This window comes from Paraburkholderia graminis C4D1M (assembly GCF_000172415.1).
Taxonomy (GTDB): Bacteria; Pseudomonadota; Gammaproteobacteria; order Burkholderiales; family Burkholderiaceae; genus Paraburkholderia; species Paraburkholderia graminis.
The window spans coordinates 1-41,185 of the sequence record NZ_ABLD01000038.1 but is presented as its reverse complement, the minus strand read 5'-3'; the positions used below and the strand labels follow the sequence as shown (position 1 = coordinate 41,185).

At 65.3% G+C, this 41,185-nt stretch carries 36 protein-coding genes, 2 tRNA genes and 1 pseudogene; 21 read left to right on the top strand and 18 right to left on the bottom strand.

Annotated elements, in window-relative coordinates; all coding sequences use genetic code 11:
* Positions 1 to 39 precede the first annotated feature (39 nt).
* The 4 genes from BGRAMDRAFT_RS30985 to pncB all read right to left on the bottom strand — a co-directional run bounded on the left by BGRAMDRAFT_RS30985 (position 40) and on the right by pncB (position 4,612).
* The gene (locus BGRAMDRAFT_RS30985) at positions 40 to 1,029 is read right to left on the bottom strand and encodes a 2-hydroxyacid dehydrogenase (RefSeq protein ID WP_006052866.1); all 990 of its coding nucleotides are present in this window, start codon (positions 1,027 to 1,029) and stop codon (positions 40 to 42) included.
* 54 nt (positions 1,030 to 1,083) lie between these two features.
* On the bottom strand, positions 1,084 to 2,514 hold the full coding sequence (locus BGRAMDRAFT_RS30980) for a sodium:proton antiporter (protein ID WP_044022018.1): 1,431 nt from the start codon (positions 2,512 to 2,514) through the stop codon (positions 1,084 to 1,086).
* A gap of 88 nt (positions 2,515 to 2,602) precedes the next feature.
* Positions 2,603 to 3,265, bottom strand: a complete 663-nt coding sequence (locus BGRAMDRAFT_RS30975) for a LutC/YkgG family protein (RefSeq protein WP_006052864.1) — start codon at positions 3,263 to 3,265, stop codon at positions 2,603 to 2,605.
* Between the two features lie 150 nt (positions 3,266 to 3,415).
* Complete coding sequence (gene pncB / locus BGRAMDRAFT_RS30970; protein ID WP_006052863.1) at positions 3,416 to 4,612, bottom strand: nicotinate phosphoribosyltransferase; 1,197 nt, start codon at positions 4,610 to 4,612, stop codon at positions 3,416 to 3,418.
* Positions 4,613 to 4,906: 294 nt separating this feature from the next.
* Between pncB and fdxA the strand changes: the two genes are divergently transcribed.
* The 8 genes from fdxA to BGRAMDRAFT_RS30930 all read left to right on the top strand — a co-directional run bounded on the left by fdxA (position 4,907) and on the right by BGRAMDRAFT_RS30930 (position 9,822).
* Positions 4,907 to 5,230 carry a ferredoxin FdxA gene (gene fdxA, locus BGRAMDRAFT_RS30965; RefSeq protein WP_006052862.1) on the top strand — a complete coding sequence of 108 codons (324 nt, stop codon included), beginning with the start codon at positions 4,907 to 4,909 and terminating at the stop codon, positions 5,228 to 5,230.
* 114 nt (positions 5,231 to 5,344) lie between these two features.
* Positions 5,345 to 5,420, top strand: a tRNA-Asn gene (locus BGRAMDRAFT_RS30960).
* A 62-nt stretch (positions 5,421 to 5,482) separates the two neighbouring features.
* Positions 5,483 to 5,558 (top strand) — tRNA-Asn (locus BGRAMDRAFT_RS30955).
* A 152-nt stretch (positions 5,559 to 5,710) separates the two neighbouring features.
* Complete coding sequence (locus BGRAMDRAFT_RS30950; protein ID WP_044022021.1) at positions 5,711 to 6,223, top strand: CreA family protein; 513 nt, start codon at positions 5,711 to 5,713, stop codon at positions 6,221 to 6,223.
* A gap of 141 nt (positions 6,224 to 6,364) precedes the next feature.
* Positions 6,365 to 7,195, top strand: a complete 831-nt coding sequence (locus tag BGRAMDRAFT_RS30945) for a helix-turn-helix transcriptional regulator (protein ID WP_006052860.1) — start codon at positions 6,365 to 6,367, stop codon at positions 7,193 to 7,195.
* A 49-nt stretch (positions 7,196 to 7,244) separates the two neighbouring features.
* Positions 7,245 to 8,009: an AzlC family ABC transporter permease gene (locus tag BGRAMDRAFT_RS30940; protein ID WP_044022017.1), complete on the top strand. Its 765-nt coding sequence runs from the start codon at positions 7,245 to 7,247 to the stop codon at positions 8,007 to 8,009.
* The gene (locus BGRAMDRAFT_RS30935) at positions 8,006 to 8,335 is read left to right on the top strand and encodes an AzlD domain-containing protein (RefSeq protein WP_006052858.1); all 330 of its coding nucleotides are present in this window, start codon (positions 8,006 to 8,008) and stop codon (positions 8,333 to 8,335) included. Before BGRAMDRAFT_RS30940 ends, BGRAMDRAFT_RS30935 begins: the two co-directional genes overlap by 4 nt.
* A gap of 719 nt (positions 8,336 to 9,054) precedes the next feature.
* A complete protein-coding gene (locus tag BGRAMDRAFT_RS30930) occupies positions 9,055 to 9,822 on the top strand; it encodes a DUF4088 family protein (protein WP_006052857.1) in 768 nt (255 codons plus the stop codon).
* Between the two features lie 536 nt (positions 9,823 to 10,358).
* Here the strand turns inward: BGRAMDRAFT_RS30930 and BGRAMDRAFT_RS30925 are convergent.
* The 3 genes from BGRAMDRAFT_RS30925 to BGRAMDRAFT_RS30915 form a co-directional block, all read right to left on the bottom strand.
* A complete protein-coding gene (locus tag BGRAMDRAFT_RS30925; RefSeq protein WP_006052856.1) occupies positions 10,359 to 12,575 on the bottom strand; it encodes an ATP-dependent helicase in 2,217 nt (738 codons plus the stop codon).
* Between the two features lie 205 nt (positions 12,576 to 12,780).
* Positions 12,781 to 13,062 carry a hypothetical protein gene (locus BGRAMDRAFT_RS30920; RefSeq protein WP_006052855.1) on the bottom strand — a complete coding sequence of 94 codons (282 nt, stop codon included), beginning with the start codon at positions 13,060 to 13,062 and terminating at the stop codon, positions 12,781 to 12,783.
* Between the two features lie 108 nt (positions 13,063 to 13,170).
* Positions 13,171 to 13,650, bottom strand: coding sequence for a hypothetical protein (locus BGRAMDRAFT_RS30915; RefSeq protein ID WP_006052854.1), 480 nt, complete (start codon positions 13,648 to 13,650; stop codon positions 13,171 to 13,173).
* 346 nt (positions 13,651 to 13,996) lie between these two features.
* Here BGRAMDRAFT_RS30915 and BGRAMDRAFT_RS30910 point away from each other — a divergent pair, with 346 nt between their 5' ends.
* The 5 genes from BGRAMDRAFT_RS30910 to fumC all read left to right on the top strand — a co-directional run bounded on the left by BGRAMDRAFT_RS30910 (position 13,997) and on the right by fumC (position 20,590).
* On the top strand, positions 13,997 to 14,215 hold the full coding sequence (locus BGRAMDRAFT_RS30910; protein ID WP_006052853.1) for an RNA-binding S4 domain-containing protein: 219 nt from the start codon (positions 13,997 to 13,999) through the stop codon (positions 14,213 to 14,215).
* Between the two features lie 315 nt (positions 14,216 to 14,530).
* Positions 14,531 to 15,940, top strand: a complete 1,410-nt coding sequence (locus tag BGRAMDRAFT_RS30905) for an MATE family efflux transporter (protein ID WP_029967820.1) — start codon at positions 14,531 to 14,533, stop codon at positions 15,938 to 15,940.
* Between the two features lie 496 nt (positions 15,941 to 16,436).
* Entirely contained in the window at positions 16,437 to 17,396 is a 960-nt protein-coding gene (gene panS, locus BGRAMDRAFT_RS30900) for a ketopantoate/pantoate/pantothenate transporter PanS (protein WP_006052851.1), read from the top strand.
* 161 nt (positions 17,397 to 17,557) lie between these two features.
* Positions 17,558 to 19,174: a phospholipase D family protein gene (locus tag BGRAMDRAFT_RS30895; protein WP_044022020.1), complete on the top strand. Its 1,617-nt coding sequence runs from the start codon at positions 17,558 to 17,560 to the stop codon at positions 19,172 to 19,174.
* A gap of 15 nt (positions 19,175 to 19,189) precedes the next feature.
* A complete protein-coding gene (gene fumC, locus BGRAMDRAFT_RS30890) occupies positions 19,190 to 20,590 on the top strand; it encodes a class II fumarate hydratase (RefSeq protein ID WP_006052849.1) in 1,401 nt (466 codons plus the stop codon).
* 164 nt (positions 20,591 to 20,754) lie between these two features.
* Here fumC and BGRAMDRAFT_RS30885 read toward each other — a convergent pair whose 3' ends face one another.
* The 5 genes from BGRAMDRAFT_RS30885 to BGRAMDRAFT_RS35115 form a co-directional block, all read right to left on the bottom strand.
* Positions 20,755 to 21,261 carry an acyl-CoA thioesterase gene (locus tag BGRAMDRAFT_RS30885; RefSeq protein ID WP_006052848.1) on the bottom strand — a complete coding sequence of 169 codons (507 nt, stop codon included), beginning with the start codon at positions 21,259 to 21,261 and terminating at the stop codon, positions 20,755 to 20,757.
* A gap of 270 nt (positions 21,262 to 21,531) precedes the next feature.
* Positions 21,532 to 21,687 carry a hypothetical protein gene (locus BGRAMDRAFT_RS34800; protein WP_157140696.1) on the bottom strand — a complete coding sequence of 52 codons (156 nt, stop codon included), beginning with the start codon at positions 21,685 to 21,687 and terminating at the stop codon, positions 21,532 to 21,534.
* 222 nt (positions 21,688 to 21,909) lie between these two features.
* Positions 21,910 to 23,298, bottom strand: coding sequence for a GlxA family transcriptional regulator (locus BGRAMDRAFT_RS30880; protein WP_006052847.1), 1,389 nt, complete (start codon positions 23,296 to 23,298; stop codon positions 21,910 to 21,912).
* A complete protein-coding gene (locus tag BGRAMDRAFT_RS30875; RefSeq protein ID WP_006052846.1) occupies positions 23,298 to 24,581 on the bottom strand; it encodes an MFS transporter in 1,284 nt (427 codons plus the stop codon). The genes BGRAMDRAFT_RS30880 and BGRAMDRAFT_RS30875 overlap by 1 nt, the downstream gene beginning before the upstream one ends.
* Positions 24,582 to 24,823: 242 nt before the next feature.
* Complete coding sequence (locus tag BGRAMDRAFT_RS35115) at positions 24,824 to 24,961, bottom strand: hypothetical protein (protein WP_006052845.1); 138 nt, start codon at positions 24,959 to 24,961, stop codon at positions 24,824 to 24,826.
* A gap of 234 nt (positions 24,962 to 25,195) precedes the next feature.
* Between BGRAMDRAFT_RS35115 and BGRAMDRAFT_RS30870 the strand changes: the two genes are divergently transcribed.
* A complete protein-coding gene (locus BGRAMDRAFT_RS30870) occupies positions 25,196 to 25,909 on the top strand; it encodes an ArsR/SmtB family transcription factor (RefSeq protein WP_006052844.1) in 714 nt (237 codons plus the stop codon).
* A 220-nt stretch (positions 25,910 to 26,129) separates the two neighbouring features.
* Positions 26,130 to 28,883: a DUF6600 domain-containing protein gene (locus tag BGRAMDRAFT_RS30865; protein WP_006052843.1), complete on the top strand. Its 2,754-nt coding sequence runs from the start codon at positions 26,130 to 26,132 to the stop codon at positions 28,881 to 28,883.
* A 97-nt stretch (positions 28,884 to 28,980) separates the two neighbouring features.
* On the opposite strand, the gene BGRAMDRAFT_RS30860 is transcribed toward BGRAMDRAFT_RS30865, so the two are convergent.
* Positions 28,981 to 29,952 carry a thymidylate synthase gene (locus BGRAMDRAFT_RS30860; protein WP_006052842.1) on the bottom strand — a complete coding sequence of 324 codons (972 nt, stop codon included), beginning with the start codon at positions 29,950 to 29,952 and terminating at the stop codon, positions 28,981 to 28,983.
* A 300-nt stretch (positions 29,953 to 30,252) separates the two neighbouring features.
* Complete coding sequence (locus BGRAMDRAFT_RS30855; RefSeq protein WP_006052841.1) at positions 30,253 to 31,647, bottom strand: sigma-54 dependent transcriptional regulator; 1,395 nt, start codon at positions 31,645 to 31,647, stop codon at positions 30,253 to 30,255.
* 783 nt (positions 31,648 to 32,430) lie between these two features.
* Between BGRAMDRAFT_RS30855 and BGRAMDRAFT_RS30850 the strand changes: the two genes are divergently transcribed.
* Positions 32,431 to 32,931: a dihydrofolate reductase gene (locus tag BGRAMDRAFT_RS30850; RefSeq protein ID WP_006052840.1), complete on the top strand. Its 501-nt coding sequence runs from the start codon at positions 32,431 to 32,433 to the stop codon at positions 32,929 to 32,931.
* 141 nt (positions 32,932 to 33,072) lie between these two features.
* Here the strand turns inward: BGRAMDRAFT_RS30850 and pmbA are convergent, their stop codons facing one another.
* Positions 33,073 to 34,443 carry a metalloprotease PmbA gene (pmbA, locus tag BGRAMDRAFT_RS30845; RefSeq protein WP_006052839.1) on the bottom strand — a complete coding sequence of 457 codons (1,371 nt, stop codon included), beginning with the start codon at positions 34,441 to 34,443 and terminating at the stop codon, positions 33,073 to 33,075.
* Positions 34,444 to 34,687: 244 nt separating this feature from the next.
* Between pmbA and yjgA the strand changes: the two genes are divergently transcribed.
* Positions 34,688 to 35,305, top strand: a complete 618-nt coding sequence (yjgA, locus tag BGRAMDRAFT_RS30840) for a ribosome biogenesis factor YjgA (protein WP_044022019.1) — start codon at positions 34,688 to 34,690, stop codon at positions 35,303 to 35,305.
* Positions 35,286 to 35,942 carry a molybdopterin adenylyltransferase gene (gene mog / locus BGRAMDRAFT_RS30835; RefSeq protein ID WP_006052837.1) on the top strand — a complete coding sequence of 219 codons (657 nt, stop codon included), beginning with the start codon at positions 35,286 to 35,288 and terminating at the stop codon, positions 35,940 to 35,942. The genes yjgA and mog overlap by 20 nt, the downstream gene beginning before the upstream one ends.
* 23 nt (positions 35,943 to 35,965) lie before the next feature.
* Here mog and orn read toward each other — a convergent pair whose 3' ends face one another.
* Positions 35,966 to 36,577, bottom strand: coding sequence for an oligoribonuclease (orn, locus tag BGRAMDRAFT_RS30830; RefSeq protein WP_006052836.1), 612 nt, complete (start codon positions 36,575 to 36,577; stop codon positions 35,966 to 35,968).
* Positions 36,578 to 36,731: 154 nt separating this feature from the next.
* Between orn and BGRAMDRAFT_RS30825 the strand changes: the two genes are divergently transcribed.
* The 3 genes from BGRAMDRAFT_RS30825 to BGRAMDRAFT_RS30815 are packed head-to-tail and all read left to right on the top strand — an operon-like array spanning position 36,732 to position 39,275.
* On the top strand, positions 36,732 to 37,991 hold the full coding sequence (locus BGRAMDRAFT_RS30825) for a M48 family metallopeptidase (RefSeq protein WP_006052835.1): 1,260 nt from the start codon (positions 36,732 to 36,734) through the stop codon (positions 37,989 to 37,991).
* Positions 37,988 to 38,953 carry a ribosome small subunit-dependent GTPase A gene (gene rsgA / locus BGRAMDRAFT_RS30820; RefSeq protein WP_006052834.1) on the top strand — a complete coding sequence of 322 codons (966 nt, stop codon included), beginning with the start codon at positions 37,988 to 37,990 and terminating at the stop codon, positions 38,951 to 38,953. The genes BGRAMDRAFT_RS30825 and rsgA overlap by 4 nt, the downstream gene beginning before the upstream one ends.
* A 1-nt stretch (position 38,954) precedes the next feature.
* The gene (locus BGRAMDRAFT_RS30815; protein WP_006052833.1) at positions 38,955 to 39,275 is read left to right on the top strand and encodes a putative signal transducing protein; all 321 of its coding nucleotides are present in this window, start codon (positions 38,955 to 38,957) and stop codon (positions 39,273 to 39,275) included.
* Between the two features lie 83 nt (positions 39,276 to 39,358).
* Here the strand turns inward: BGRAMDRAFT_RS30815 and BGRAMDRAFT_RS30810 are convergent, their stop codons facing one another.
* Together BGRAMDRAFT_RS30810 and BGRAMDRAFT_RS30805 are read right to left on the bottom strand one after the other, a co-directional pair.
* Positions 39,359 to 40,297 carry a CobD/CbiB family protein gene (locus BGRAMDRAFT_RS30810; protein WP_006052832.1) on the bottom strand — a complete coding sequence of 313 codons (939 nt, stop codon included), beginning with the start codon at positions 40,295 to 40,297 and terminating at the stop codon, positions 39,359 to 39,361.
* A 113-nt stretch (positions 40,298 to 40,410) separates the two neighbouring features.
* Positions 40,411 to 41,129, bottom strand: a pseudogene (locus BGRAMDRAFT_RS30805) (CoA pyrophosphatase).
* Positions 41,130 to 41,185: the final 56 nt, after the last annotated feature.

The following is a 41,185-nucleotide window of genomic DNA, read 5'->3' as shown; positions in this document are numbered from 1 at the left end:
GATCCGCCAGCACCGCGACGGCCGCGACCAGAATCATCGTCATGCACGCGCCCGGCCGATGACTTCGACATTGATCGGATTAGGCGGCCGACCCGCGCGCGGACCTTCGCCAAGACCGGCGATCAGGTTGTCCGCGGCGAGATTGGCCATCGCGCGGCGCGTCGCTTCTGTCGCGCTCGCGATGTGCGGCGTCAACACGATGTTCGGCACTGTGAGCAGGTCCGGGTTCAGATTCGGCTCGCCTTCGAACACATCGAGACCGGCCGCGGCGATCTGCTTTGCACGCAGCGCCTGAACGAGCGCCGCATCGTCGACGATACCGCCGCGCGCGATATTCGTCAGCGTCGCGGTCGGCTTCATGAGCGCGAGTTCGGCCGCACCGATCGTGTGATGGTTTTCCTTCGTGTACGGCAAAACGAGCACGACATGATCGGCGCGCCGCAACAGGTCCTGCTTCGACACATATTCGGCATTCAGTTCCGCTTCGATTTCCGGCGCGACGCGCGAACGGTTGTGATAGATCACCTGCATGTTGAAGCCGCGCGCACGCCGCGCGAGCGCCTGACCGATCCGCCCCATGCCGATCACGCCCAGCGTTGAGCCGTGGATGTCGCCGCCGAGAAAGCCGTCGTATGACCACTTCTGCCACTTGCCCGCGCGCAGCCAGTGCTCCGATTCGGCGATGCGCCTGGCCGCGGCCATCATCAGCGCCCAGCCGAAGTCGGCGGTCGATTCGTTCAGCACGTCCGGCGTGTTCGTGCCGAGCACGTTCGCCGCGTTGAACGCGGCCATGTCGAAGTTGTTGTAGCCCACCGCCATATTCGACACCACGCGCAGACGCGGCGCGGCCGCGAGAACGTCGGCGCCGATCGGGTCGCCGGCAGTCAGCGCGCCGTCCTTGTCGGCAAGGCGGCGCTTCAGTTCTTCCGCCGGCAGCACGTCGCCCTGATTCCAGTCGACGTCGAAATACTGTTGAAGCCGTTCGATCACGTCAGGAAAAATCGGACGGGCGACGAGGATCTTCTGCATTGCAATTCTCCGTGTAGCGAATCGAGTGAGACAGCCTCGGCAGCAGGCCCGGTGTCAGAAAAAGAGCCAGCCGGTGACGAGAAAAAGCGGCAGCAACACCGCGCCTGACCAGCCGAGATAAGCGAAAAAACTCGGCATGCGCACACCGCGCGACTCCGCGATGGACTTCACCATGAAATTCGGCGCGTTGCCGATATAACTGTTCGCGCCCATGAAGACCGCGCCCGCCGAGATCGCGGCCAGCGTGGTCGCGCCGGTGGTCATCAGCGACTGTGCGTCGCCGCCCGCCAGGTTGAAAAACACGAGATAGGTGGGCGCGTTGTCGAGAAACGAAGATAGCAGGCCCGTCGCCCAGAAGTACATCGCGTCGTGCGGCTGGCCTGCGGAATCGTTGACCAGATGCACGATGCCGGCAAACGCGCCGGCTTCGCCCGCACGCAGCATCGTGATAACCGGCGCAATCGTCACGAAGATGCCGGCAAAGAGCTTGGCGACCTCTTCGATCGGCGCCCAGTTGAAGTCATTGCCCGCGCGAGCCGCACGGGGCGTCCACAGAATCGAAAGCACCGTGACGCCGATGAGCGCAACGTCGCGCACGACATTCTGCAAGGCCACATGCGTGCCGAACACGTCGAAGCTCACGCCCGGCTTCCATAGCCCGCTCATCAGGACGAGGCCGACCACCGCGCCAAGCAACACGAAATTGATCTTGCCGTCGATCCCGAGCCGAGGCGAATCCGGCGTCGGATCGAGGAAGAGCGAGCGCTCCTCTTCCCGTCGATGGAAATAATACGAATCGAGACAATAGAACGCGACGAGCAGCACCGCGCACACGAACAGCATCGGCAACGCGAGATGTGTGGTGGTCCAGAAGAAGTCGACGCCCTGCAGGAAGCCGAGGAACAGCGGCGGATCGCCGAGCGGCGACAAAGAGCCGCCGGCATTCGCCACCAGAAAGATGAAGAACACGACGACGTGAACGACGTGCCGCCGATTATCGTTCGCGCGCAGCAACGGTCGGATCAGCAGCATGGCCGCGCCGGTCGTGCCCATCACGCTCGCGAGCAAGGTGCCGAGCGCGAGGATCGTCACGTTCAGCCGCGGCGTGCCGTGCAGATTGCCGCGCACGCAAATACCGCCCGCGACCGTGTAGAGCGCGGTAAGCAGCACGATGAACGGAATGTACTCTTCGAGTAACGCATGGATGAGCGTGGCGAAGGCAACGTCTGCGCCGATTGCGAACGCGAACGGCGCCAGAAACGCCAGCGCCCACGTCGCCGCGATCTTGCCGAAATGGTGATGCCAGAAAGCCGGCGCGACGAGCGGAAAGACGGCAATGGAAAGCAGCACGCCGGCGAACGGCAATCCCCATAGCGCGGAAAGCGTTGCGCCATCCAATGTCGCGGCGCACGCAAGTTGAGGCCAGCTCATTAACGTCAATGCAGCAGCGAGCACCATGCTCGCCGGAGCGGCACGTCTAGTCATATGCAACAGATTCCCTGGTTCTTTTGAAATGGCAACTGACGGCGCAAGCCGGCGTACATCGGCGAACGAATAGACGCCGCCGCGGCACTCAGGCGCCGAGTACGACGATCACGTGCACCCGATAGGGCCCGTGCGCGCCCAGCACGATGGTCTGTTCGATATCGCCGGTGCGTGAAGGCCCCGAAACGAAGTTGACCGCACGCGGCAGTTCGCCCCGCTCGCTACGAATCAGCGCGAACGCTTCTTCATGTCCCGCCACGATGCGCGAAGCCGGCACGATGGCAATGTGCGTTTCGGGAAGCAGGCCGGCCGACGCATAAGTCTCGGGCCCTGACAGCAGCACGAGTGAGCCGGTTTCGGCAGTGGCGCAAAAGCAGCCGGTGAGACCGACCACGTCGCCGTCTTTCGGCTTGCGAAATTCGACGGTGAGGCCCGCGTCGCTCCAGCGCAGATCCTGCAGCGTCTGCCACGCGATCGCCTGCAACGGCAATGCATGTTCGACCAGATAGCGATGTGCGGCGATCGGCACGTCGCTCAGCGACTCGACCGTGTCGATCGTGGTGGACAATTTCTGCGCTTCTTCGATGAAGCGCGCGGTGAGATCCGCAGGCATGTCGGGGCGCGGACCCGGCGGATGGCGCGCGAGATAATCCGCCGCGGCCTCGCGTTCGGACGCGGACGGCTCCGGCTCACGGCCTTGCGCCGCGCGGATGCGCGCCAGGATATTGCGGCGGGCAATCGATGTGTCCATATGCGAAAGTCCTCGATAGTCCTCGTGTGCATGGCCATGCGAGATGCGGGGCGTGCATGCGAGGAATTATACCGGCCACCCTCCGCGCGAACACCCTGGCCGAACGGCATAGGAACACATCGGACACGCGACAAACGCGCTACAAACCCGCTACTTCGCGGGCTCTTCCTCGGGCTGCGCGATGCCGAAAACCTGCCGCAGATACGCGAGATACGCCTTGTCGTCGCACATGTTCTTGCCCGGCGAATCCGACAGTTTCGCCACCGGCTGCCCATTGCAGCGGACCATCTTGATGACGATCTGCAGCGGGTTATAGCCGAGGTCGTTGGTCAGATTCGTGCCCACGCCGAACGCGAGCTTGCAGCGTCCGCGGAAGCGCTCGTAGAGTTGCAGCACCTTGGGAATGTCGAGCGCGTCGGAGAACACGAGGATCTTCGTGCGCGGATCGCAACGGTTCGCTTCATAGTGCTGGAGCAGGCGCTCGCCCCAATCGAACGGATCGCCGGAGTCGTGACGCGCGCCGTCGAACAGCTTGCAGAAGTACATGTCGAAGTCGCGCAAAAACGCCTGCATGCCGTACACGTCGGAGAGCGCAATACCCAGGTCGCCACGATATTCCTTCGCCCACATTTCGAAGCCGAAGATCTGCGAATCGCGCAGCCGCGGACCCAGCGCCTGGCATGCCTGCAGGTACTCGTGCGCCATCGTGCCGAGCGGCGTGAGGCTGTGCTTCATCGCGTAAAAGACGTTGCTCGTGCCTGCGAACTGCTCGCCGAGACCGTCCTTCAACGTGAGGATCACTTCTTCGTGCCATTGCTTCGAGAAGCGGCGGCGCGTGCCGTAGTCGGCGATCTTGCAGTCGGCGAATTCCGGCCGCGCGCCCAGAAGTTTCATCTTCTCGACGAGGCGTCCGCGACCTTCGCTGTAGTCCGGTTCCTGCTGCGTGTTGCGGAAATAGACTTCGTTGACGATCGCGAGCATCGGAATCTCGAACAGGATCGTGTGCAGCCACGGACCCTTGATCTCGATGTCGATCTCGCCGTTGTTCTTCGGCGAAGGCTCGATCGAAATGTACTTCTCGTTCAGATGAAAGAGCGCGAGAAACTCGATGAAATCGCCCTTGATGAAACGCATGCGCCGCAGGTAGTCGAGCTCTTCGTCGGTAAAGCGCAGCTTGCAGAGCTTGCGCACTTCCGCGCGTATTTCGCCGATGTACGGCACGAGGTCGACGTTCGGCGTGCGGCAACGAAAGCGGTACTCGACGTTGGCCGCGGGAAAATGATGCAGGACCACCTGCATCATCGTGAACTTGTACAGATCGGTGTCGAGCAGCGAAGTAATAATCATGATGGTGCGAAGGGGACTGCGAAGTACGGGAGGCGTGACTCAACCCATGCATACGGCGCGCCTCGTGCGCACCGGCTTGACGCATGTTACCCGAATGCGCCGGCCTTCAGGCTCCCGGCCGCGGCCCGCGCGGCGGCGCTTGCCGTCGGCGGGATACTGTTTTCGGACGCAATAAACTAATCACGAAAACATATAAAAGCCGTTGTGTGATGCCGCATGCGCCTCTTGACGTTACGTTACAATAGCGCTTTTGGCGTTTGCGCCTTTCTGATTCCGCATGCAGGAGCTGCCTGAATGACTCACGTTGTGACCGAAAGCTGCATCAAGTGCCGCTATACCGACTGCGTCGATGTGTGCCCGGTGGACTGCTTTCGCGAAGGTCCCAACTTCCTCGCGATCGACCCCGATGAATGCATCGACTGCGCTGTGTGCGTGGCCGAGTGCCCGGTGAATGCCATTTATGCCGAGGAAGACGTGCCGGGCGACCAGCAAAACTTCATCGAGTTGAATGCCGATCTAGCCAAGAACTGGCCGAGCATCACCAAGACGAAGGCGCCGCTGCCGGAAGCCGACGAGTTCAAGGACGTCAAGGAAAAGCTCGCGCTGCTGGTGCGCTGAGCGTTGCGGCGCTGTCGGTACGCGGCCGTTTCAGCCAAATCGAGATGAACGCGAAGTATTGACAGGTGCGAAAGCTGCTCCTACAATTCCGTTTCTCTGCTGTTGTTGTTCTGTTCCTCGATAGCTCAGTCGGTAGAGCGCCGGACTGTTAATCCGTAGGTCCCTGGTTCGAGCCCAGGTCGAGGAGCCAAGAATTGCAAAAGCCCGTTAACCAAGACGGGCTTTTTTATGTAGATCAAGTTGTACTGCTGTTCCTCGATAGCTCAGTCGGTAGAGCGCCGGACTGTTAATCCGTAGGTCCCTGGTTCGAGCCCAGGTCGAGGAGCCAAAATTCGAAGGCCCGCATCCGTGCGGGCCTTTTTGTTTTGCCGATGGCTTTGGCCATCCATCGTCGCGCGAACGACGCGGCGGTATACGATGACGGCTTCGCAGCGCATCACCGCGCTGCCCAACGAACCCTGCTCATCAGTCGGCAATCTCATGAAATTCATCTCGTTGCGCACGGCGCCTGCGGCCGCGTTTGCGGTCGCACTTACAGCTGCGTTTGCACTGGCCTCCACCGTGCTCGTGCCGTTTGCGCACGCCGAGGAAGTCGGCAGCGTCAATACGAACTTTCGCATCACCGGCTCGGATCGCGTAGTCGTCGAAGCTTATGACGATCCTCTCGTGCAAGGTGTGACCTGCTATGTGTCGCGCGCGCGGACGGGCGGCGTCAAGGGCACGCTCGGCATCGCCGAAGATCCCACGGAGGCGTCCATCGCCTGCCGCCAGGTCGGTGCGATCCACTTCAGCGGACCGCTCAAGCAGCAAGCCGATGTGTTCTCCGTCAGCATGTCGCTGATCTTCAAGGCGCTGCATGTCGTGCGCGTGGTCGACACGAAACGCAACGCGCTCGTCTATCTCACGTACAGCGACCGCGTGGTGAGCGGCAGCGCGAAAAACAGCGTGAGCGCCGTGCCCATGCCGGCCGGCACGACCATTCCGCTCAAGTGAGCCCGCAGCGGCGAGACAACGCGCGACATAGCAGCACATAACCAGCGTCCTACGAAAAAGTGCAGCATGCGCATAGCCGGAAGGCGCATGCCGCCGACCGCTCGCCCGCGCTAAACTGGGTGGCTGAATGAAAGCCATGCCATGACCGCCGCCCATCGTTTTCGCAACTCCGCCCGTTACTGGCGCACGCCGCTTCTGCCCGGCGCGGACCTGCTCACGGCCGAATATCACGATCACGAATTCGCGCCGCATTGGCACGACGCGTACACGATCCCGGTGATCGTCGCGGGCGCGGAAGGCTACCGGTATCGCGGCTCGGACTACGTTGCCGAAGCGGGCGGCGTGCCGATCATCAACCCCGGCGAGTTGCACACGGGCTCGAAGGCGGTGGAGGCCGGCTGGCGGTATCGCGTGATGTATGCGCCCGTGCAGTTCATCCACGAACTCGCCGACGAAGTCGCCGGCAAGCCGCAGCCGCTGCCGTGGTTCACGCCCGGCGTGATCCGCGATCCTGATCTCGCCGCGCGGCTCGCGAACGCGCATCGTCTGCTCGAAGACGGCGCCGACGCGCTCGCCGCGGAAGCCGCGATGCTCGACGCGCTGTCCACCTTGCTCGTGCGCTACGCGCAGACACAGCCGGAACCCTCGCGCGTTGCCGCCGACGACGCCCGCGTCGCGACGATGAAAGAGCGTCTGACAGGCGATCTTCTCGAACCGGTTACGCTCGCCGAACTCGCGCAGGCCGCGGGGCTCTCGCCGTTTCACGCGGCGCGGCTCTTTAACCGCGCCACTGGCCTCCCGCCTCACGCGTGGCGCAACCAGGTGCGGCTGCAACGCGCGCTTGCGCCGCTGCGCGCGGGCGTTCCCGTCACCGATGTGGCCGCCGCCAGCGGCTTCACCGATCAGAGCCACTTCACGCGGCACTTCCGGCGCATGTTCGGCGTGCCGCCCGGACGCTGGCAGGGAGCGTGACGATCGCTCGTCCGCAAGAACGTACAAGTGCGGCCGCGCCTCGCCCGCTATGCTTCCCGGCTCAAGGAGGCAAGTCTTGACCCGCTCGAACCATCTCAAGGAATTCACCGCCGGCGCACGCGACATCATCCCGATGATGATCGGCGCAGCGCCCTTCGGTGTCATTTACGGCACGCTCGTCGCGTCCGGCCCGCTGCAGTTGTGGCACGGCCAGTTGATGTCGCTCGTCGTATTCGCCGGCTCCGCGCAGTTCATTGCGCTCGGGCTGATCGCCGGTCACGCGAGTTTTGCCGTGATCTGGGCGACGACGCTCGTCGTCAATCTGCGGCACGTACTGTACAGCGCGACGCTCGCGCCGCATGTGGCGCATCTGCCGGCGCGCTGGCGCTGGGCGCTCGGCGCGCTTCTCACCGACGAGGTCTTCGCGGTCGCCTGGGAGCACTATCGCCACCGTGAGCCGGGCACCGTCGGACCGCACTACTTCTTCGGCGCGGGTCTCGCGATGTATCTGAACTGGCAGTGCTGGACGATCGCCGGTCTGCTGTTCGGCGCGGCGTTTCCGGGCCTGCAATCGCTCGGGCTCGACTTCGCGATGGTCGCGACGTTTATCGCGATCGTCGTGCCTCAGTTGGTCGCGCTGCGTTACATCGCGGCAGCGGTCACTGCGGGCACGCTGGCCTTCCTCTGGCAGGCGTGGCCGTACAAGCTCGGCCTGCTCGCTGCGGTGTTCGCGGGCGTCGTCGTCGGCGTTCTGCTGTCGACGCCGGGGCTTCGTTCGCGGCGCTCGCGCCGTTCCGCGGAGGCGTCGCGATGAACTACGTCGTCCTGATACTTGGCATGGCGCTGATCACCTGGGTGATCCGCGCGGCCGTCTTCGTGCTCGGCGACCGGCTGGTGTTTCCGCCGCTGGTGCGCACTGCCCTCGGCTTCGTGCCGGTCACCGTGCTGACAGCGATCATCGTGCCGATGGCCGTCTCGCCGCATGGCGCCGACGCCGGCGCCGAGTTGACCTGGCGCAATCCGCAACTGGTCGGCGCGCTGGCCGCTGTGGCGGCGAGCGCGCTGACGCGGCGCCCGCTGGTCACCATCGCGATTGGGCTGGCGGTGTTTTTTGTTTGGCAATGCGTGGTGCTGAGGTAGTGACTTGGGCGGCGCCCTGGTGAGTGCCTACTCACGTGGGAAGCGGCGCTGGTGGCGGTTGCGCCCGTCGCATTGCCAATGGCTGCGGCGGCCGGCCGCCGCCAACGCCTGCGCGTCTGCTCGCCTGACGCGTTGCCCGCCGCCGCTAACGGCCCGGTCGTTCGCTCACCCGACGCATTGCCCGTCGCCTACGCGTGCTCGTCCACTCGCCGGATGCAGTGCCCACCGCCGCCTACACCCGCTCGTCCGCGCGCCGGACGCATAGTCCGCCGCCGCCGCCCGCTCGTCCACTCACCCGACGCATTGCCCGTCGCCTACGCGTGCTCGTCCACTCGCCGGATGCAGTGCCCACCGCCGCCTGCACCCGCTCGTCCCGCTCGCCGGATGCATAATCCACCGCCACCAACGCCCCCGCTCGTCCCGCTCGCCGGACGCATTGGCCGCCCCGTCGCCGCCGCCCGCTCCTCAGCATCCTCGCCGCATCCCGCCGCCAAAAGACGCCTCCAGCGCCCGCGCGCTACCCGATAAAACCCTTAAGTTTCCCGTCAATCCGCCGATAAGCAGTCGAGGTCCGCTCGTCGGGATACGGGATACGTCCCGCCAACGACGCGGCAACAGGCAGGAATCAAGCGCGTGGCCATCGCGCGTCGAATCTCCGGGTCCGCTTGCGACCGGAGCACACGACGAGGCCGCGCGGCAGGACCAAACGGGATAGACACATGGGTCAAATCACCCTCACGCTCAAAGACGAGACCATCGCGACGCTGCGCAAGGATTTCGAGGCTTTTCTGCGCGTATCGCTGAAGCTCGATCCGCAGTTCGCGACGCCGTCGTTCGAGGACTTTTTGCGCGCCAAGCTGCTCGACAACATGGTGCCGCTGACCGAACACGCGGTTCAGCGGATGTTGCAGGGCGGCCAGTATGCATGGGCGAAACGCACGCTGGACAAGGAGTTCCCGGACGTCGTCGCGATTCTGATGCAGCAGGCCGGCGAGTTCGGCTTCGGCTTCGCGGCACGCTCGGAATGGACGCCGGAAGAGCTCGCCAAGCAGTGCCGCGACTGGGCGGCGGCCATCGTCAAGGAAGCCGAAGGCGACGCCGTGCTGGTCGACCCGCTCGCCGCGCAGATCAAGGGCGCCGTGCAGGACATCCAGGCGCTCGAGGAAGTCATGCAGACGCCGGCATGGCGGCTCGTCGAATCGTTGCGTCAGCGCGTGTACGAGGCGAAGGTCGCGTGCGAAACGAACGTGGGCAGCACGGCGCGCGAAAAGCTCGGCGAACTGCGCGGGCTGTTGCGCCTCGGCATTTCGCACGGCTCGTTCCAGAAACAGGAAGCGCAGCAGATCATGGAATATCTGCGCCTGCTGAAACCGGAAATTTTCGTCGAAGAACCGTACGACGTGTTTTCGCGGATGGCGGCTTGGCTGCGCAACTTTTTCGTTCCGCCGCGTCCGACGCCTCAGCAGCAGCAACGTCAGTCGCGGTGAGCGTGGTGAGCGCTTAGCCGCTTTCCGGGCAATTTGTGGCTGCGGTCTGTGGCGCTGTGGTCTTTGGCGCTGTGGTCTTGGCGCTGTGGTCTTGGCGCTGTGGTCTTGGCGCTGTGGTCTTTGGCGCTGTGGTCTTGGCGCGGTGGTCTTGGCGCTGTGGTCTTGGCGCGGTGGTCTTGGCGCGGTGGTCTTGGCGCGGTGGACTTTGGGCGCGGTGGTCTTGGCGTGGTGGACTTTGGGCGCGGTGGTCTTGGCGCGGTGGACTTTGGGTGCTGCGGCCTTTGGCGCTGCGGTCTTTGGCCGCGGTGGCCGCCTCGCGTGGCTGCTTCCGGGGCATTGGGGCGCTGCGGCCTTTGGCGCTGCGGTCTTTGGCCGCGGTGGCCGCCTCGCGTGGCTGCTTCCGGGGCATTGGGGCGCTGCGGCCTCTGGTCACCTTGCTCGCCCCCGCCGCGCCGCTAGCGCCCCGCCGCACCGACCCCACTTGTCTCGCCGATGACTGCTCCGGCAAGCCGCCAGCAACCGGCTATAACCGGCTCTCAATCCCACATCTTCCTAAGCCTCGCCCCGATTTCGATCTTCGCCTGCGCCGCCGCGGCCAGCCCCGCGGCTGTCGGCGCGCTCGCCACGGGCACGCGCGGCCACGCATAAGCGTCGAACAAGGGCATCAGATGCGCGGGAATGAAGCGCGTGCGCGACGCCCACACATGGCGGTCGCCGAGATGCGTCTGGTTGTGCACGTAAAAGCGCTGCGGCACGACGATATGCAGATCTTCCTTCGCGCGCGTCATCGCCACATAGAGCAGGCGGCGCTCCTCGTCGATTTCGTCTTCGCTGCCCGTGCCGAGGTCGGACGGAATGCAGCCGTCGACACCATTCAGCACGAACACGTTGCGCCACTCCTGCCCCTTCGCCGAATGGATGGTGGACAGGATCAGATGGTCTTCGTCGATGAGCGGCACGCCCGATTCGTCGCTGGTGGCGTCGGGCGGATCGAGCGTCAGTTCGGTCAGAAAGCGTTCGCGCGACGCATAGGTGCCCGCGATGCTTTCCATCTGCAGCACGTCGGCATGGCGAATCGCAGCGTCTTCGTGATTGCGCGCGAGGTGCGGCTCGTACCAGCGCCGCACCATCTCGAACTCGGCGGGCCACGGCGTCTGCCGCCCGTACACGCTCGACATCAGCCTGACGAACGGATGCCAGTCCTCCTGCGCGCGGGGCGGCGGCGCGAACGCCGCGAGCGCGTTGGCCGCCGAGTTGGCCAGACTCTCGGCCACAGTCCCGGCCGGATTGCCGACAGCGACACCGGCGCCGGCACGAGCGACGATCTCGTCCAGCACCTTCGCGGCGGTGGCCGGCCCGACGCCCGGCAGCAGTTGCACGACGCGGAAGCCGGCCACGCGATCGCGCGGATTCTCGGCCCAGCGCAGCACGGCAAGCACGTCCTTCACATGCACTGAATCGAGAAACTTCAGCCCGCCGAACTTGACGAACGGAATGTTGCGCCGCGTAAGCTCGATTTCGAGCGCGGCGCTGTGATGCGCGGCGCGAAACAGCACCGCCTGCGATTTCAGCTTCATGCCTTGCTCGCGCGCTTCGAGCACCTGTTCGACGACGTAGCGCGCCTGGTCGGCCTCGTCGGCGACGGTCACGAGACGCGGGCGTTGCGCCGATGCCTTATCGGTCCACAAGTTCTTCGTGTAGCGCTCGCTGGCCAGTTCGATCACGGCATTGGACGCGGCGAGAATCGGCTGCGTCGAACGGTAATTGCGCTCGAGCGTGATCTGCGTGGCGGGCGGATCGAATTGCGCCGGAAAGTCGAGAATGTTGCGCACGGTCGCGCCGCGAAACGAGTAGATCGACTGGGCGTCGTCGCCGACCACGGTCAGGCCGCGGCCGTCGGGCTTCAGCGCGAGCAGGATGGACGCCTGCAGGCGGTTGGTGTCCTGATACTCGTCGACGAGCACATGATCGAAGCGCACCGACAGATCCGCGGCAATGGCCGGCTCGGCGGCCATGTGCGACCAGTAGAGCAGCAGATCGTCGTAATCGAGCACGCTTTGCTTCTGTTTGGCGTCGACATAAGCGGCGAACAGCATGCGCAAATCCGCCTCCCATTCGCGGCACCACGGAAACGCGCTGTCCAGAACCTGGCCGAGCGACGCGCCCGTGTTCACCACGCGCGAATAGATCGCGAAGCAGGTGCTCTTGGCCGGAAAGCGCCGTTCTTTCGCCGACAGCCCGAGTTCATGACGCACCAGGTTCATCAGGTCGGCGGAATCCTCCCGGTCGTTGATGGTGAAGGCCGGCGCAAGGCCGATCAGCTCCGCATATTCGCGCAACAGCCGCGCGCCGACGCTATGGAAGGTGCCCGCCCACGTCAGCCCTTGCGCGAGCGCGGCGCGCGTACCGAGCGCCGCGGTGGCGATGCGCGTGACGCGGCGAGTCATTTCGAGCGCCGCGCGGCGCGAGAACGTGAGCAGCAGAATCCGCCCGGGATCGGCGCCTTTCACCATCAGATTCGCGACGCGATGCGCGAGCGTGTTGGTCTTGCCGGAACCCGCGCCCGCGATCACCAGTAACGCGCCGGGCGGTGCGTGCGGCGTATCCGCGCCGTATTCGACGGCCTCGCGCTGCGCGTCGTTGAGCTTCGCGAGCCAGGCGGCGGCGTCGGATGGCGGAGATTCGGCGACGGAAAGCACGTTTTTTGGCAGGCGTTGAATGGATCGGGAAGGCGACGCATACTGTATATCCATACAACCCTGGCGCACAAGCGCCCTTTTTTTCGCGGACGGCCGCGGGCGTTGCAGGCAGACTCAGCGCGGGACGCGTGGCGCCGTATGGCGTCGGCGGCCAGCAAGCCCGAGTCAGAAAACACAACGGCCCGTTCGCTTCACGCTGAACGGGCCGCCATGGACCAGCAAGCCTTCCGGCTCCTTCATCGCGCCGAGAGCCAGAACCCTACTGCTTCTTGGCATCCTTCAAATTGGCCTCGGCATTAGCCTTATCGGCGTCGGCTTGCGCCTCAGTCTTTTCCTTGTTGGCCTTGGCTTGCGCGACAGCCGCCTTCTTGTCCGCCTTCGACTGCTCCTTCGCCGCCTTCTTGTCGGCGTGCGTGACCGGCGCGGCGGCCGGATCGCTAGCCTGGGCGAAAGCCACCGACGACAGGCAGCCCGCGATCATCAGCGCGCAAAGCCGGCCAGCGGCGGATTTCATCGACTTCGTAGATTGAGTGCTGTTCATGCGATACCTCCTTGCCAAATCTAAATCTCATGGGCCCGGGCGAGAGCGCATCGCGCCCGGGCGCAAGTCCGACGTGCCGGGCGCATCGCGCTCCGACGCGACCGGCGATTAATGCTTGACCTCGCCGCCGTCGGTCTGCGCGCCGGCCTGGCCCTGCATGTTCATCTTCATTTCATTGCTGGCGGCCTGCTTGTCCGCCTTCATGTTGATCTTCGCGTCGCGCACCTGCTCGGTGTACTCGGACTTGGCGGCCTTCTGCTGCTGCTTCAGTTCGGCGTTCGATGCCTTCTTTGACGCGCGGTATTCAGCGCTCGCCTTCGCGTTCGCTTCGCGCTTCTGCACGAGCGGATCGGCCGAGCCCGGCGCCGTCAGACGCATCGGCGGCGGCGTGACCGGCTGCACGCCCTGCGCGGCGGGCGCTGCCGGCGCGACATCGGCGCCCGGCGTCTGTGCCTGAAGTTGCGCTTGCGTATTCACGCCCGCGGCCGGCTGGATCGGCTGAACGGGTTGGCTGGTCTGCGCCACAGCCGCGGTTGCGGCGAAGGCGGTCATGGCTGTGCCGATGAGTAGCGTACGAATCTGGGTCATGGCGATTTCCTCTTCAGGTTGTTGTGATGCGAGCCGTCCGGCGCCGCGTCGTGGCGGCGCTTTGCAGGACGCCTCCCGGTCTGCTCACAGCCGAACAAGTTTTCGGCAAGCTTTGCTGCTGAGACCCACTTTACGAGTGAAGTCGTTTCGTGGCGACCGGTGTTACGCGACGTTTCACTTTCTGACAAGCGCATAACATCTGCTTGCATTTGCTTGCGATGCGCTCGCCGACGCGCGGCCGGCATCCGCAATGACGCGGGCAAACACACTGGCAAACACAGCGCGCCTTCTTCAGGGCAAGCTTGTGGCTTATGATGCGAACCCCTCGCCTGAAGGTGCAACGCCCATGCCCAACCTCGATTTCACGCTCACTGGCGACTACGTCGAACTCCACAATCTGCTGAAGATTACGGGACTCGCGGACAGCGGCGGCCAGGCCAAACTGATGGTCGCCGACGGCGCGGTGACCGTCGACGGCCGCGTCGAAACGCGTAAAACGTGCAAGATCCGCGCGGGTCAGGTGGTGCTGCTCGGCGACACGCGAATCGCCGTCCACGAGGCGTGACGCGGGCGCTGCGCCGGACCACGAGATTCCGCAGCCGGCTCGCGCACCAAAAACGTGCGTTCTCCATCGACAGTTCAGCGGCCACACAATAAGCTGTTGGTTTTGCCAGACACGCGCATGGACCGACGTCGTCGGCTTCGGACTCGTGCTGCACGCGCCATCGCGGCGAACGCGCCAGCTTTTAGCCGCCGCCGCGTCCGCCGCTTGCGGGCGCCTCGTGCGCCGGCCGCTACGCCGTGCGTAAGCCGCGCCGTCCGCAAGCTAATGCCGCTGTCGTCCAACGCGCTGTCCCGATCCGCTCAATACGCACGCTCCATGACTCAATCCGGCTTCACCCGGTCCGCCGCCCCGCCGCCGACTTTCTCGCGCCACGCCGCCGACACCGCGCGGCTCGCCGCGCCGCTCGCGATCGCGCAACTGTCGCAAATGGCGATGGCCGTCACCGACACCATCCTGCTCGGCTCGCTCGGCCCCGACGCGCTCGCGGCCGGCGGCCTCGGCGCGAATCTCTTCTTCGTCGTGGTGACGCTGCTGCAGGGCGTGCTGACGTCCGTCAGCGTGAGCGTCTCGCATGCGCGCGGCGCGCAGGACGAAAGCCGCGTGCCGCACATCTACTGGACGGGTTTCGTGCTGTCGGTGCTGCTGTCGGTGCCGGCGTTCGCGCTGCTGTCGTTCGCCACGCCGATCCTGCTCGCGTTCGGCGAGCCCGCGCTGCTCGCGCACAACGTCGGCGAATATGCGGCGGTGCTGCGCTGGGGCGCGCTCGGCAGCCTGATCGGCGTGGGTCTGATGCGCTCGTTTTTGCCGGCGATCGGCGCGGCGCGGCGGCTCCTGTGGGTATCGCTCGTGAGCGTCGGCGTGAACGGCGTCCTGAACTACGGGCTGATTCACGGCGCGTACGGCCTGCCGCGGCTCGGCTTTCTCGGCTCGGCCGCCGCGACGTCGATCACCGTCTGGCTGACCGCGCTCGTGCTGATGGCGCTGTTACACCTGCGGCCGCGCTATCGCCACTTCGTCGTCGCAACGCGCCCCAATGTGCCGCTGATGGGCGAGCTGTTCGGCATCGGCTGGCCTGTTGCGATCACCTATGGCGTGGAGTCGACGCTCTTTCTCGCGACCGGCCTGATGGTCGGCCTGCTCGGCGAATCGCAACTGGCCGCGCACCAGATCGCGCTGAACGTCGCGTCGGTGGCCTTCATGGTGCCGCTCGCGATCGGCCAGGCGGCCAATGTGCGCGTCGGCTTCTGGTCCGGCGCGGGGCAGCCGCTGGCCGCGCGCCACGCGGGCTTCGTCGCGCTTGCGCTCGGCGTCGGCTTCATGACGCTGTCGGGCATCGTGCTGATCGCGGCGCCGCACTGGATCGTCGGCCTCTACCTGCATCTCGACGATCCGGCGAATGCCGCGACCGTCGCGCTCGCGAGTTCGCTGCTCGGCGTGGCTGCTATTTTTCAGATCGTCGACGGCATGCAGACAGTCGGTTCCGGTTGCCTGCGCGGTCTGAAAGACACCCGCATACCGATGATCGCCGCGGCTTTCGGTTACTGGGTGATCGGCTTTCCGACCGGCTATACGCTCGCGTTTCACTTCGGGCTCGGCGCGCGCGGTTTGTGGTGGGGACTCGCGGCCGGGCTCGCGAGCGTCGCGCTGCTGATGACGCTGCGCTTTCACAAGCTGAGCTTGCGGCGCGTGCCGGCGAAGGACGCGCCGCCTGCTGCATCGGTGTGAAAGCGGCAGGACCAGGCGGGTCTGCGGGAATGAGCGCGCGGAAATAAGCGCGAGTACGGCAGCGGCAATTTCGTGCGTCGAGGCGCTACTTCGTGCTGCCTCGCGGAACGCTTACTTTCGTTGCACGCGCAACGAAGCGTCCGGCAGCCTTTGCGCGGCAACGGTAAAATGCGCGTTCGTTCCGAGCGACGCGACCCCGCGTCCATCCGACGAGAAAACGCGGCCGCGCTCCTCACAAAGGACCGCGCCGCCGGCAGGTCCGCTATCCGCTGACGCACTGCCTTTCTCCTGCAAGAGACCAACAGCGCAACCGGCGCGACACACACGCTGCGGGTAAGCGGCTCGCACGCGGCCGATCCGATCCATAACGGCACCGCCGCTTCGCAGAACCATCGCCGCGCGCCGCGCCAATAGCGCTTAATACGGCATTACTAGAGACCCGCGCTTTTCGCCAGTCGCTTCTCACGAAAAAATACCCAACCAAGGACCTCGCCTCATGCTTGCCCGCATCACCCGTCTCTTTCCACTCTGGGCCGTGCTCATTTCGGTTGCCGCCTATTCGTCGCCGGCATCGTTTTCCGGCATCGCGCCGCACGTCACCACACTCCTCACCATCATCATGCTGGCGATGGGCGTCACGCTCTCCGTCGCCGATTTCCAGCGCGTCTTCACGCGGCCCGCGCCGGTGATCGCAGGCATCGTGCTGCATTACCTCGTGATGCCGCTTGCCGCCTGGGCGATCGCCAAGGCGCTGCGCATGCCGCCCGACCTGACGGCGGGCATGGTGCTGGTCGGCAGCGTCGCGAGCGGCACGGCGTCAAACGTGATGATCTATCTCGCGCGCGGCGACGTCGCGCTGTCGGTAACGATCAGCGCATTGTCCACGCTGGTCGGCGTGTTCGCGACGCCGCTCCTCACGCGCCTTTATGTGGACGCGTCGATCGCCGTCGATGTGCACGGCATGCTGATGAGCATCCTGCAGATCGTCGCGTTGCCGATCGTCGTCGGCCTCGTGGTGAATCATCTGTTCAACAAGACGGTGCGCAAAGTGGAACCCGTGCTGCCGCTCGTGTCGATGGTCGCGATTCTGCTGATCATCGGCGCGGTGGTGGGCGGCACGCAAAAGAGCATTGCGTCCGTCGGCCTCGTCGTGATGTTCGGCGTCGTGCTGCACAACGGCATCGGTCTGCTCGGCGGTTATTGGGGCGGCCGTCTGCTCGGTTTCGACGAAGCCGTCTGCCGCACGCTCGCCATCGAAGTCGGCATGCAGAACTCGGGCCTCGCCGCGACGCTCGGCAAGCTGTATTTCACGCCGATCGCCGCGTTGCCGGGCGCCTTGTTCTCGGTGTGGCACAACCTCTCGGGCTCGCTGCTCGCGGGCTTCTGGGCAGGGCGTCCGGCGAAAGGCTCGACCCATGCCAGCGACGAACGCGCGGTGAATCCCGGACGCGTCTAAGCACGCCCATCTCGTGCCGCCGCCAACAGTCCGGCGGCCCGATTCCCCTTAGAATGGTTTTCTCGGCGGCGCGTGTGAAGACACTGCGCCGCCGCACGAAAAGCCTGAACAACAAAGGGGAAAAGAGCGTGCAGTTGCCTACACAACAAAAGCAGACCGCGATGCAGCGCAAGCGTGCAATCAGTTCTGCGAGACATTTCTTCCTGCTGTGTTGCGCATCGGCATTTCTGACCGCGTGCGCGACGAGGCCGCCCGCCACCGCGTTCGACCGTCCGGTCACTCACGCGCTGCCCGCCACCGAGAACACGCCGCTTCGCGCAGCGCTCGCGCCGCTTGAAGCCGCTCATCCGGACGAGTCGGGTTTTCGCATGCTCTCGAGCGGCACCGACGCGTTGCAGATGCGCATTGCGCTCGCCCGCGCGGCGACCAAGACGCTCGACATGCAGTACTACATCGCCAACGAGGACACCACCGGCAAGCTGCTGCTCGGCGCGGCGCTCTATGCGGCGGACCACGGGGTGCGCGTACGCATGCTGGTCGACGACCTGAATTTCAAGGACATCGACCGCATCATGGCGGGCCTGAATTCGCACAGCAACATCGAGATTCGCGTCTTCAATCCGTTCGGCAGTGCGCGCGAAGGGGTGTTCGAGCGCACCACGAATCTCTTCACGCAGATCGGCCACTTCACGCGCCGCATGCACAACAAGGCGATGATCGCGGACAACCAGTTGGCGATTGTCGGCGGCCGCAATCTCGGCGACGAATACTTCAGCGCGAGCGAGGTGCTGCAGTTCCGCGACATCGACGTACTCGCCGCCGGCCCGATCACCGCCGATGTCTCCGCGAGCTTCGACGACTACTGGAACAGCAGTCTCGCGTATCCGTTGCGTGTGCTGAACAAGCAGAAGTTCGACGCAAAGGAACTCGATCAGACGCGCGACGATCTTCGCCAGCACTGGCGTACCAACGCCGATCCGTACAACGCAAAGCCGCTGAACGCAACGCCGCTCGCCGCGCAGATTTCCAGCAGGCAACTCGGCCTGACGTGGGCGCACGCCGAGTTCAAGGCGGATGAGCCGGAGAAGATCGAGAACCCGTCGCCGGACTACGTGAGTCCGCCGCTGAAGCGGCTCGGCGAGCTGATCAAGGACGCGCACAAGGATTTCCTGATCGTGTCGCCCTACTTCGTTCCGCACGAGGCGGGCGTCAAGGCGCTCAGCGAACTGACGCAGCGCGGCGTGCGCGTAGCAATCCTGACGAATTCACTGGCCGCCACCGACGCGGTCGCGGTGCAAGCCGGCTACAGTCCGTTTCGCGTGCCGCTGCTCAAGCAGGGCGTCGAGCTATATGAGTTCCGACCGCGCCAGGAAACGCCGGCCGCGGGTTTCGCGGGCTCGCGTTCGCGCGCGAGTCTGCATGCGAAGACTTTTATGATCGACCGGCGCATTCTGGTCATCGGTTCGATGAACCTCGATCCGCGCTCGGCGAATCTGAACACCGAACTCGCGCTCGTGATCCACAGTCCGCAACTGGCGGCGCAGGTGGCCGACATTTTCGATCGCGCGATCGAACCGCAACAAAGCTATCGCGTGACGCTCGCCGACGACGCGCAGCTCGCCTATCTCCGCTCGATCGGCGCGCCGCTGTCGCCGCTCGTCTGGACCGATGTGGAGAACGGCGTGCGGCGCACCTATATTTTCGACCCGCAGGCAGGGTTATACCGGAATGCGCTAACCGGGCTATTCTCCTTATTGCCGGTCAACGCAGAACTTTAAAAGCGGAGCTGAACCATGACTGAAGACGTACGAATGGAGCGCGACACGTTCGGTGAAATCGCCGTGCCGAACGCCCGTCTATGGGGCGCGCAAACGCAGCGCTCGCTGCAGAATTTCCGCATTTCCACCGAGAAGCAATCGCCCGAACTGATCACCGCGCTCGCCGTGATCAAGCGCGCCGCCGCCGCGGTGAACCTGGGACTCGGCGTGCTCGACGAAAGCAAGGCGCGCGCGATCATGCAGGCGGCGGATGAGATCATCGACGGCAAGCATCCGGAAGAGTTTCCGCTCGCCGTCTGGCAGACCGGATCCGGCACGCAGACCAACATGAACCTCAAGGAAGTGATCCCGAATCGCGCGAGCGAGCTGCTCGGCGGCGAGCGCGGCGAGGCGCGCAAGGTGCATCCGAATGACGACGTGAATCGCGGGCAATCGTCGAACGACGTGTTTCCGACTGCGATGCACGTGGCCGCCGCGCATGGCATCGTCAAACATCTCGTGCCCGCTTTGAAGACACTGCGCGATACGCTCGACGGCAAAGCGCGCGCGTTCGCCGACATCGTCAAGATCGGCCGCACGCACTTGCAGGACGCGACGCCGCTCACGCTCGGCCAGGAGTTTTCGGGTTATGTCGCACAGCTTGACCAGGGCATTCGCCACGTCGAATCGGCGTTGCCGCATCTGTACGAACTCGCGCAGGGCGGCACGGCGGTCGGCACCGGCCTTAACGCGCATCCGCAGTTCGCGCAGAAGGTGGCGGCGGAGATCGCGAAGCTCACCGGCGTGCCCTTCGTCACCGCACCCAACAAATTCGAAGTGATGGCGGCCGCCGATGCACTCGTCTTCGCGCACGGCGCGCTGAAGACGGTGGCCGCGAGTCTGAACAAGATCGCGAACGACATCCGCTGGCTGGCGAGCGGTCCGCGCTGCGGCCTCGGCGAACTGTCGATTCCCGAGAACGAACCGGGCAGCTCCATCATGCCGGGCAAGGTCAATCCGACGCAGTCCGAAGCATTGACGATGCTGTGCGCGCAGGTGTTCGGCAACGACGTCGCGGTGAACGTCGGCGGCGCGAGCGGCAACTTCGAACTGAACGTATTCCGGCCGATGATTGCGCACAACGTACTGCAATCCATTCGCCTGCTGACGGACGGCGCGCGCAGTTTCAACGAGAACTGTGCGGTTGGCATCGAGCCGAATCGCGAGCGGATCGACACGCTGCTCAACGAATCGCTGATGCTCGTGACGGCGCTCAATCCGCACATCGGTTACGACAAGGCCGCGCAGATCGCGAAGAAGGCGCACAAGGAAGGCACCACGCTGAAAGCCGCGGCGCTCGCGCTCGGTCATGTCACCGAGCAGCAGTTCGACGAATGGGTGCGGCCGGGAGATATGGTCGGGCATTCGGCGCCGTAGGGACGCCTCAATGCCTCGGGCGGTTGTTGGGCGGCTCGTGGTGAGTCGCCCGTTTGCCCGTTTGCCCGCTTTGATTTTCGGTCTGGAAACGTGTGTTCGGTACGTGAGGTGCGTGCGCTTGTGGCTCGCACCGCTTTGAAGTCGGCGCCCGTAACCCTCGTTGTTCAGATCTTGCCCTGCGCCACTTCTTCGGGCTTCAGTTCGACGATCGCGTCGAGCGCTTCCTTCACATCCATTGCGTATCTCGCGAGGCGCTTCTGCTCGTCGGTTTCCGGTACGAACGACGGCACCTGCACCGGGCTGCCGTTCTCGTTGACCGCGACCATCACGACGAGACAGTCCGTGGTCTGCAGCAACTCCCCGCCCTTCGGATCGCCCGCCTGCACCGACACGTGGATGTGCATGCTGGTGCGCCCCGTCGCCACGACCCGCGCGCGCAATTCGACGAGGTTGCCGACCAGAATCGGCCGACGAAAACGAATGTTGCCGACGCTCACCGTCACGCAATAACGCCCCGACCAGACGGCCGCGCACGCATAGGCGGTTTCGTCGATCCATTTCATCAGCGCGCCGCCGTGCACCTTGCCGCCGAAGTTGACCGAACTCGGTTCGGCGAGAAAACGGAAGGTGGTTTCGGAACGGTCCAGCGGCGCTGCAGGATGGCTGCTCATCTTGACTCCGGTCAATCGGATGCATTGAAAGGAGGCGATTATACGAGCGCAATATTGACGGCGCGCCAATTTGTCGGATCGGCTGGTGAGGCGATAGGTGGACGAGGTGGTGCCTGTTTGAGCAGCGGCTGGGCTTGTTGAGCGCTTAAGGTCGACGACGGTGGCGACGGGTGCGGCCGCGCGCGGTGCGGCGACGCGTGCCGGAGGCTTCCTCCGACACGGAGTTTCCACGATTCGATGCGGCGGGTCTCGGCGCGCGCGCGTGGCGGTTCAGCGCATTTCGAGGCGCGCGCTGTCCGCGACAATCGCACCGCTCGCCGCCAACGACGGCGCTGCCGCCGACATAAACCGCTCCCGATAATCGAGCGGCAGCACGCCGAAGCGGTGCTGCGACGCGTGGCGCGGATTTTGACGTCGAATTTCCACTACTCGATGCGGCGGGTTCTCCGCGCGAGCATCGCGGTTCAGAGCGTTTCGAGGCGCCTGCTGTCCGCGGCAACCACGCCGCGCGCCGCCGACGACGGCGCTGCTGCCGCCGACATAAACCGCTCGCGATAATCGAGCGGCAACACGCCGAAGCGCCGCGGCGACGCGTGGCGCGGATTTCCACGATTCGATGCAGCGGGTTCTCCGCGCGCGCGTGGCCGCTCAGCGCGTTTCGAGGCGCGCGCTGTCCGCGGCAATCGCCCCGCTCGCCGCCGACGACGGCGCTGCTGCCGCCGACATGAACCGCTCGCGATAATCGAGCGGCAACACGCCGAAGCGCCGTACGAACGCGCGCCGCAAGTTCTGCTCGCTGCCGAAGCCGCAGTCGAGCGCGATCCGCTTAAGCGGCCGACGTGATTCCGCGAGCGCCCGCGAAGCCGCTTCGAGACGCAGCGCCGACACGGTTTTCGCCGGCGTGCGCCCCACTTCGTCGACGTAGCGGCGCGCGAAAGTCCGCGGCGTCATCCGCGCGCGCTCGGCGAGCCGCTCGACCGTCAAATCGTCACGCAGATGCGCGGCCATCCAGCTATGCAACGCGTCGAACGGCCCGCCCGCCGATGCCTGCGCCGCCAGCGCCGCGCTGAACTGCGACTGGCCGCCCGGCCGCTTCATGAAGACGACGAGGCGCCGCGCGGCCTGCATCGCGACCGCGTGGCCAAGGTCTTCGTCGATCAATGCGAGCGCGAGATCGATGCCTGCGGTCACGCCTGCCGAGGTCCAGACCACGCTTTCGCGCGGGGTTGTGCTGGTGTGTCCGTCTGACCCCGCGCCTGACCCTGCGTCGCGGATGAAAATCGGATCAGCGTCGACGTGCACATTGGGAAAACGGCGCGCGAGATGCGCGGCCTCGCGCCAGTGTGTGGTCGCGCGCCGGCCGTCGAGCAGGCCCGCCGCCGCCAGGTAGAACGCACCGGTGCACACGGAGCAGATGCGGCGGGCGCGCGGCGCATTGCGCCTGATCCACGCGACGAGTTCGGGCTGCAGCGTGCAGTGCTCATCGATGGGAACGCCTGGGACGATGAGTGTGTCGATCGGCTCGGCGTCGAGCGAGTCGAGCCGTTCGGTCACGACCGGCAAGCCAGGAAAGGTCTGAAGGACGCCGCCGTCGATCGACGCAACCGTCGTGCGGTACGCGACGGGACGGGAGTGCGGCGAGTGGGGCACGGGCGAGGCGCCGCTGGTGTTGCCGCTGCCGCTGCCGTTGCCGTTGCCGTTGCCGTTGCCGTTGCCATTGCCGTTGCCGTTGCCGCTGGTGTTGCCGTTGGTGTTGGCGCTGCCGTTGCCGTTGCCGTTGCCGATGCCGTTGCCGTTGCCGCTGCCGTTGCCGTTGCCGTTGCCGTTGCCGTTGCCGTTGCCGTTGCCGTTGCCGTTGCCGTTGCCGTTGCCGGAGCCAGAACCAGTGCCGAAGCCAGCGCCAGCACCACCGCCCTCACCATCCCCCCTCCCCACAGCCATAGTCAGTTCCGCGCGCCAGAACGCTTCGAGCGGACCGCACGCGTCGAGCAACACGAGATCGGGCGCGACGGCGAACACGATATGACGCGCGCTCATCACGCGACTCCCGACGCCGCGCGGCGTTTCAACGAGCGCGCGTAAGCCAGCGTCGCAAGCGCCGCCACGCCGAGGAGCGGAAAGATCGCCGCATTGATCGCCGCCCAGCCGAAGCGCGCCAGCAATTGCCCGGCGAACAACGAGCCGAGCGCGGAACACGCGAACGTCGTGAATTCGCTGGTCGCCTGCGTCCTCGCGCGCTCCGACGGCCGGTACGATTGCGCGAGCAGCGTCGAGCCGCCGACGAACATGAAGTTCCAGCCGACGCCCAGACACGCGAGCGCGGCGTAGAAATGCGGGAGATCAGTCGAACGCAACGCGAACACGCCGCACAACGCCGACAGCGCGATGCCCGCGCCGATCACCGGTAGCACGCCGAAGCGCCGGATCAGCCGGGCGGAGAACAGCGACGGCGCGAACATGCCGACCAGATGCCACTGGATGATCGCAGCGCCGTCGCCGATGCTGTGCCCGCACGCCACCGCCGCGATCGGCGTCGCGGTCATCACGAACATCATCACGGCGTAGCCGAGCGCGTTGTTCGCGAGCGCCGCCGCGAAGATCGGCTGCCGCACGATCTCGCGCAGAGGCCGCGCGGCGTCGTCGGAAGTGGCCGCGGCGAGCGCAGGCGCCATGTCGCGATACAGCAGCATCAGCAGGACGATCGACGCGAGCCCGAGTCCGGTCACGAGCGCATACGAGCCCGCGAACGCGACCGGCGCGAGCCAGTCCTTGCTCCACGCGGCGAGCAGCGGACCGCACACGGCCGCGACGACGCCGCCCGTGAGCACCGTCGAGATCGCGCGGCTCTTGCCTTCGAGTCCGACCGCGTCGGCGGCGGCCAGCCGGTAGTACTGCGCGAACGCCTGAAACACGCCGACGGTCGCCGTGCCCGCGCAGAACGCCCAGAAGTCGTGATGGAAGATCGCCCACACGGACACCGCGCCGCCCAGCGCGCCGACGCCCGCGCCGAGTACGAAGCCCGCGCGACGGCCGATGCGCGCCATCAGGAACGAAGCGAAGACGGTCGTCAGCGCGGCCGCGACCGTGATCAACGAGAACGGCAGTGTGGCGAGCGCCTTGTCGTCGGCGAGCGTGTAGCCGACGAGCCCGGTCAGCGTCAGATCGATCGATACCGACGATGTGTACAGCGCCTGGCAAACGGCCAGCACGCGCGCGGCGCGGCGGCCGTGGGGATCGGGGCCGCGCAGATCGGCGGCGTGGTCGGAGAAGGTTGAAGCGGTGCTGGGGGCGGAGGCGGAAGCAGAAGCGGCTGGCGGCATATGTCGGTTCCGGCGGCGGAGAGTGATCGCGGCGGCTCTGAGCGCACCGTCGCGGCGGTCGCTGTTCAAGCCATCGCGGCTTCCGTGGTCCAAGTGGGCGAAGTGGGCCAGGTGCCTCGAGTGGCCTGAGTGGCTCGAGTAGCGAAAGCCGCATCGTCACATGCTCGCGCGTGGCAGTCATGACAATGATGCATCACTTTCTGCCATTCGGGACCGTTTAACCAGACCGTGCGGCCGTTCCGTTACTTACGAAAAGTGATGCCTTCGTCGATCGTGCCGTACATGGTGACGCTGCCGGTGCCCGCGCCCGACGTCGAACCGCCCTGCGCGCAAGCGCCCAGCAACACGACCGACGCCACTAGGGCCAAAACCATTTTCATGACTGCGTTCCTTCGAAAGACAGGCGTCGATTCTAGCTTGGCAGTGGAAGCGCACGCATGAACGCACAGGCAAGCGCCGAGCACGGCCCGTCCGCAGACGGGCCGGGTTTTCGTAGCTGCTGCATTCGACGGTTCACGCTAAGCTGAAACATCGAATGCATGCGCCGCGTAGAGTGGCACATGACGCGTTGTGCGACCCGCGCATCGCCCGAAAGACCGAACACGGAGCGCCCCATGCCCGCCTTCCTAGCAGATGAACACAATCATTTTCCAGGCTTGAGCCGGATCGGCGCGCTGCTGGCCGACCCCGGCCGCGCAGCCATGCTGTGGGCGCTGATGGACGGCAGCGCCCGCCCCGCCGGCGAACTCACGATGATCGCCGGGCTGTCGCCGTCGGCGGCCAGCGCGCATCTCGCGCGTCTCACCGACGGCGGCCTGCTCGCGCTCGAAGTGCGCGGCCGGCATCGCTATTTCCGGATTGCATCGGCGGATATCGCGGCCTCCATCGAAGCGCTGGCCAACGTCGCGCAAGTCAGCGCGCCCCAGCGCCCCGCGCCGCGTCCGGTGCGCACGGTGCCGACCGACATGCGCTACGCGCGCACCTGCTACGACCACATGGCGGGCGAACTGTCGGTGCGGGTGTTCGAGCGGCTCGTCGGCCGCGGACTGCTGAGCCTGCAAGGGACGTCGCTCGAAGCCACGTCCGACGGCGCTGCCCGCTTCGCCGACTGGGGCATCGACGTGTCGGCGCAGCGCAGCCGTCGACGCCGCTTCGCCTGCACATGCCCGGACTGGAGCGAGCGACGCCCGCACCTCGGCGGCGCGCTCGGCGCGGCATTGCTGGATTCGTGGGCGGCGCGCGGCTGGGTCGAACGGACCGAGCGGCCGCGCATTTTGCGGATCACGCCGGCAGGTCATCGGCATTTCGACGCGTTTCTCGCGGAGTGAGCGGCGGGCAGGCGGAACGCCGAAGCGTTGACTCCGGAGCGGCTCGGCGTTCAGTCCGGGTTGCCGCGCCAAACGCAGCCGAGCCCGCCTCCACGCCTCGATCGAGACCTTTTGTTACCGCTGGTGAGACGGCCTTACAAAAGTGGGGGCCTTGAAACATAGGGCGCGGGTAGAGTGGTTCACGGATGCTGCATGTGCATCGTCCGTCGGAGAACGAATCATGAAAACCACGACCCCACGCGAACCGTCGAGACATCGGACACTCGGCTACACGTTGCTCGCCACCGCCGCCTTCCTGTTCGCGACGCAATGCGCGCTCGCGCAGCAAGCCGTTCCCGCACCGCAAGGCGTCGCGACGCAGGACGCCGATCCGCCGGGGCGCGTCGCGCGTCTGAATTACATGGCCGGAACGGTCACCACCGAGCCCGCCGGCGCCGCCGACTGGTCGTACGCCCAGATCAATCGGCCGCTCACCACCGGCGATCAGTTGTGGAATGACCGGAACGCACGCTCCGAGCTGCATATCGGCTCCACGGCCGTGCGTCTGGGCGAGTCCACCAGTCTCGATCTGCTCAATCTCGACGACAACAGCGCGCAGTTGAAGGTCGCGCAAGGCACGCTGTCGGCGCGCGTGCGGGAATTGCCGCCGGGCTCGTCGTATGAAATCGACACCCCGAATCTCGCGCTCGGGCTGAACGGCGCGGGCGACTACCGCGTGGACGTCGCGCCCGACGGCAGCAGCACCACCGTCACCGTGCGCAGCGGCAGCGCGACGGCGTATGGCGACGGCGCTCAGGTGCCGATCGCCGCCGGCCAGCAGTTGCGCTTTGCCGGCACCAATCTGCAGGCGCTCGCCGACGACGGCGCGCCGGGCGCCGACGCGTTCGACCAATGGGCCGCGAGCCGCGACGCCGCGGAAGACCGCTCGGTATCGGCGCGGTATGTATCGCGCGAAATTCCGGGTTATCAGGACCTCGACGCCAACGGCACGTGGCGCAGCAGTCCGCAATACGGCGAAGTCTGGGTGCCGCGCGCGACGCCCGCGGGCTGGGCGCCCTACCACGACGGCCACTGGGTGTGGCAGGCGCCGTGGGGCTGGACATGGGTCGACGACGCGCCGTGGGGTTTCGCGCCCTACCACTACGGCCGCTGGGCTTATGTCGACGATTCGTGGGCGTGGGTGCCGGGCCCTGTAGTGGTCAACGCGCCGCCGGTTTATGCGCCGGCGCTGGTGGCGTTCGTCGGCGGCGGTGGCGGCGGGGTCGATTGGGGCGTGAATCTGGCGATCGGCGGCGCGATGGCTGCGGGCGTCGCGTGGTTCCCGCTCGGCCCCGGCGAACGATGGCACCCGCAATGGGGCGGCCGCGACAACTGGAGCCCGCGCTACTACGAACGCGTCAATCGCACGACGGTGGTCAACAACTACAACCACACCAACATCACCAACGTCCACAACACGTACATCAACTATCGGGCGCCGCGGGCCGTGACCGCCGTGCCCGCGACGGCTTTCGTTCACGGACAGCCGGTCGCACGGTTCGCGCAGAAGGTCGACCCGGCGCAGTGGCGCAACGCGCGGATCAACCCCGGCGCTCCGGGCATCGCGCCGGTGCGCGAGAGCTTTGGGCCCGGCCAGCGCAACGCGAATTACCGGCCGCCGGCGGGCGTCATCGGGCGTCCGGTGATAGCGACGCGCAGTCCGTCGCTGCCGCCGGCGTACCGCGACGGCCTCGCGCAGCGTTTCGCGCAAAGCGGCGCACGCGTGCCTGGCGCGGGGCAGCCGATCGTGCGGACGTCGGTGCCGGCGCACTTCGCGGGCACGCCTGGTTCTTCACCGATGCAGAACGTCCGGGTCGTGCAGTCGCATCTTCCGGGACGAATGCCTGGCGCGGCGGCAGGCGCGCCGGTTCCTGAGCCGGGGCTCGGCGGCCGGCCCGCACCGGGCGCTGCTGATCGCGGGGACCAGGCGGGGCGCCGCCTGGGCGAGGCGCCTGGCGCAGGCGAACCGCCGCATGCAGCGATGCAGCAGGGGCGGCCCGGCATGCAGGCACTGGCGAACGGCCAGCCGGCTGGCGCGGCGGGCGCCGCGTTCAACGGCGTGCCGCGTCCGCCGCGTGAGAACGGCGGCAACGCGGCCGGGTTTGCGCGGTCACAGGACGCGGGGCGGCAAGCTGGAGCCGATGGTCGTCAGCAGCCTGCCTGGACTCAGCCGCATGTGCCGATGGCTCAGCAAGCGCAGCAGAGTTTGCAGCGCGGAGGTGAGGGATCGCAGGTGCCAAGGGTGGGGGGCGCCCAGCAAGCTCGCGGTGACGTGGATGCCGCGGGGCGGCAAGGCGGTGTGCCTCGTCCGGTGCAAAATCCGGCCTTGGGACAGCAGCCGCGGATCGGGCAAGGTCAAAGTCAAGGGCTGCGGCAGGATGCGCAGCCGGCGCAGCGCGACGAACGCGCGCAGGCGCTCGGACGGCCGCAGCAGGTTCAGGAGCAGCCGCGTCAGGGGGTTCAGGCGCAGGCTGGTGGCGAAGTGCGCGCGCAACCGCGGGGTCAAGAGCCGCCTCGGCAGGAGTTTCGTCAGCAGCAGGCACAGCCGGGGGCTGAGCCGCAGCGTCAGCCGCAGGCGCAACAGCAACCGCGTTCCGCACTCAATCCGCAGCAGATGCAGGCGCAACAGCAGCCGCGTCCGGAGTTCCATCCGCAGCAGATGCAGCCGCGCCCCGAGCCGCGTCCTCAGCCGCAGGCTCAGCAGCCGCGCCCTGAGTTCCATCCACAGCAGATCCAGCCGCGTCCAGAACCACGCCCTCAGCCGCAGGTGCAGCAGCAACCGCGTCCGGAGTTCCATCCGCAGCAAGCGCAGCCACGCCCAGAACCGCGTCCTCAGCCGCAAGCGCAGCAACAACGGCGTCCGCAACCGCAACCACAACCGCCACACGGCGAGCAGCGTTCGGGCGGTGGCCACGACGAGCATCACCGAGGCTGAGCGCTCTCTGCTTTCCCAAACCGCAGCGTTCATCGACATAAAAAAAGCCCCCGCAATTCACATCGCAGGGGCTTTACCCTTCTCCGTACAGCGCCGCTTAAACCGCCATCGGCGCCGTCAGCGGCTCGTGATGCCGATAGCCGACCAGCGAAAAGTCCGACGGTTCGATCTTCTCGAGCCATTCCGGCTCGTACACGCCGGTCTTCGCGTAGTCCGGCACGCGGTCGGAGATCGCGAGCGTCGGGCTTTCATACGGCTCGCGCTTGAGCTGCTCCTGCAGCATGGCAAGCTGATTCTCGTAGATGTGCGCGTCGCCGATAAAGTACGTGAACCAGCGCGGCGTATAGCCCGTCAGGCGGCCGACCAGATGCAGCAACGCCGCGCCCTCGGTCAGATTGAACGGCGTGCCGAGCCCGACATCGTTGCTGCGGATGTACAGGCACAGCGAAATCTCCTTGCGCGCGACGTTCGGCAGGAACTGATAAAGCAGATGGCACGCGGGCAACGCGATCTGGTCCAGCACGGCCGGGTTCCACGCATGAAACAGAATTCGCCGGTCCGACGGGTTCTGCATGATCGTGTCGAGACACTGGCGCAATTGATCGATTGCCTTGTACAGCAGCACCTTGCGGCTGCCGTTTTCATCGAACTCCGTGACCACTTGAAAGCCGCGCGCGGTCGCGTCCGCAAGCTGCGCGCTCGCCGCGGCGTCCAGCACCTTGTACGCCGGCCATTGACGCCATTGCACGCCGTAGACATCGCCGAGATCGTCGGGCCCCTCGCGATACGGGTTGGCCAGCCACTGCGGGTTCTGGTTCGCGTTGGCGTCCCACACCTTGCAGCCGAGATCGCGGAAATCCGCCGCGCTGCGCGACGCGCGCAGGAAACCGACCAGTTCGCCCACGGCCGACTTGAACGCGAGTTTCTTCGTCGTGACCGCCGGGAAACCTTGCTGGAGATCGAAGCGCAACACGGCGCCCGGCATGCTGATCGTGCGAATGCCGGTGCGGTTCTCCTGCCACGAGCCAGTGTCGAGAATCGTGCGGACGAGGTCCAGGTATTGTTTCATGCGGGTTCCTTCGACGCGGCGCAGGCCGGCGCACGCTACAGCCGGCGTGCCGCGAGATTGAGCGGAAAACCCGATTTTACCAAGCGCGGCGACATGGCGCCGCCGCCGCGATGCGACAGAGGGGAACTGAGGAGAAGTGATGGGAACAGACGGAACCAGGATCGGGGCGGGGCGAGGCGTAACGCGCGCAACGCCAACACTCACGCGCGCAAACCCCGGAAGTCACCGCCGCGGCACAACTCAGCACCCGCAGCGGCGCCCATTCACAAACGCAACGCCCGATAACGCCCGCCCGTCGGCTCAGAGATGCGGCACAGATGCCGGCAACGTACCGTTCGGCGCCGAAAGCGGCTCGCTTTCCATATGACGCATGCCATGCGAGCAGAGCAGCCGGTATAGCGTGACGCGCGAAATACCGAGCTCCTGCGCGGCGTCGCCAAGACGCCCGCGATGCCGCAACAGCGCGAGTTCGATAGCCTGACGCTCAGCGGCTTCGCGCGCTTGCGCGAGCGACACCGGCACGATCTCGACGTACTCGGCCAATTCCAGATCGCGCGCCGTGATCGCGCGTCCTTCGGACATCACAATGGCTCGCCGCACCCGGTTGATCAGCTCGCGCACGTTGCCCGGCCAGCCGTAGTTGTGCAAAGCCGCGATCGCGTCGGGTGCAAAGCCGCGCAGCCGCCGGCTTGCGTCTTTCTTGAAACGTTCCAGCATGTGACGCGCGAGCAGTTCAATATCCTTGCCGCGCGCGCGCAGCGGCGGCTCGTCGATTTGCAGCACACACAGCCGATGGTAAAGATCCGAGCGGAAACGGCCTTCGATCATGGCCGCCGTCATGTCGACGTGCGTGGCGGAAATGATCCGCACATCGACGTCGATCGCGCTATGACCGCCGAGCCGCTCGACCTTGCGCTCCTGCAGGAAGCGCAACAGGCTCGCCTGGCTTTCGAGCGGCAGATCGCCGATTTCGTCGAGAAACAGCGTGCCGCCGTTGGCCGCTTCAACGCGGCCGATCTTGCGCTGATTCGCGCCCGTGAACGCGCCGCGTTCGTAGCCGAATAGTTCGGACTGCAGCAGATGCGGCGGAATCGCGCCGCAGTTGATCGGCACGAACGGCGCATTGCGCCGCGACGAACGCTCGTGAATCGCGACCGCCGTGAGTTCCTTGCCGGTGCCCGATTCGCCGGAGATAAAAACCGGCGCGTCGGTCATTGCAACTTTGCGGATGGAACGGAACAGCGCGAGCATCGCGTCGCACGAGCCGACCATTTCGCCTTCGGCGCCTTGCGATCCGTCGTTCGAAGCCGGTTCGCCGAGCGAAATCATGCCGTATGCATGGCCGACGGAATCGACGATCCGGTCGCCGGAATACGGCACGGTCACATAGTCGAAACAATAATCGCGCACGAGGCGGCGCAGCGCCGCGTCCTGGAGTTGGCCGGGCATGGTCGCGGCGACCCAGCCGACGTTCGGCATGGTCAGGCAGGATTCGAAAGCGGCGATTTCATGCGGCTGGAAATGACTGGACAGATCAAGCAGGCCACCCGCTGCCGAACCGGCGCGTACGGCCCGGCGCGCGTCGCGCGCCGATCCCACCACTTCCACATGCCAGCCACGCTGGTGAAAGCGGGTGTTCAGTTCCGCGCTTGGCTCTCGCGAAACGTAAATCAGTTGCCGCGTTGCGGGTTCCATTATTCAGATCCTCTCGTCAACGAACGTTAAGGATGATGCACGCACCTGAACCGCAATTCAGACACGCTGGCACATTCGGGATTCGCAAATAGCAAAAACCGAACGGCCATTCCATTCCGTGCGGACAGCTGATCCCCAGAAAGCGGCGTGTGTGTTTGAGACGGCCCGTTAGCGGGCTTTTTTAAATTTGAAGCTCTTTCCGAGAGCTTACTATACGCGCGCCGCTTGGAAAACAATTATGCGAATTTAATCCGGCTACCCTTGTCCAGCAAGGCGCGCGCGGGGATAAATAAGTAATCAACTTACGAATAACCAATTGTGGGAAGCGGTTCTCTCATACATAGCGCTGGAGGTAGTTCATACCGCTGCAATTAACAGTTAATAGGTATTTTCTTCTCGCCGTTTCAGACCTGAAACGTTTACAGCCGATTCCTTTTATCGGATTGCGCGAGCAAGAAGTTGCAACCCGACCCACCAAGGGATTGCGCCCGGTGGCACGTGTTTCGCTAATTGCCTGCATCTGGAGAGTCATTATGCGAACACTTCGGTTGCGCGTCCGTCGGGCACGGATTGCAACGCATGCGGTACTTTGTCGGACGATCACGATGCCGATTCCGCGGATCGGGACTCGCGGCGCGCCGCGACCGGCGAGTGCGAAAAGCGCGCGCGTGACCTTGTGGGACGAGGTCGCTCCGCCGCTACCGTTGCCGCTGCCGGCTCCGTCGGCGGCCGCGGCGCTTCGCTCAGGTAGAATCGATCCGATTACGTTCCCCCTTCCATTCGATGACGACGCTCACCCTGATCGTCGCTCGCGCCAATAACGGCGTGATCGGCCGCGACAACCAGTTGCCCTGGCGACTTCCCGAAGACCTCGCGTTTTTCAAGCGCACGACGATGGGCGCGCCCATCATCATGGGCCGCAAGACGCATGAGTCGATCGGCAGGCCGCTGCCGGGACGCCGCAACATCGTCGTGACACGCGATGCCACGCGGCGCTTCCAGGGCTGCGACGCGGCGACGACGCTCGGCGAAGCGCTGAAGCTCGCGGCACAGGACCAGGCGCCGGAAGCGTTTCTGATCGGCGGCGCGCAGTTGTATGTGGAAGGGCTGCGTCTCGCGGACAAGCTGATCGTCACCGAAATCTCGGCCGATTTCCAGGGCGACGCGACGTTCCCCGCCGTCGACCCGGACGAGTGGGAAGAAGTCGCGCACGAAACGCATCGCGCGCATGCGCCGAACGATTTCGACTATGCGTTCGTGACGTATAAGCGCAAAAGCCGCTGAGGCCGCGGCTTCATGAAGCACCGGCTCGCGCCGTGAAGCGCTCCATGAAGCGCGCCGTCAAAAGCAAAACGCCACGCAAGCCAGGCGTGGCGTTTTCGTTTGCGGCGCCCGTAGCGAGCGCCGCCGCAAAAGCAAAACCGCTTACTGCCCCGCGATCGTCATCCGCTCGATCAGCACCGAGCCAGTCTGCTTGGTGCCTCGCGTGATGGTATCCGCGCCAATCGCGACGATATGGCGGAACATCTCCTGCAGCGTGCTCGCGACGGTGATCTCCTCGACCGGATACTGAATCTTGCCGTTCTCGACCCAGAAGCCCGACGCGCCGCGCGAATAGTCACCCGTCACATAGTTCACGCCCTGCCCCATCAGTTCAGTCAGCAAAAGGCCGGTGCCGAGCTTGCGCAGCATCTGCTCGAAGTCGTCCTCGGGACGCGTGCTCGAACTCTGGAGCGACAGGTTGTGCGAGCCGCCGGCGTTGCCGGTGGTCTGCATGCCGAGCTTGCGCGCGGAGTACGTGGACAGGAAATAGCCTTCCACGACGCCGTCTTTCACGACCGAGCGCTGCCGCGTGCGCACGCCTTCCTCGTCGAACGGCGCGCTGCCCATCGCGCGCGGCACATGCGGATCTTCGACGATCTGCACATGCGGGGCGAACACCGGCTTGCCGAGACTGTCGACGAGAAACGTCGTCTTGCGGTACAGCGCGCCGCCGCTCGTCGCCTGCACGAACGCGCCGAGCAGACCGGCGGCGAGCGGCGCCTCGAACAGCACCGGCACCTTGCGCGTATCCAGGCCGCGCGCGCCGATGCGCGCGAGCGCCCGCTGCGCCGCGTAACGGCCGACCGCTTCTGGATCGGCAAGCTGTTCGGCGCTGCGCGTGGACGTGTACCAGTCGTCGCGCTGCATGTTGCGGCCGCTGCCGGCAATCGGCGCGCACGCAATGTAATGCCGCGAGTACGGATAGCCCGCAAGAAAGCCGCGCGACGTGGCGAGCACGAACTGCGAGTGCTGCGCCGACACGCTCGCGCCTTCCGAGTTCTTGATCTGCGGATCGGTCGCGAACGCGGCGTCTTCCGCGCGACGGGCGATTTCCACCGCTTCGTCGGCGGACAGATTCCACGGGTGATAGAGATCGAGATCGCGCGGCTCCGTTTCGAGCAGCTCGGCTTCGGCGAGGCCCGCGCAATCGTCTTCGGCCGTGAAGCGCGCGATGTTGTACGCCGCCGCGACCGTGTCCTTCAGCGCTTGCGACGAAAAATCGGAGGTGCTCGCGTTGCCGCGCTTGTTGCCGATGAACACCGTCACGCCGACCATCTTGTCGCGGTTGTGCTCGATCGTTTCGACTTCGCCGCGCCGCACGGAGACGGACAGGCCGTCGCCTTCGGAAATTTCGGTCGCCGCGTCGGTACCGCCGAGCGACTTCGCGTGACGAAGGATGTCCGAGGCGATTTCCTTCAGTTCATCCTGGGTATGCGGAAAAAAGCGCTGCTTGACGTCCATGTCTGCTGCCATTGTCGTTGCCGTCCTTTTGGGGCCGAGCGGCCCGGGTGTTCGCCCATGCGTGTTCGCGTACCGCGCGATTGCTTGCGCCGAATCTGCGCATGACGGGCGCATGAGCATCGTTGAAGCATCCCGCGATCATAGCAAGCTAAGCGCTCGCGCACCTGGCATTCGCAGCGCGGTTTTTCGCAGCGCGCGCGCCGCTCTATACGGCGCGGCGGCGGGTTTGCAAGGCCCGGCGCGCTACAATATCGGCATGACACGCAAAACCCGCATTCAACCCATCGAATCCGCCGAGCCGGAAGTCGACGAGAACGGCTACGACCGTCCGAGCAAGTCCCAGTTGAAGCGCGAAATGCACGCGCTGCAGGAGCTGGGCGAGGCGCTGATCGCGCTGCCGAAAGACGCGCTCAAGCGCATGCCGATGCCCGAAAAGCTCGACGACGCCGTGCGCGAGGCGCGCCGCATCACCGACCACGAAGGCAAGCGCCGTCAGCTTCAGTACGTCGGCCGCGTGATGCGCTCGCTGCTCGACGACGAAACCGCCGCGCTGCGCACCGCGCTCGACACCTATAACGGCGTCAACAAGGCGGAAACGGCCAAGCTGCACTGGATCGAGCGCACTCGCGACAAGCTGCTCGCCGACGACGCCGCGCTGACCGAATTCATCCGCCAGCATCCGAACGCCGATCCGCAGCAAGGCCGCACGCTGATTCGCAATGCGCGCAAGGAAGCGCAGCAGAACAAGCCGCCGCGCTATTTCCGCGAGCTGTTCCAGTGGATCAAGAACGCGGACGGCCCCGCCGCCGCGACCGATTCCGCTGCCGACGACGCTGACGCCGAGGAAGACGCCGATGACGACCGCGACGCCTGACTCGCCAGGCAATCACAAGCTCGAGCGCAATCATCCCGACGAGATCCTGATTGGCCTCGTGTCGATCAGCGACCGCGCGTCCACCGGCGTGTACGAGGACAAGGGCATCCCGGCGCTGCAGGAATGGCTCGGCGCGGCCTTGAGTTCGCCGTGGCAGGTCGTCACGCGCCTGATTCAGGACGACGCGCCGACCATCTCCGCCACGCTCACGGAGCTCGTCGATGAAGTCGGCTGCGACCTCGTGCTGACCACGGGCGGCACCGGTCCGTCGCGGCGCGACGTGACGCCCGAGGCGACGCTTGCCGTCGCTACCAAGGAAATGCCGGGATTCGGCGAGCAGATGCGGCAGATCGGCCTGAATTTCGTGCCGACCGCGATCCTGTCGCGCCAGGTCGCGGTGATCCGCGAAACGGCGGATCACGCGGCGCTGATCGTCAACCTGCCGGGCCAGCCGAAGTCGATCAAGGAAACGCTGGAAGGCTTGCGCGATGCAGAAGACGCGGTGAAGGTGCCGGGCATTTTCGCCGCGGTGCCGTACTGCATCGACCTGATCGGCGGGCCGTATGTCGAGACCAACGCCGAGGTCGTGAAAGCATTCCGGCCGAAGAACGCGGTGCGCGCGCCGAGGCCGGCCTGACTTATTTCACGCCCGCTCGCCGGTTATTCGGCGTTCATCGAGGCGTCGGGCGCCGGCGGAATGAGGAAGTGTTCGCGGTAGTACTTCAGTTCGTCGATCGACTCGTGGATGTCGGCCAGCGCCGTGTGCATCGCGCGCTTCTGGAAGCCCTTGTAGATCGCGGGCTGCCAGCGGCGGCACAGTTCCTTCAGCGTGCTCACGTCCAGGTTGCGGTAGTGGAAGAACGTCTCGAGCTCGGGCATCCAGCGCGCCATGAAGCGGCGGTCCTGGCAGATCGAGTTGCCGCACATCGGCGATTTACCGGGCGGCACGTACTGCGCGAGAAATGCGCGGATCTGTTCGGTGGCCTCGATCTCGCTGACGGTGGACGCCTTCACACGGTCGATCAGTCCGGAACGCCCATGCGTGTTCTGATTCCACTGGTCCATTTTGGCGAGCGTCTCGTCGCTCTGATGAATCGCGAGAACCGGACCTTCGGCCATTCTGTCCAGCGTCGAATTCGTGACCACTACGGCGATTTCGATGATGCGGTCGGAGTCCGGATCGAGCCCGGTCATTTCCATGTCCAGCCAGACGAGGTTCATGTCGCTGCGCACGAGCGGCACTGGTGCAGCGGATTGGAGGATGTCAGTCATGAAGGCAACCTTGACGGCCCGGCCGCGAGCTTGGTGAAAGCCCGGACGCCGCGGCGATCGTTCGTGTGAAATGGTTATGGATGGTTTAAGCCGGTCCCCGCTGCGACGCGGGAAGAAACATATAATTCTCGCATAGATACCACGGAATCCACGGATGCCTACCCTGTACTTCACCGTCCTGTTCGTCGTCGCCGTCGTGGCGATGGTCGGCACCAAGCTGTGGCTCGCGTCGCGGCAAATCCGCTTCGTCGCGCGCCATCGCGAGCAGGTGCCGAGCCAGTTTGCCGGCACCATCGCGCTCACCGCGCACCAGCGCGCCGCCGACTACACCGTCGAGCGCACGCGTCTCACGATGATCGAGATCGTCGTCGGCGCGGCGGTGCTGATCGGCCTCACGCTGCTCGGCGGCGTGCAGGCGCTCGATCTGGCGATCACCGACTGGCTCGGCCGCGGCTATGTCGGCCAGATTGCACTCGTCGCGGCAGTGATCGCGATCACCAGCGCAATTGATCTGCCGTTCGACTACTACCGTCAGTTCGTGATCGAGCAACGCTTCGGCTTTAACCGGATGAGCAAGCGGATTTTCGTCGTCGACCGTTTGAAGGGCGTGCTGCTCGGCGCCGCGTTCGGCCTGCCGCTGCTCTTTGTCGTGCTGTGGCTGATGAACCAGGCGGGCAGCTTCTGGTGGCTGTGGACGTGGATCGTCTGGGTCGTCTTTCAGATGCTCGTGCTGGTGCTGTATCCGTCGTTTATCGCGCCGCTTTTCAACAAGTTCGAGCCGCTTAAGGACGAAGCGCTGAAAAGCCGCATCGAAGCGCTGATGAAGCGCTGCGGCTTCGCGGCCAAGGGCCTCTTCGTGATGGACGGCAGCCGCCGCTCGGCGCACGGCAATGCGTACTTCACGGGCTTCGGCGCGGCCAAGCGCATCGTGTTTTTCGACACGCTGCTCGCGCGCCTGTCGGGCAGCGAGATCGAGGCCGTGCTCGCGCACGAGCTCGGCCATTTCAAGCGTCGTCACGTGATCAAGCGGATGCTGGTCACGTTCGCGATCAGCCTCGCGATGCTCGCGCTGCTCGGCTGGCTCACGCAGCAGGTCTGGTTCTATGAAGGACTGGGCGTGAGGCCGTCGCTCATCGGCGGCAATAGCGGTCTTGCGCTCGTGCTGTTCTTCCTTGCGCTGCCAGTGTTCGTATTCTTCGTCACGCCGCTTGGCAGCCTGACTTCGCGCAAACACGAGTTCGAGGCCGACGCGTTCGCCGCCACGCAAACGGACGCGCAAGACCTCGTCAACGCGCTCGTCAAGCTGTACGAAGACAATGCGTCCACGTTGACGCCCGATCCGCTCTACACCGCGTTCTATTACTCGCATCCGCCGGCGTCGCAGCGGATCGACCGACTGTTGCGGCACGCATGAGCGGCCGCTCTCCGAAAGCGCCGCGCGCAACGTCCAGCACGCGCGTAGGCGGCCTCGTGGTGGCCGCGCATGGCCGCCACTATCTGGTCGCGCCCGAAGACGGCGGCGCGCTGCTGCAATGCTTCCCGCGCGGCAAGCGCAGCGAGGTGGCGGTGGGCGATCGCGTGATTTACGAGCCGACGTCCGCGGACCAGGGCGTGATCGTCGAAATCGGCCAGCGGCGCAATCTGCTGTATCGGTCGGATCAGTACAAGTCGAAGCTCTTCGCCGCGAACCTCGACCAGTTGCTGATCGTGCTCGCGACCGAACCGCACTTCAGCGAAGACCTGCTCGGGCGCGCGCTCGTCGCCGCCGAGGCCAACGAACTCAAGCCGCTGATCGTGCTGAACAAGATCGACGTGACCGATTCGCTCGAAGGCGCGCGCAAACGGCTCGAGCCCTATCGTGCACTCGGCTATACGGTCCTGGAAGTGTCGATCAAGACGCAACCCGACGACGCCCGCGCGACGTTGATCGACCATTTGCACGGCCACTCGACGCTTTTGCTCGGCCAGTCGGGGATGGGCAAATCGACGCTCGTGAATCTGCTGATTCCCAACGCCGAAGTCGCTACGCGCGAGATTTCGACCGCGTTGAACAGCGGGCGCCATACGACGACGTTCACGCGGCTTTATCCGCTGCCGGGCGCGCTGCCGGGTAATGGAGGGAACGGCGGGAACGGTGCGCTGATCGACTCGCCTGGCTTCCAGGAATTCGGCCTGCATCATTTGACGGAAGGCCGGCTCGAGCGCGCGTTCCCGGAGTTCCGGCCTCTCTTGCCTAACTGCCGCTTCTACAATTGTCACCACTTGCACGAGCCCGGCTGCGCGATCCTCGAAGCGGTCGCGGACGGCCGCATCCGTCGCGAACGGCATGCGCTGTACGCGCAACTCGTGCATGAAGCCAGCCAGATCGTGCGCTGACATGAAGCTGATGCGCGCGCCGAATCTCATCATCGGACAGCATTGGATCAATGTGCTGGCCGCAGCCGGCATCGCGTGCGAGCTGCACAACCGCTATCTGAACGGCGCGCTCGGCGACATTCCCGCGGATCAGTGCGCGCCCGAGTTGTGGCTCGTGGACGATCGCGACGAGGCCGTGGCGCGACGTCTGATCGATGCGGCGTCGCGAGGTCCGGCCGCAGGTGCGCCCGGCTGGCAATGTCGGCAATGCGGCGAAAAGCTCGAAGCGCAGTTCACCGTGTGCTGGCAGTGCGGGACGGCGCGCGATCCTTTGGATGGGTGAACGGGTCTGGCGCGGGCTGCGAGGTCGAGGTCGTAAAAAAACGGGCGATTGCCCGTTTTTTTACGCACATCACGTGTGTTGCTTCAAGCCAGCCACACGGCGATGGTGAGCATCAGCAACAGAATCATCCACAGCACGACCGCGCGCCAGACGAGTCCGACCGCCGATTGCAACGTGCGCGGCGTGCAGTCGTCACCCACCTGCATCGGACCGCCGTCGCCAGTAGCGAGTGCATCAAGACTCGACGGCTCGGCAAGCGGCCCGCTCAGACGCGCGCCGAGGGCACCGCTACCCGCCGCGAGCAGCACGCCGTCGTTCGCATCCGGCCACTGCCGCGCGTGGTTGCGCCACGCGTAAATCGCATCTTCGAAATTGCCGACAATGGCAAAGCCGAGCGACGTGAGCCGCGCCGGAATCCAGTCGATCACGAAGAACGCGCGCTGCGCGAAGCTCGAAAACGCGACGGTACGATCGTCCACCGGCCGCGCCCACGTGCGCGACAGATACTCGGCGATCCGATACAGCACAGCGCCGGCCGGCCCAACCGGAATCAGAAACCAGAAGAACACGCCGAAAACATGGCGATGCGACGCGACCACCGCGTGAATCAGCGTATGACGCACGATCTCGCTGACCGGCATGTCGAGCGTGTCGAGGCCGGTCCATTCGTTGAGAATTTCGCGCGCGCGCGGCACGTCGTCGTTATTGAGCGCGAGATGGATGTCGGTAAAGTAATGGCTGAACTGGCGGAAGCCGAGCGTGAAGTACAGCACCGCGACGTTCCACAGGAACGCCAGCACGAAGTGAATGTTGTACAGAACGTAGTAGACGAGCGCGACGGCCAGCGTCCACGGCACCACGACGACGAGCCATGCAAGCAGACCATGCTTGGGCTTGCCCGCATCGAATCCGTGCGCCGCCGACTCCGCATGGTATTGAAGCAGCGCGGATACCGGATTGTTCGGCGACAGTGCGCGCACCTGTTCAATGATCAGAGCCAGCAATACGGAAAAAAAAGTCATGCGATGCGCCGTGCTTTTCGAGTTTTACGATTGGTTCATAACGATAGCACAGGGTCGGATGCCACTGAGCGGGACGTTGCCAAACACCCAACGTCCGCACATAAGAACACCCGTCAAGCCGCCAGAAAGCGATAGAAATTGCGCAGCATCGCCGCTGTCGCGCCCCAGATGAAGTAGTGGCTACCCGTTCCGCCGACACCCTGTTCGGCTGCTTCGAGCGATACGCCGCGCGGGTACGGCATCGCGAAGAAGCGGCGCTCGCCGCCTTCGTAGCGGAAGACGCGTTCTTCGTGATGCGCCGGGTTCATCAGAAATGGGAGCGGCACTTCGAAGACCTCCGCGACCTCGAGCGCGTCCGCTTTCAACGCGAACGGCGGGTGCACCAGGCCGATCACAGGCGTGACGCGAAACCCGGTGCCCGTCAGATAGTCGGGCAACGCGCCGAGCACCTCGACGCGCGAAGGCGCGAGGCCGACTTCCTCTTGTGCTTCACGCAAGGCGGTCGCGGTGGCGTCGGCATCCAAAGGCTCCTGACGTCCGCCCGGAAAGCTGACTTGACCGGCATGGTCGTTGAGATGATCGGCGCGCTGCGTCAGCAACACCGTGAGGCCATTCGCGCGGATCACGAGCGGCACCAGCACGGAGGCGACACGCGGGTCGGTGTGAATGTCGCGCCACGGCGCCTCGATATCGGCTCGGGTGTCCAGGAAAGATGCTGCTTGAAGCGCGTTCGAAGGCCATCGGGCGTAAGACGCTCCGCGGCGACCGGCGGCAAGTGGGCGCCCGTTGCCTCGATGGGCAGGGCTTCAGGTTCAAAGACGGGGCGGATCAACGGATCTCTCGAATGAGCGGATGGACGCGATGCCGCTATTTGACTGCAACAAAAGC

Coding starts and splice junctions, on each gene's coding strand:
- BGRAMDRAFT_RS30905 (WP_029967820.1), top strand. CDS start 14,531: ATGACTCAATCCGGCTTCACCCGGTCCGCCGCCCCGCCGCCGACTTTC.
- BGRAMDRAFT_RS30910 (WP_006052853.1), top strand. CDS start 13,997: ATGCCCAACCTCGATTTCACGCTCACTGGCGACTACGTCGAACTCCAC.
- pncB (WP_006052863.1), bottom strand. CDS start 4,612: ATGATTATTACTTCGCTGCTCGACACCGATCTGTACAAGTTCACGATG.
- BGRAMDRAFT_RS30920 (WP_006052855.1), bottom strand. CDS start 13,062: ATGAACAGCACTCAATCTACGAAGTCGATGAAATCCGCCGCTGGCCGG.
- BGRAMDRAFT_RS30825 (WP_006052835.1), top strand. CDS start 36,732: ATGCCTACCCTGTACTTCACCGTCCTGTTCGTCGTCGCCGTCGTGGCG.
- BGRAMDRAFT_RS30985 (WP_006052866.1), bottom strand. CDS start 1,029: ATGCAGAAGATCCTCGTCGCCCGTCCGATTTTTCCTGACGTGATCGAA.
- BGRAMDRAFT_RS30925 (WP_006052856.1), bottom strand. CDS start 12,575: ATGGATATACAGTATGCGTCGCCTTCCCGATCCATTCAACGCCTGCCA.
- BGRAMDRAFT_RS30850 (WP_006052840.1), top strand. CDS start 32,431: ATGACGACGCTCACCCTGATCGTCGCTCGCGCCAATAACGGCGTGATC.
- BGRAMDRAFT_RS30875 (WP_006052846.1), bottom strand. CDS start 24,581: ATGCCGCCAGCCGCTTCTGCTTCCGCCTCCGCCCCCAGCACCGCTTCA.
- BGRAMDRAFT_RS30810 (WP_006052832.1), bottom strand. CDS start 40,297: ATGACTTTTTTTTCCGTATTGCTGGCTCTGATCATTGAACAGGTGCGC.
- BGRAMDRAFT_RS30885 (WP_006052848.1), bottom strand. CDS start 21,261: ATGAGCAGCCATCCTGCAGCGCCGCTGGACCGTTCCGAAACCACCTTC.
- mog (WP_006052837.1), top strand. CDS start 35,286: ATGACGACCGCGACGCCTGACTCGCCAGGCAATCACAAGCTCGAGCGC.
- rsgA (WP_006052834.1), top strand. CDS start 37,988: ATGAGCGGCCGCTCTCCGAAAGCGCCGCGCGCAACGTCCAGCACGCGC.
- pmbA (WP_006052839.1), bottom strand. CDS start 34,443: ATGGCAGCAGACATGGACGTCAAGCAGCGCTTTTTTCCGCATACCCAG.
- BGRAMDRAFT_RS30870 (WP_006052844.1), top strand. CDS start 25,196: ATGCCCGCCTTCCTAGCAGATGAACACAATCATTTTCCAGGCTTGAGC.
- BGRAMDRAFT_RS35115 (WP_006052845.1), bottom strand. CDS start 24,961: ATGAAAATGGTTTTGGCCCTAGTGGCGTCGGTCGTGTTGCTGGGCGCT.
- yjgA (WP_044022019.1), top strand. CDS start 34,688: ATGACACGCAAAACCCGCATTCAACCCATCGAATCCGCCGAGCCGGAA.
- BGRAMDRAFT_RS30935 (WP_006052858.1), top strand. CDS start 8,006: ATGAACTACGTCGTCCTGATACTTGGCATGGCGCTGATCACCTGGGTG.
- BGRAMDRAFT_RS30945 (WP_006052860.1), top strand. CDS start 6,365: ATGACCGCCGCCCATCGTTTTCGCAACTCCGCCCGTTACTGGCGCACG.
- orn (WP_006052836.1), bottom strand. CDS start 36,577: ATGACTGACATCCTCCAATCCGCTGCACCAGTGCCGCTCGTGCGCAGC.
- BGRAMDRAFT_RS30895 (WP_044022020.1), top strand. CDS start 17,558: ATGCAGCGCAAGCGTGCAATCAGTTCTGCGAGACATTTCTTCCTGCTG.
- BGRAMDRAFT_RS30950 (WP_044022021.1), top strand. CDS start 5,711: ATGAAATTCATCTCGTTGCGCACGGCGCCTGCGGCCGCGTTTGCGGTC.
- BGRAMDRAFT_RS30865 (WP_006052843.1), top strand. CDS start 26,130: ATGAAAACCACGACCCCACGCGAACCGTCGAGACATCGGACACTCGGC.
- BGRAMDRAFT_RS30815 (WP_006052833.1), top strand. CDS start 38,955: ATGAAGCTGATGCGCGCGCCGAATCTCATCATCGGACAGCATTGGATC.
- BGRAMDRAFT_RS30930 (WP_006052857.1), top strand. CDS start 9,055: ATGGGTCAAATCACCCTCACGCTCAAAGACGAGACCATCGCGACGCTG.
- BGRAMDRAFT_RS30880 (WP_006052847.1), bottom strand. CDS start 23,298: ATGAGCGCGCGTCATATCGTGTTCGCCGTCGCGCCCGATCTCGTGTTG.
- fdxA (WP_006052862.1), top strand. CDS start 4,907: ATGACTCACGTTGTGACCGAAAGCTGCATCAAGTGCCGCTATACCGAC.
- BGRAMDRAFT_RS30975 (WP_006052864.1), bottom strand. CDS start 3,265: ATGGACACATCGATTGCCCGCCGCAATATCCTGGCGCGCATCCGCGCG.
- BGRAMDRAFT_RS30860 (WP_006052842.1), bottom strand. CDS start 29,952: ATGAAACAATACCTGGACCTCGTCCGCACGATTCTCGACACTGGCTCG.
- fumC (WP_006052849.1), top strand. CDS start 19,190: ATGACTGAAGACGTACGAATGGAGCGCGACACGTTCGGTGAAATCGCC.
- BGRAMDRAFT_RS30980 (WP_044022018.1), bottom strand. CDS start 2,514: ATGACTAGACGTGCCGCTCCGGCGAGCATGGTGCTCGCTGCTGCATTG.
- BGRAMDRAFT_RS30855 (WP_006052841.1), bottom strand. CDS start 31,647: ATGGAACCCGCAACGCGGCAACTGATTTACGTTTCGCGAGAGCCAAGC.
- panS (WP_006052851.1), top strand. CDS start 16,437: ATGCTTGCCCGCATCACCCGTCTCTTTCCACTCTGGGCCGTGCTCATT.
- BGRAMDRAFT_RS30940 (WP_044022017.1), top strand. CDS start 7,245: ATGCTTCCCGGCTCAAGGAGGCAAGTCTTGACCCGCTCGAACCATCTC.
- BGRAMDRAFT_RS30915 (WP_006052854.1), bottom strand. CDS start 13,650: ATGACCCAGATTCGTACGCTACTCATCGGCACAGCCATGACCGCCTTC.